The organism is Acetobacter sp. DsW_059, from assembly GCF_002153695.1.
GTDB classification, from domain to species: Bacteria; Pseudomonadota; Alphaproteobacteria; order Acetobacterales; family Acetobacteraceae; genus Acetobacter; species Acetobacter thailandicus.
This window is the reverse complement of sequence record NZ_JOPI01000035.1, coordinates 57,672-104,656: the sequence shown is the minus strand read 5'-3', so window position 1 is coordinate 104,656 and position 46,985 is coordinate 57,672. Positions and strand designations below refer to the sequence as shown.

Here is a 46,985-nt window from a genome sequence, read left to right as displayed (position 1 = left end):
GCTCTGATCTCTATGATTTTGTCATATATATTTTTTAATTATATATTTTCTGTTTTTTATATATTTCTTTCTCATGTTGATAATCATTCATTTTCGACGGGTGGTCCTCTTTCTATTATTGATGGTATTTTTTTTAGTGTGGTTACAGCAACGACAATTGGCTATGGTGACGTTTACCCAGAGACGGGTATTGCCAAGCTGAGTGTGCTATTTCAGATTTTGATCAGTATGTTTTACGCCGTGGTTTTATTCTCGGCGAGTTCTTCTTACCTGCGTGACTATGTCAGCACCGTAAAAAAACAGGCAGCAAAAGAAGTGGCCGAAGAACTGGAGCAAAAAACAGAACAATCTGCTCAGGGCTGAGAGGATGTATCCGGCGCTTTAAGGAGTGACACCGCAAAACCGCCGGCCTCATTACCATGCGCCAGAGTCTGAATGCCCAGAACCTGCCAGCCATCTCTGGTGTTTGTCAGTAAAGGTGCGCCGCTGCTGCCGTGTGTGCCTGCGCAGTTATGAGCCAGAAGAGGGTGCCCGCTCAGGTCCCGGCTTATGCCGGTAATCTGGCAGTTTACATCAGCTGTAATGACATCAGGTTTGTTCTGCTCATACCCTCCAAGAACAACCGGGTTCCCGGCTTTGATATCATTTTGGGTGGCGTCAACGTGAAAAATTGTTTCAGGCCGGGCAATCGGATGGTCGAGCAGCAGCGTGGCTTTATCCAGCCCGGCTTTTTGTTCTTCCTGTAAGGGAGTGTAACCCGGAGGGATGATATATTCTTTAACCCGGGCGTGTGCTGCGTATTGCCCGGCGCTATAGGCCAGAAGGAAATGAACAATTGAAGAAGGCACGAAGCGATGTGTCGCCGAATTCCACAGGCAGTGCGCTGCAGTTTCAACAACAGTCGGGCTAATCAGAAAACCCGTGCATCTGCTGCCCTGTTCAGTTTGAACACGTCCTATCGCTGCCCAGGGCATCTGACGTACATCAACACGCTGGCGGGGGTCATTATTGCCGACGCCAGCAAGATGATCGCGAAAATCAGGACCATCGGCACGAGCCTCTGAGAGTGTTTTACCTGAAATAGTAAGACTACAGGACAGAAATATGATGTGAAACAAAGGTAAAAATTTACGCTTCTTCATCACTCTGGCCTTCTGTCATGTCATCGACTGCTCTTATAGGAACAGTCCTCAAATGCGTTAAAAAGATTTTAAGAGGCGGTCGAGATAGTCCAGCTCCTGTTTTGATCTGGTACGATCAGAATCTCTGCGTCGCAGCTCCTGTTCAATATCACGGGCTCTCTGGCGTGCAACGCTATCAGGCACTTCTGAGCTTTCATCGTGTCCCTGGTCATTGCCGCTGCCCATTGTGCGTCCCAGCGGGTCGTTTTTACTGTGTTTTGGGTCCGAACCATCGCTTCCGTCTGCATCACTGACAGGAGAAGAGCCGTCGTCACCCTTGCCGGACTGACCTTTTCCGTTCTGATTGTTGTCTCCCTGGCCTTTGCCTGAGCCCATACCAAAAGATGGCAGAAAGCTGGAGGGAGCACTTCGTCCGTCACCCTTCATGATTTGCTGCATTTGCTGGCGGCCTTTACGCAGGGCATCAAGGGTTTTCTGTTGTTCAGAGGCGGTGACAGTGTCCTCTCCATCCCCCAGAGCCTTCATCGCGTTCTGCATACTCTGTTTTGCTTCAGCAAAAGCGGGTGGTGTTTTACCTGTCAGGTCCTTAAATTCATTTTGTAATTCATCAAGTGCGCGTTGCAGGGCGTGCTGTACGGCGCGGTCATTACGGCGTGCTGCTGCCTGAGCTTCGGCTTTAGCCGGATCAGGCAGTTTCGCCTGGTTGTTATTATTTGTCTGTGGCGCAGGGCTGTTATCTGCATCAGGAGGGACGGGCAGGCCGAGTTGACGTAAAAGTTCAGAGGTTGGCATGGACTGGTAGTTGTCGTTCGCCCCCTCATCTTCAGAATCGCCTGCTTCTTCAGCGGAATTAGCATCAATGCGTGACTGGCTATGGTCAAGCAAAGCAGCCTGTTTACTGGTCATGTCACGCAAGGCAGCGGCCTGTTCTTTCGCTTTTGCCTGCGCAATCATTTGCTGCGCCATTGCAGCCATATCTTTTGGTGTGGCATTGCGCATGCGTTCAGCAGCGTCTTCCATCTGCTGCAGGCGCTTCATAGCTTCTTCAGGGTTGCCACTCATGGCGTCTTTCTGCATCTGCTTCATCAGGCCTGAGAAGGCATTCTGATTAGCCTGCGAGAAATTTTGCATATCCGGGATGATCGTATGATCCCGCATAGCCTGCTCTGTCAGAGCCTGCATTTTACGGGCCAGAGCATTATTGAGGGTTGCCATCCGCTCTTTCAGCTCCTGCTGGGCGTTTTTGTCCCCACGTCCCGTTTTGTTCATATACTCAAGCTGCTGAGCCACGGCAGCCTGTGCGGCCCTGACATCCAGTGAGGCCTGTGCAGAAGCTTCATTTTTATCTTTTTGTCTGTCTTCTATATCAAGGGCCAGGTCCCACATCAGGTTAACAGCACTGATTTGTGCAGTTTCATTGTCTGTGTGTCTGTTGTTCAGAATAGCAACAATATCGGCAAGGTTAAGCAGCATGCCGGTATGGTTTTGCACCGGGCCGGGGGCATCTCCCAGTACGGCCAGGTCGCTGGCAGTATCTTCCCGGTTTTCCTGTCCGAGCGCATAACGTTTACGCAGGTCAAGAACGGCACGGGCTACCGGTGAGTGAAAAACTCTTGTGCCAAGGCGGAAAGTAACAGGTTTGCTGGCGCCGCTTTGCCCGCTGACAGAATGCGCAACAATGCGACCTGTTACAGTTTCTCCGGCCCATGGGTCTTCGGAAAGGTCAGGTGAGACCGCTCCTTTAACAGATTTCGGATGCCCAGACAGAGGGAGAGGAACGGCCAGGGTGCGCTGCGTACCACGGCCAGGATGGGCAAGTTGCAGCTCAGCGGTCAGAGAGTCGAGCCCAAAAGCATGAGCGGCCTGAAAGGGCAGGCGTGTACGCCAGTCATTTTTCTGAGCACCGGGAGAAGGACCCCATTCAGCAGAGGGAACACCGTCTGGTTCAATTGTGACTGCCCACTGGCGAAGTGTACGCCCACGCCCTCTGAGGCGAATGAGACCTGAGCGTTCAAGTGAAGCTTCCAGCTTCCAGCTCTGTGAATCAAGGCGTGTGGTTTTGTAGTTTTTAATCTGGTTATAGCCGGTTCTCAGAACCGGAGCGGTATCTGTGCCTGTGACGATAGCTGTAAGTTTTGCGTTTTGTGGCACGCTGGGGTTCGATGCCGCACTCCCCAGAAAAACAGGCATGGCTGAGGTATAGGAGGGGGGAGTAATCCATGCTTCCACATGTGGCATGGGGGTATCAGGATCATCCCAGTCAGGGACAAAAGCTGCAAGTATGCGCCCGGGAGCGGAGTACCCGGCAAGCACGACGCCACCGGTCAGAGCGGCAATCAGGCTCAGAGTGGCAAACCGGCTGAAAAAAGTGCGAGGCCACAGGCGTGGAAAGCCTGCTTTGAGTGTCACGATTTCAGAGAGAGTCCGTGCTTTATGTGCATGCCATAAAGCCGTGGTGTGAACATCCTGCAAACCAGCGGGTTTGTCTGTCAGTGTCGTCAGAGGACGATTTTTAAGGCCTGATACCTCTTCAATGCGATGATCTGCAGCATGAGGAGATATCGGAGGGATACGCTTAAGGTCGGTATACAGCCGCCTGCCACAGAGGATGGCCCATCCGGCTAATAAAATAAGTCTTACGCTGTCAGGCAGGTAGTGTGGCAGGCGCAGCAGGGCTGCCAGGATATAAAGCGCAACCAGGCCCAGAGTGGGCAGGAAAGCCCTCCAGTATGCTTCCGTTTGCAAAATCTGAGCAGCACGCTTGCGTACTGCGACAAGTTTTGCATTGAGTGAGAGGCGTTGCGTTTCTCCTGTCATAGGCATCAGGTCAGGGCTGAGGGTACAATTTCATGACGCCACAGCTCTTCAGTCTGCTGTCTTTCGCGTATGATATGCCAGGTTCCGTTATCAATCATCACCTCAGCAGCCAGAGGGCGGGTGTTATAAGTTGAGCTCATGACGGCACCATAAGCACCGGCATCAAGGATGGCTACGCGTGAGCCGCGCTGTAAGGAGGGAAGGTCGCGGTCGCGTGTAAATGTGTCACCGCTTTCACATACAGGCCCGACAACATGAGCCGGGGCAACCGGGCCGGCAGCTTCATGTGCGCTGAGGGGTATAATGCCGTGCCAGGCGTCATACATGCTGGGGCGTGCAAGGTCATTCATCGCAGCGTCAATAATGCAGAATGGCACACCTGAGGCATGCTCTTTGCGCAAAATAACTGTCGACAGCAATATGCCGGCGGGCCCGGCCAGCCAGCGGCCTGGTTCAATGGCCAGTTTGAGGTTCAGGTGTCCAAGCTCGGCTTTAATGGCGCCGGCCAGGGCTTCAGGCTGCCCTTCTGTTTCCGTGCAGTAAGAGATTCCCAGGCCACCGCCACAGTCCATAACAGAGACATCAAGACCGGCAGAGCGGGCTGACTGAATGAGGGTTGCCATACGTGCATAGGCTGCACGGTAGGGCGCTGCAGAAGTAATCTGACTGCCGATATGCGTTGAAAACCCGACAGGGGCGAGCCCGGGGAGTGTCAGGGCATGAGCATAAAGTGCCTGAGCTTCTTCAAACGCAATGCCGAATTTATTTGCAGCCAGGCCGGTCGTAATTTTTGCATGCGTCCTGGCATCAACATCGGGGTTAACCCGCAGGGTGATGGTTGCTGTTTTTCCGTTTTTTTGGGCAAGAGCTGACAGAATTTCCAGCTCCTCCTTACTCTCAACATTAATCTGGCCGACACCAGCGCCAAGAGCGGCCTCGAGCTCAGCATCAGTTTTCCCAACTCCTGAAAAAACAATGTTGCTTGCTTTTATGCCGGCTTTTAGTGCGCGGGTTAATTCACCCCCGCTGACGATGTCTGCACCTGCACCCTCCTGACGGAGGAGAGACAGGACCGCGAGATGGTCATTTGCTTTGACTGCATAGTGAATAGAAACCTCTGAGCCGATCTGCTGCATTGCTGCACTCAGGCGTTGCATACGGGTACGCAGTGTGTTTGCGCTAAGCACCCAGCATGGAGTGCCGACTTTGCCAGCAATAGTGCTGAGTGAGACACCATCCATTAAAAGGCCGCTTACACCATCCATTTTCAGGTTGGGGCGGGCAGCCAGAAGGTCAGCTACCGAGGGTGATGTGCCTGCGTGAGAAAGAGAGTCGGCCATTGAGATGTCTTAAAACCTTAAATTTAATTTATATAATCACAGAGAGCGAAAAACATATACTCATGTCTTTACGCATTATTGGTTAATCATTGGGTGGATAGGTGCGGGGGTATATAACATCTTTTGCCGGCCCCGGGGGATGCGGTGAACCTTTTTTACCGCACCCGCTAAGTGGAAGTGCCAGAAAAGTCACGGCTATTAAGCCGCAGAGGAGACGTTTCATGCGGAGACTCTGTTCAGTGCAGCCAGCCATTTCTTTGCTTCACGACTGACGTTAGATGCTGCTGTTCCGCCTTCGCTGGTGCGTGAGGCAATGGAGGCTTCAACCGTCAGAACCGAGAAAATGTTATCGGTGATCCCGGCTTCTTCTTCCTGCATTTCAGCAAGAGAAAGTTCTGACAGGCCAATATTTTTTGCTTCCGCTCTGGCAACCAGCCGGCCGGTAATGTGGTGCGCTGTGCGGAAAGGTACTTTAAGTACACGTACCAGCCAGTCGGCGATGTCTGTTGCGGTTGAGAAGCCAGAGCCGGCAAGTGCGCGCATTTTTTCTGTATTGGCCGTCATGTCACGTATCATGCCATCGCAGGCAGCCAGTGACAGCACAGCCGCGTCAGTTGCTGCAAAAACAGGTTCTTTATCTTCCTGCATGTCTTTTGCATAAGCCAGCGGCAGACCTTTCATCACAGTCAGCAGGCCTACCAGACTGCCAGTCATCCGCCCGGTTTTTGCGCGAATAAGCTCTGCGGCATCAGGGTTACGTTTTTGCGGCATGATCGATGAGCCGGTTGTAAAAGCATCTGAAAGGCGAATGAATGAGAAGGGAGACGAGCACCAGATGACGATTTCTTCGGCCAGGCGTGAGAGATGCATTGCCATGATGGAGAGAGCAGACAGATACTCGAGAGCAAAGTCGCGATCAGAGACTGCGTCGAGTGAATTTGCTGTAGGCCGGTCAAACTTAAGCAGTCGTGCTGTCATCTGACGGTCAATCGGAAAGGATGTTCCTGCCAGCGCCGCTGAACCCAGTGGACACTCGTTGAGGCGTTTGCGTGTGTCACTCAGGCGGCCCCGGTCACGGGCCAGCATTTCGACATAGGCCATCAGATGGTGGCCAAAGGTAACGGGCTGTGCAGTTTGCAGATGCGTAAAGCCGGGCATGGGGTCAGCGGCATGTGCTTCAGCGCGGGTTGCCAGTGCACGCATGAGCGAGGCGACCTGCTGGTCGAGGCCGTCAATGGCATCGCGCACCCAAAGGCGGAAGTCCGTAGCCACCTGATCATTGCGTGAGCGGGCTGTGTGCAGGCGTTTACCTGCTTCGCCAATACGTTCAGACAGGCGCACTTCAATATTCATATGAATATCTTCCAGTGCTTCAGAGAAATCAAAGCGCTGCGCTTCAATATCACCGCGAATGGCAGCCAGGCCATCACGAATGGCAGCTTCATCCTCACGGGTGATAATGCCGGTGTGAGCCAGCATGGCCGCATGAGCGAGCGAGCCTTCAATATCCTGTTTCCATAAGGCCTTATCAAAACTGACAGAGGCATTAATCGCCTGCATAATGTCTGATGGACCACCAGCAAACCGCCCGCCCCATTGTGCGTTGGTGTTTGCCTGTGATGAGGTGTTTGTGTTGTTTGTCTTGTCCGCAGACATTATCCAGCCCCTGCCTGTATCCCTGAAGTCCTGATCGGACATGTAGTTTACTGATGCAGAGGCTGTGGTGCAAATTCCCGCAGATGTAAATGCCTGAAAATTTGATGCGAAGATGTATCGTCCGTTTAACCAAAAATCGATTTAAAAAGAGATTTCGCTCCGTTTGCTATATATTCTTTCATTTTGCGAATTGGTTCTTTAAAAAAAGGCGTTTTAAGAACAGGAAAATACCTGTAGGCAAACTCTTCAGCTGTATCGAGAGCGTATTCTATAAATCCTTTTTCTACTTTTTTTTCTATTTTTTCAGTCCTTATTTCTTTTTTTGTCTCTCTGTAGATGGATGCTTTTTTTTGTTGGGTATAGTAGATATTATTCTTTCAAGTAACGTTTCCAGATTAAAATTGATATCTGTTTCCGACGCCTCGGTATCGATCGAGACATACGATATGTGCGAGGGATCAATGCGAAAGGCATCTTTGACCTCGTTAATTTTTTCTTCAATATTTTTAATCTGATTAGGTCCGGGCTCAAATGTGTCCCAGTTCCACTCCCGATGGGGAGCTATTTTATCTACCTGAGATAAAACAATAAATACCGGACACCCAGACTTCAGATCATTTTTATATATATCCTGAGCTTCGGCATAAGCACGGTCGTCAGCTTTCATAACCCACAAAATAAGGTCACATTGCTGAGCGAATTCTTTATAGAGATTCCTGTATTCTATATGTCTCTCTATGGTTTCACCAATGCCAGGCGCATCGACCAGAGTCATGTTGCCGACTGGTATTTCATTAAGTGTCCGGGTGCAGGCTTTAATATCAGATACTTCAGATATTTTTTTGCCAAAAATAGTATTACAGAGAGATGATTTTCCTGCACCGGTCTTTCCGAAGACGCCTATTTTTGGTTTGTATTTTATAGATTCAGACAGTTTTAAATTTACAAAATCTTTGATTTTACTTTCGATATCGTTGTATTTTTTTCCTGATAATGAATCTTTATTGCTTTTGAATTCTTCAGGGTGATTTTTTAAATAAGCTGTCGCTTCCTTTAAAAAATCAATCGCTTTATTTACACGCTCCTGAGTCATATTGTTTCTTTCTGCAATAAAATAATGTAAAAATATTTTATATTATCTGATATTTCAAATTGATAGTTAAAATAAGGATGAATTACGCGGGTTGTTTAATTAATCGTAATATTCTTCACTTTTCATGCTAATGACAGTGCAAATGTCATGAAAGTTTTTCCTGGCATAAGGGTGCTCTCTCTGCATTTGTCCATTATAGTGTCTGGCAGAACACGACAGCAGCCAGAGAGGGTATGGGGTGATGACAAAAGCGGCAGAGGCTGAGAGCAAATGGGTTGCTGTCTCTGGTAAAAGAGGGGGGGCACCGTTTGTTCTGCTTAGTGACCATGCCGGACAGGTAATTCCGTCTCACCTGCAGGATCTGGGGCTGAGTGCGGCAGAGCGTGCGCGGCATATCGGGTGGGATATTGGCATTGATGGTGTCGGCCGTATTTTATCAGGCTTGTTAGAGTGCGTGCTGATAGAACAGGCGTGCTCTCGCCTGGTGATCGACTGTAATCGTGCTCCCGGACATCGTACTTCTGTTGTTACAGTTAGTGATGGTACGCTGGTGCCAGGGAACCAGAATTTATCGCCCGTGCAGCGCAAAGAGCGTGAAGAGACTATCCTGCATCCTTATCATGATCGTATTACCCGCGAGCTGGATGCACGTCAGGCCGCAGCTCTGCCTTCAGTTATTGTTGCCCTGCATAGCTTCACCCCTGAAATGAATGGCGTAAAGCGGCCCTGGCATGCTGGTTTGCTGCATAATCACGATTCACGTCTGGCACATATTATGATCGCGCTTTTGCGTGAAGAGGGACTGACTGTAGGGGATAATGAGCCTTATGCTCTGACAGATACCTCTGACTATACTGTGCCAAAACATGGTGAGCAGCGTAGCCTGCCTTATATCGAGCTTGAAATTCGCCAGGATCTGATCACCAGTCCGCAGGGGCAGCTCGAATGGGCACAGCGCCTGGCCCGTCTGCTGCCGCAGGCATGGAGCATCTTTTGCCAGAAATACGGGGGCGAAACAGCCTCTGCACGCGAACAGGTTTCATAATGTCCAGCGTTAAAACAGATATTCCCGTAGCTATCCTTACAGGTCATGGCCGTATAGCCGGTGTCATTGGCTGGCCTGTTGAGCATTCACGCTCTCCTTTGCTGCATAATTACTGGCTGCGCCGTTATGGTATTGATGGTGCTTATGTACCGCTGCCTGTTCAGCCTGGTCAGTTTGAATTAGCTGTGAGGGGGCTTCAGGCCGCCGGATTCAAAGGAGCCAATGTTACTATCCCCCATAAAGAAGCAGCTTACGCCCTGGTGGATGAGCTTGATCACTCGGCAAAACGTGCAGGGGCGGTCAATACGCTGATTTTTGAAAAGAACGGGCGTATCAGAGGGGTGTCAACAGATGGCAGCGGTTTCGTTGCCAGTATGAAAGCCGCGGGTCATGCGCCGCAGGGAAAAGCTCTGCTGCTGGGGGCTGGAGGAGCTGCACGCTCTGTTGCAGCAGCTTTGCAGGATGCAGGTTTGCATGTCGCAGTAACAAACCGCACAGAGGCCCGCTCAGAAGCTCTGGCTCAGGCTCTTCCGGGGCTTGAAAGGGTGGCATGGGATGAATGGGAGAGCAGGCTTGGAGCATATGACCTGCTGGTTAACACCACCTCTCTTGGTATGGAGGGTGGGCCTGACCCGTTATTCTGTCCCTCTCTGGCTCAGGCATCATCGTCTCTGATTGTTGCCGATATTGTTTATGTTCCTTTGCTGACACCTTTGCTGGCACAGGCGCAAAAACAGGGACTGAAAACTGCAGGCGGGCTGGGTATGCTCCTTCATCAGGCGCGGCTTGGTTTTCGTGAGTGGTTTGGTCAGGACCCGCAGGTCGATGAACAGCTTGAAGCTTTTGTGCGTCAGAGTTTGTAGCAGGAAAAATACAGGGTTCCGATGCGCGTTCTTGGTCTGACCGGTGGTATGGGGATGGGAAAAACTACGGTGGCAGCTTTTCTGTCCCGTGCAGGTTTTCCCGTGTTTGATGCTGATGCGACGGTACGCGCCCTGCAGGCTGACCATGGTAAGGCATTACCATTTATCGCGCAGCTGGTGCCTGAAACGGTGAGTGATGGTCACCTAGACCGGGGGGCATTAAGGCGCGCTGTTGTGCAGCAGCCTGCTCTTCTCCGGCAGCTTGAGAAGATAATTCATCCGATGGTATGGGCTGAGCGTACGCAATTTTTGCGCAGGCACAGGCAGCAGGGAGCCCGCTGGGTGGTGTTAGATATTCCACTCCTGTTTGAAGCCGGTGCCTGGAGATTATGTGATTATATTGTCGTTGTCTCTGCCCCTGCACGCATTCAGGCCGGGCGAGTTGCTCTGCGGCGCAGTATAACTAAAGCTGAGGCCCGCAGGCTCATTGCCAGGCAAATGCCAGACCGGCAAAAAAGGCGACGTGCTGATCGTGTTATCAGAACGGGAGGTACAGTGCGGCAGACTATACAGCAGGTACAGTCGTTAATCAGGATGATGAAACAATGAAGCGCTCAGTTCTGTTTGATACAGAAACAACAGGATTTGACCCCGAAAAAGGCGACCGGGTTATTGAGATTGCCGCTCTTGAGCTGATTGATGATATGCCTACGGGCGAAGCGTTTCATGTGCTGATTGACCCTGAGCGTGATGTGCCCGAGGAAGCAACCCGGGTGCATGGTTTTACAGCGGCAGACCTTGCCGGAAAGCCAAAATTTGCAGCTGTTGCTGAGGGCTTTATTGAGTTCGTAAAGGATTCTTCGCTCATCGCGCATAATGCCCGCTTTGACTTTAAGTTTATGAATGCAGAGCTGAAAAAGGCAGGGTACCCGACACTTGATATGAGCCGTATGGTCGATACGCTTGATATGGCCCGTGAGCGTTTTCCCGGCATGCCCAATAGTCTTGATGCTCTGTGTCGTCGTTTTGGGGTCGATCTGTCTGCCAGAACAACACATAACGCTCTGCTCGACTGTAAACTTCTGGCAGATGTTTATGTTGAGCTTATGGGAGGGCGGCAGCGTGGTCTGGGGCTCACAGCAGATGACGAGCAGCAGCTGGCTGGTGCAGTCTACAGCGGACCTGCTCATCGTCGGGTGATCAGGATTGTGCCGTCAGAACAGGAGCTGACAGCACATCACGCCTTTCTTGAAAAGCTGGACAATCCTTTGTGGAGCAGATAAAAACAACATTCTATTGGTTTCAAATCAAAAAGTTTTTTTCTTTTTTTTATAAATTATCTCTTTCTCTGGAATAGTTCAGTTTTTTCTTTTGTTGGCGCATGTTAAAATGCGGATAGTCTGAATCTGTTCTGTGATCCAGGAACGATGGACAGGCTGGTTTTCATATAAGGAGCCATTTGATGCGTGTTGCATCTGTTCATGTTTTTTCTGCTGCAGTTTGCTGCGCTTTATGGTCTCTTTCTGCGTGTGCGCAGTCACCTCTTGGCCCTAAAACGGGTGAAGTGACATTTCATACAAAATCAGCTGATCTTGGCGTAGGGTACACCTGGGGTGGGGGTGTTCTCAATTATGGTGGCCGTTCTTACCCCTTTAGTATTAAGGGAGCCTCTGCCGCGGCAGTTGGTTACTCGAGTGGCCAGAGTGTCGGGCAGGTATATAACCTTCAGCGCATTGAAGATTTTGCCGGCACCTTCTGGGCTCTGAGCGGAGAGGCAACCCTGGGGCGCGGGGTGAGCGGTCTTCTGATGGAAAATGATAACGGGGTCAGAATACGCCTCGATTATATTGCGCGCAGCGGTGCGCGTCTGGCGGCGTCTCCTTCACGTTTTACAGTCAGATTACTTAAACAGCCTGCTCTGCAGGAGGGTGATAAGAAACCCGCTTCGCCACCAGCCGCGGTTACAGATAAATCTCAGCCGGCCTCTGCTGCGCAGTAATAATACACTATAGTCAGGCTCCTGAGAGCAGTAGTCTGACAGTGTGGCTGATGATATTTTTTTCTTCAAAATATTCCAGTGCTCTGTGTCGGCCGGCCTGTCCCATCTGATGACGCAGCGTGCTGTTTTCTGAGAGTGTTTTCAGAGCCTTCGCCAGGGGTTCTGCGGTGCCTGGCGGAACAAGAAGACCAGTAACATTCTGAATAACCTGTTCACGGGGGCCGCTGATGTCTGTGCTGACAACAGGCAGCCCGGTCATCATAGCTTCAATAACCGACATTGGCAGGCCTTCAAAATGGCTGGGTAGTGTGAAAATATCCGCTGCAGCCAGAAGAGCGGGAATGTCAGTGCGGTATCCCAGACATTTCAGCCTGCTTCCCAGAATATTGCGTGCCTGTTCAAAGTTTGCCTCTAAATCAGCACCGTGATCTGAGGGGAGGCGCTCTCCAACTATCCAGAGCTCTGCATCCGGTACAGAGGCCATAGCTGCCAGCAGCTCGGGGTAACCTTTGTGGCGTACCAGGCGTGACACTGCGATGATAACCGGTGTGCTTTCCGTTGTCATTAAACTGTCACGTATGCGTTGTCTTGCTTCAGGGTCTGGCCTGAAAACGCTGCTGTCCCGCCCGTTTCCAACAGCGTGTGGCTGCGGATGGATTCGCAGTTGTCGGACATCTTCTGCTTCTTCTGAGGATACTGTCAGATAGATATCTGTCAGATGTCCGCATAATTTTTCAAGCATAACCGCCAGCATGCGGCGTACTTTTGACCCTGGCTGATTAAAGAGAAAGCCATGACATGTATAGGCGATGACAGGAACACGGCATATGGCAGCAGCCAGTCGCGCAAGTATGCCACTAATGGGCATATGAGCATGTACCATATCGGGTTTTTCGCGTTTTATGAGGCGAATGAGGCTCCAGAAAGCTTTGAGTTGCCCGGGCAGAGAAAAAGAGCGGACAAAGGGGAGTGTTTCAATCCGAAAGCCTTCAGCGCGAGGTCTGTCGAGCAGAGGCCCATCGGCACACACACCGACCACCTCATGCCCTTCTTCTCTTAAGCGTCTCATTAATGGCAGGAGAAAGTGGTTCAGAGCGAAATCAACATTTGTGACTTCAAGAATTTTCATCTGCTACGGCTCACTCACCAGTGTGAGAGCCCATTTTATGGGGGGGCACGGCACAGGCTGTGTCTGCTGGCCCCGGCGGGCCAGGAACTCAGCCGACAAAGGTGTGTCCTGAGGGGTAATCTGTCTTTCTTTTTCTAATCGACGAGCATGGAGTGCAGCAGTGGCCTCTGCCCGGCTGAGCGTGGTCTGAGAGGCTGCGGCATGGTTGCGTGCGCGGGTATGGTCGTACTGCAGGCGTGTAACGCCTTCGAACAGTGTCGGGATGCTGTCTGCCGGGGGTGGATCACGCGGAATTGGTGCGTAATCATCCTCTTCCCCGGTTTCAGGCGCTGAGTTTTCTGTGAAGGAGAGAAGTGCTTCCTGCTCAGGAATACTGACCTGTTGTTCTGCTGCAACCTGTGGAGCGGGACTGACCGGAGCCATATTCAGGAAGGCAGGGACCGTATCGTCAGATTCCGTAAGAGCCAGATCTGTATTGTCAGAGACAAGTATTTCTCTGTTTTCTACAGCTTCTGTTTTTTCTTCTGGCTGTGTTTTTTCAGGAACAGAAGGAGTCAGTACAATCTGGAGGGTCGGCTGTCGTTGTGACGTGCCAAGGTAGACGCTTTCTTCCACTGTTGCCAGAGCATCAGACTGAAACAGCCAGCTTTCTTCATCTGTGTGTAACAGGAGTCCATGACTGGTTTTTTCAACTGTAACATTGGGGTGCAGATGAAAGCGCACGCAGAAATCAGTCCGGGTGCCGCCAGGCAGAGAGTCTTCTCCGCGCAGACTCTGACCATCAGCGCTGAGATAAAGCAGGCGTGTAAAAATGCCACCACCCCGGGATTCAAAACCATCATGCGTCATGTGGAGCCAGCTGGCTCCACTCTGGCTGGCCTGGGCTGCTGTAATCTTAGGGCGATGGGCAATGCTGCCATCTTTTTGGATATCGACAGGTGAGATATCCGGAAATTCAAGAACAGAGTGGGCAGCAGCCTGTCGCAGCGCTTTATTCCACCCGGGCTGTGTGCTGGAGCCACAATTGACGATGATACGACTGCGGCCTGATGCAAATTCGAATGACAGCATACCGGCATGGGCTGTTTTGTCATGGCCTGAAGGAGCGCAGGTCGCAGTATCAGCAATCAGCAAAGCACGGCCACTTGCCATGCGGGTATAGCCGCCATCAGCCAGGCTTGACGCCATAATACGTGAGCGTGAGGCACGGTTCAGAATATGCTCAATTGTCGCAGAATCATGCTCTGAACTACCATTAAAAAGCATGAGGCCGCCGTCATTATGGCGCATAGTGCGCAGGGCTGCGACGGCACGTTCTGTCATGGCGGTCAGATTGGGGGGGATAGACAGGCGCGCCGTCTGATGAAAGCTCAGAATTTCAGCTATTTCTTTGATAGCTTTGAGCTGATGGTCAGGGTTGCGCGTAATATGAGTGCCATCAGCCAGAAATTGTTGTGTAATAAGATGTGGGCTTAGCTTCAGATAACATGCGAGAAACTCTTTAAACTGAGGCAGAGCGATAGCAACACCCAGTAACCCTTTCATAGCTGTGAGTGCATGCCATCCTTTGGCATATTCGGGCATCAGAGCGATAACAGAACGCCCTTCCATAATCAGGGCTTTGATAAGAGCCTCACGGAAAGGTTCATCAGCAGTCGCTGCAAAAAAATCGTAATATGAAAGCCAGGCTGTCAGGCGGGTGCCGGTAACTGACGGGTCTGAAACCTGGCGCTCAGCAGCAGGAATATGGATCCATGATGAGACCAGGCTGCGCGCTTTGATACGGGCTGACTCGGCCCCCAGTTCACGCAGGTCACGCAGCCATTCAAAGCTCTGAAGCCACCTGCGGTAGGTCTCGGGCCATGAGGAATCATCCCAGACGCCATAGTGAAGCTTACGGGTTACTCCCTCAAAATATGTCTGGTTATGGACCAGACGCTCGCCTGTAGCGGGGTTTCCCGGCCATGGGTCGCGCAGGGTCTGAGTCGGGGACTCCGGCATTGGCTTTCTCCACCTGACCGGATTGCGCATGGCAAAAGCAAGGCGGGTATCGCGGGTCCAGCGGCGCAGTGGCATCTGAGGAAATATGCTCCGGAGGTTAGAGAACAGAAAGACTTAAATAAGAGTTATACGCGTAATGCTGCGATGGCCTTAGCATAATCACTTTGATTATAAACGGAGCTGCCGGCAATAAGCGTATCGGCGCCAGCATTCACCGCCAGTTGTGCAGTTTCAGGGTTTATACCACCGTCAACAGATAGTCTGATATCACGCTCTGAGTGCGTGATCATGTCACGTATACGCCGTATTTTCCCAAGCTGGCTCTGAAGAAATTCCTGGCCGCCAAAACCTGGGTTAACCGTCATGACCAGAATAATATCAGTAATATCGAGGAGTTCACTGACCGCTTCAGGCGGGGTCGCAGGGCAGAGAACAATACCTGGTTTAACGCCCATTTTTCGTATGCGCTGAAGCGTGTAATGCGCATGAGGGCCGGCTTCAACATGCACAAGAATGTGATCGGCTCCGGCTTTTGCAAAGGCCTCAAGGTAGGGGTCAGCTGGCTCAATCATCAGGTGCACATCAAATGGCAATGTGCTGTGAGGGCGCAGTGCTTTGACAACCGGCGGGCCAAACGACAGGTTGGGCACAAAGTGCCCGTCCATCACGTCAAGATGAATCCAGTCTGCGCCAGCTTTATCAACGGCTTGTACTTCCTCACCCAGGCGGGCAAAGTCAGCGGAGAGGATGCTCGGTGCGATAAGAGTACGTGTCAGTGCTGTCATGCATTGAAGTATTGGCAATAAAACGACAACTTGCAACTCTCGCTGATAAAGAATTTACCTTTCAGGACAGATAAAACGTGCGGCAAAGAATCCGTCCATACCACCCTTATCAGCCCACAGGCCCGGGTGGGTGCGCAGCCAGCCTTCAGGCGTCAGGGCCTCAGGTAAAAAGCTGAGTTCCTCAGCCGTAAACGGAGATGGTTTCCAGCCCATGGCTACGGCGGCGCGTGCTCTTGCTGGTCCTTCTTCTTCCTGGAGGGAGCAGACCGCGTAGATCAGGCGACCGCCAGGTTTGAGCATAGTTCTGGCTGCTTCGAGCATCTGGTCCTGTTGCCTGGTGAGGGCAGGCAGGTCCTGCGGGCGTTTGACCCACAGTACATCAGGGTGTCGGCGGATGGTGCCGGTCGCAGAGCACGGAGCATCAAGTAAAATAGCATCCTGCAACGCGTCAGGCTGCCATGTGGTGGCATCAGCCTGAATAACGGTTGCCGGGCATGCCAGACGCTCCATATTTTCGTGCAGGCGGTTCAGGCGGCTGGTGTTTTGTTCAACAGCGGTAACTGTTGCACCAGTAAAAGCGAGCTGAGCTGTTTTACCACCCGGTGCGGCACACAAATCTGCCACCAGTTCGCCGGCCTGTGCATTAAGCAGCCGTGCGGGCAGGGTTGCTGCGGCGTCCTGTACCCAGAATGTGCCCTCATCATAACCAGGAAGTTCGCTGACGCGCGTGCCGGCAGGCAGGCGTACAGAACCGTTTGGCAATACAACCCCCATCTCTGTCAGCGGAGAGGTTATGCCAGGGCGCAATGTCAGGTCGAGAGGTGCCTCATCACACAGTTCACGGGCAATAGCACGCGGGGTACCTTTTCCCAGTTTGTTCCATGCTGTCCAGAGCCATGCAGGGATGTTCTGGCGTTCCTGATCAATACCATCCAGCAGCGTTCTGCCCTGATCAGCAACTTTACGTAGTACGGCATTTGCCAGACCAGCAAAAGGAGCCAGCTTGCGACGGCGCAGAAGAGAGACAGTTGTGCCAACAGCAGCATGAGGGGGCGCATCAAGGAACAGAAGCTGTGCGCAGCCCATCATCAGAGCAATACGTACGGGTTCAGGCGGCTCTTTGCGTAAAAAGGGTTCCAGCACAGCCCGCAATGTACCCATATGACGTAAGGTTGCTGCCGCCAGGCGGTGGGCTGCTGCTCTGTCACGGGGTTCAGCATTATGTTGTGTCGCAGACTTTGAGAGAGAACCCTCAAGCATGCGTCTGTGCTCGACTACGCCACAAAGGATATCAAAGGCGACATCACGCGTCGGGTCAGGCTGCGGCTGTATATTTTTTTTGCGCGCAGGGGGGCGTTTTCCATGAGGGCGGCGGGATTCTGCTGTCATCAGCTCACTATCAGATTGCGCAACTGCGCGAAGTATGTCGAAGGGCGGGCGGTCAGCCTACCAGTAATGCTTCCCCGCCCTGGCAGGCCGGAGCAGTTTTGTCCAGAAAATGCTTCACAACTGTCGGGTAAAGGCGGTGCTCCTGCTTCAGAACACGTGCGGCAAGAGCGTCTGCCGTGTCGCCTGGCAGGACAGGTACAGCCGCCTGACCAAGAACTGGTCCTTCATCCATACCTTCTGTTACGATATGAACGGTGCAGCCATGTAAGCGTACACCAGCGTCAAGAGCACGTTCATGTGTATGCAGGCCAGGGAAAGAAGGCAGAAGACTGGGGTGGATGTTGAGCATCCGGCCGGCCCAGGTGCTTGTCAGCCACGGGGTGAGCAGACGCATATACCCGGCAAGGCATATCAGTTCAGCTCCCGCTTCAGTCAGGCAGGCATGCAAAGCCTGCTCATGTGCTTCACGGTTTTTACCAAACGGGCGGTGGTCAACAACCTGGGTGCGCAAGCCGGCCTGACGTGCAACTTCAAGTCCGGGAGCTTCAGGGTTGTTGCTGATAACAATGCAGACCCGCGCAGGAAAATTTTCTGCTTTGCAGGCTTCAATCAGAGCCGTGGCATTGCTGCCCCGGCCACTGATAAGTAATGCGACAGGTGTTTTAGTCATTTTTAAACCTGGTGAAAATCAGGGCAGGCCTGCATTTTCAGACCTGCTTTAGCGGTGCTGTCGGCGGCCTGCTCAATATGACCGATTACAGTGGCAGGCTCTCCCGCCTCTCTGAGCATGGCCAGAACGTCATCAGGTTTGTCGGTAATCAGCACCATACCAATGCCACAGTTAAAGACGCGCAGCATCTCTTCATTTTCGACATTGCCTGTGCGGGCAAGCCAGCTGAATACACCAGGAACCGGCCACTCTGCAGTAATAACGGCGTCAAGGCCATTGGGCAGAACACGAGGCAGATTGCCAGGCAGGCCGCCACCGGTAATGTGGGCAGCCGCGTGGAGAAGGCCTGCACGATGCAAAGCCAGAACAGGTTTTACATACAGGCGTGTTGGTGTGAGCAGTGCCTCACCCAGTGACTGGCCCGGAGCGAAGGCCGCCGGATCTGTCCAGGTCAGATGTGCATCAGCAACGATACGGCGTGCAAGTGAGTAGCCGTTGGAGTGAATGCCTGATGAAGGCAGGGCAATCAGTGTGTCGCCTGCTGCGATGTTACGGGGCAGCAGATTATCACGCTCTGCCGCACCGACTGAGAAACCAGCGAGATCGTAATGACCATCAGCATACATCCCTGGCATTTCAGCAGTTTCGCCACCAACCAGCGCACAGCCGGAATCTTTACAGCCCTGGGCAATGCCTCTGACAATGCGTGTTGCGTTGTCAACGGAGAGGCGGCCTGTTGCAAAATAGTCAAGGAAGAACAGAGGCTCAGCACCCTGTACAATCAGGTCGTTTACGCACATAGCAACCAGGTCAATGCCGATTGTTTCATGCAGGTCGGTTTCAATGGCGAGGGTCAGCTTCGTGCCGACACCATCGGTGCATGAAACGAGAACAGGGTCTTTAAAGCCGGCAGCCTTCAGGTCGAATAATGCACCAAAGCCGCCAAGACCACCCATGGTGCCAGGACGATCGGTCGCGCTGGCAGCCGGGCGGATGGCATCGATCAGGGCTTCTCCTGCTTCAATATCCACACCAGAGTCACGATATGTCAGACCGGAGGATGAACTGGAAGAAGACGTCATAATGGCACACTTACTTTGCTAAGGAATCGATGTGATGGTACAGAGTGTACAGATTTGTGAGGAAGTCTTTACGGCAGGTCGCGCGACACGCAAAGCGGCTTGAAACGGAATAACGGAATAAAAATCAGTGCATGATAACCCCGAATTTCTGAAAAGGCAGGGAAAAACCTTCGATCAGAAGGAAAAACTGGCCAAAGAAGGCGGGGTGAAATCAGCTCAGGAAGTTTTTCAGACGGCATCGTCAGTAAGAGGAAACGGGCAGGCAGCGTTGCCATTTATGCGTCATTCCCGATTCGAACGATCTGATTTTGTTGCAGCCCCCTCTAATGCAGCGGCGCGTATCTGGGTTCTGGATCCGGAGGCCCGGTGGCAGTGGCCAGAGGGTCGTCTGGTGCTGTGGGGTGATGAGGGTACAGGCAAAACGCATCTGCTTTCGGTCTGGTCAGGGCGGCACGGTGCACCCGTTATCGATGGAACCCGTCTCTGTAATGCAGATGTTGCTGCTCTTTCGCATGAAAAGCTGAGTGCTCTGGCACTTGATAATGCAGATTGTGTGTCGCAGGAGCGTGACCTGCTGCACCTTATTAATATGTCACGTGAGCGGCGCATTTCTCTTTTAATGACTGCCCGTACACCTCCTGCACGCTGGTCTGTCGCTCTGCCAGACCTGGTGAGCCGTTTGCGTGCCACGACTTCTGTGCCCATTGGTCCGGCAGAAGAGGCTTTGCTGCGGCGTTTGTTTTTGCGTTTGCTGGCTGAACGTCAAATTGTGGTGGGGCAGTCAGTTACAGACTGGTTGCTCAGGCGCCTGCCACGCAATGCCGGTGTGATCAGAGATATGACAGAGCGGCTGGATAATCTGGCTCTGGAATCCGGAGGGAAGGTGACCCGTAAGCTGGCTCAGGAGGTTCTTGAGCAGATAAATGGCCACTCAGATACATTCTGAGAATTTTTTTTATTTTCTGGTTTCTTCGACCGTAATGCTGTTTGCGTACTAAAGATATCAGTAAATTTTACGAATGCGAAATAAACGTAAAAGCCCGGCCTGTTTTTACGCATGAAGTGCAAAAACCACCTTTGGGACGGAGCTTTTGTAAGTGAAAATCAGGGGTTTTATGGTTTGCCTGTAGTCTTGCTCTGAGGGGGTATTCAGGTCAGGATAGCCGCGAATGTAATATTGTAACGTATTTTGTACAAAACAGGATAATCGGGTGAGCATATGGCAGGAATTGTAAAATACGCGTCGTTGTTCGGCATTCTGGCCTGCGGGTCTGTGATGCTGTCAGACGCCCGTGCTGATGAAGGCATGTGGACGATGGATAATTTGCCCGTCAGACAACTGGCAGAGCGGTATAATTTTACGCCCACACAAAAATGGATTGAGCACGTCACCAAATCTTCTGCGCGACTGGCGCTTGGGTGCTCTGCCTCTTTTGTGTCAGCAGATGGTCTCGTAATGACCAACCATCACTGTGCGAACACCTGCCTGCAGCAGCTTTCTGATTCAAAACATAATTATTTTCAGGATGGTTATTATACCGCATCTCCGGCCCAGGAGCAGAACTGCCCGGCGATGGAACTTAATCAGCTTGACAGCATTACGGACGTAACAGACCGGATGCAGGCGGCGCTCAAAGGCAAAGATGGTGAGGCTTATACAAAGGCTCGTCAGGCTGAAGAGAGTGCTATTGAAAAAGAATGTGCCGGCACAGATGCCAAAACCTGGCGCTGTGAGGTTGTCAGCCTGTATCATGGTGGTCGCATTGCGCTGTATAAATACCACCGTTATCAGGATGTCCGTATGGTTATGGCTCCTGACCAGAATGCGGCATTCTTTGGTGGTGACCCGGACAACTTTAATTTCCCGCGTTATGACCTCGATATGGCGTTTTTGCGGGTTTATGAAAATGGCAAGCCTGCCAAAGTTTCTTCTTACCTGCCATTTGATCCGGTCGGCCCGGCAGCAGGGCAGCTGGTCTTTACCTCAGGCAACCCTGGTTCGACCGAGCGCGAGCTGCCTCTGGCTGATCTGGAATTTCGTCGCAATGTGATGGTTCCGTTCGTGACAGATGCTTACTCAGCACTTGATGGTGTGCTGTGGCAGTATAGTCGTGAAAGTGCCAGTCATCGCCAGGAAGCGCAGGAGCGTATTTTTGGTATAGAAAACAGCCTTAAAGTTTTCCGTGGACGAGTGCCTGTGCTGGCTGATTCAAAGTTTCTGATGGCAAAGGTTAAAAGCGAAACCGAACTGAAGAACTGGATCAATGCAGACCCTGAACGTCAGAAACTTTATGGCGATCCATGGGCTAAAAATACCCAGGCTATAGCTGTAGAAGAGCAGATTTTTAAGCCTTATATGATGCTTGAGCGCTCTTCAGGTCTTGGTGGTGATCTGTTTGCTTATGCAAAACTGCTGGTGCGTGCTGCTGATGAGCGTCAGAAGCCAGATGCCAGCCGTCTGAGCGCGTATCATGATGCTAACCTTCCTGCTCTTGAGGCAGAACTGGCGTCAGTGGCTCCTGTGTATCCTGAACTGGAAAAAACAGAACTTGCATTCTCTCTGACCAGACTGCGTCAGGTTCTTGGCGCTGACAGCAAGCTGACACAGCTTGTCCTGGCCAAATCATCTCCTGAAGAGCTGGCGAATGAGCTCGTGGGAGGCACAAAGCTTGCTGATCCTGCTGTGCGTCTTGCCTTGTGGAAAGGTGGAGCAAAAGCGATTGCTGCATCTGATGATCCGATGATTGTTCTGGCCAGAAAAATTGAGCCAGAAGCTCGTAATCTGCGCCATCAGATGGATGATGATGTGCTTGCTCCATCACGTCAGGCTTCTGAAGCAATGGCAAAAGCACGTTTTGCCCGTGACGGTATGGCATCATATCCTGATGCAACCTTTACACAGCGTCTGTCCTTTGGGCAGGTTAAAGGCTGGAACGAAGATGGTCGCGCTATTTCGCCATTTACGTATTTCTCCGGCTTGTATGAGCGTGCCACCGGCGCAGATCCCTACAAGCTGAGCCAGCCATGGGTTGACGCTAAAGCGCATCTGAACATGAAAACGCCGTTTGATTTTGTTTCGACCAACGATATTATCGGCGGTAATTCAGGTTCTCCGGTTATTGATGCCCAGGGACATGCTGTTGGCCTGATTTTTGACGGGAATATTCACTCTCTGGGTGGAGATTTCTTCTATGATGAAAGCAATAACAGAGCAGTCGCTGTTGATAGCGCTGCTATTATCGAGGCATTGAAGGTTGTTTATAAAGATCAGGCGCTGGCAGATGAGCTGGTAAAGGGACATCTGTAAAATAGTTTGCTTCTGATCTCTGTTTCAGCAGGATGTCATATTTTATCCTGCTGAAATATTTTGTATTTATACGTTCTGCGCGGTAGTGTCAGGACGATATAAAATAAGGAGACAGCAGTGGTGGTGCGGAGCAGGCAGGACAATAAAACCGGTGTTGCTATAAGACGCCGTGCAAAACGCCCTCCTGGTGCCACTGCGCCTTCTAAAAAAAAACCCGTAAAGCCTCAGATCGCGTCTGATTCCCCTGAGCGTTTCATTAATCGTGAGCTCTCATGGCTTGATTTTAATCAGCGCGTTGTTGAGGAGGCAGATAACCCCCGCAACCCCTTGCTTGAGCGGCTTCGCTTTCTTTCTATCAGCGCCAGTAACCTCGATGAATTTTATTCTGTTCGTGTTGCTGGTCTGGTTGGTCAGGTAAGAGAAGGGCTTGCGGCGTTCTCTCCCGATGGTCTGACCCCCGCAGAGCAGTTAAATGCTGTGCGTGAACGCTCTGTTGTGCTGCTGCATGAACAGCAGCGTATATGGCTTGAGCTCAGAGCGTTGCTCGCTGAGTCTGATGTTATATTGCAGGATATACCAGAGCTTGATGACGCCGATCGTGCCTGGCTTGTTTCCTGTTTTATGGACCGGATTTTTCCGGTGCTGACACCGCTGGTTGTTGATTCAGCGCATCCGTTACCATTCATCCCCAATATGGGTCTTGCTCTGGCCCTGCGTCTGCTGAATTGTGAAACTGACGATTTCGTGATGAATGCGCTTATTCTTCTGCCTGCGCAGGTTGAGCGTTTTATTCGTCTGCCTGTCAGGGATGGTAATGGCAGCCGTAAAGTGCGCTTCATTCGCCTTGAAGATATGATAGCGTTGTGCATCGACAAGCTGTTTCCCGGCCTGGTTATTGGCGAAAGCGGCATGTTACGTGTGGTGCGTGACACGGATGTCGAGTTTGAAGATGAAGCCGAAGATCTGGTGCGCTCATATGAAAGTGCATTAAAACGCCGCCGCCGTGGTGTGGTTATCCATCTCGACATGGAAGCGTGCGTTCCCAGAGAGCTTGCATCTGCTATTGCGGCGGACCTCGATCTGCCGGATGAAGAGATTATTGTGCACCCGGGTATCATAGGTGTTTCTGACCTGAAGCAGATGATAGTCGATGACAGGCCTGATCTGCTTTTCCCGCCTTATACGCCACGCTTCCCGGAGCGTATTCTTGATTTTAACGGCGATTGTTTTGCTGCTATTCGTGCAAAAGATCTGCTGGTACACCACCCGTTTGAAAGCTTCGATGTGGTGGTGCAGTTTCTGCGGCAGGCTGCACTTGACCCTAATGTCATTGCAATTAAGCAAACTCTGTACCGTACGTCCCGTGACTCTCCTATTGTTAAGGCTCTGATAGAAGCGGCTGAAGCGGGCAAGTCAGTGACAGCAATGGTTGAGCTGCGGGCCCGTTTTGATGAGGAGGCGAATATTCGTCTCTCCCGGGCGCTTGAGGCTGCCGGTGTGCAGGTTGTTTTTGGGTTTGCTGACCTGAAAACACATGCGAAACTCAGTCTGGTTGTGCGGCGGGAAGGGAACCAGGTTCGTTCTTATGCACATTTTGGCACGGGGAATTATCATCCCATTACGGCCAGAATTTATACAGACTTGTCTTTCTTTACCTGCAAGCCAGAGCTGGCTCGTGATTCTGCACGGTTATTTAACTATGTTACGGGTTATGCGCTGCCGGCTGAAATGGAGGAAATATCATTTTCCCCTATTACAATCCGTAAGACACTGGTTGAGCAGATTAATGCTGAAATCAGCCTGGCTAAAGCAGGGAAGCAGGCCAGTATCTGGCTGAAAATGAATTCACTGGTCGACCCTGAGCTGATTGATCATTTGTATCGTGCATCACAGGCAGGGGTGAAAATTTCGGCTGTTGTGCGCGGTATGTGTTGTCTGCGCCCTGGTGTCCCTGGTCTTTCAGACAATATACGGGTGAAATCGATCGTCGGGCGGTTTCTTGAGCATTCCCGTATTTTTGTATTTGGTAATGGTCATCGTCTGCCGTCGCGTCATGCCCGGGTTTATATTTCGTCCGCTGACTGGATGACACGTAACATGGACTGGCGGGTTGAGAGTATGGTGCCGATCACAAACCCGACGGTGCATGCTCAGGTTGTCGGTCAGATTATGGTATCTAATATAAAAGATACACTTCAGTCATGGATGCTTGAACCCAATGGTAAATGGCGCAGAGTTGCTCCTGGCAGAAAGCCCTTCTCGGCGCATGAATGGTTTATGACAAACTCTTCTCTTTCCGGGCGCGGTTCGGCAGCTCATGAGGGAGGGGTGAGGGCTCCTGCCACGTTGTCTTCCTTTCAGAACCTGATGTTTGACGCATAAAGAGAAAGAGCAGAAATGCAGAATGATATTCCTCGTCGTTCGGCTGTAGTCGATCTCGGGTCGAACTCCGTCCGTCTCGTTGTGTTCGAAGGGGTATCACGCAACCCTGTTCCGATTTTTAACGAAAAAGCAGTGCTTCGTCTTGGTAAAGGGCTGACACAGACAGGTATGCTCAATGAGGAGGGTGTAACGCTTGCGCTGGACGTGCTGAAGCGTTTTCATGCCATTGCCCGTGCTATGCATGCTGATCCGTTTGAAATTCTGGCAACGGCTGCCGTGCGTGATGCAAGAAATGGCCCGGGATTTATAGATGCGCTGCGTAGCCATATGCCTGGCGTGCCCATTCGCATTCTTTCGGGCGAAGAAGAGGCTGACCATTCTGCCATCGGTGTGATGTGTGGCATCCCGGGTGCTTCAGGTATTGTCGCAGATATCGGAGGGGGCTCTCTGGAGCTGATTAATCTGACGCGTAAAGGTCGTCATGATGCAAGTACGTTACCACTTGGTGTAATCAGATTAGGAGACCGCTCTCAGGGTGATATCAAAATAGCCAAGCAGCTGGCCGATGATGATATTGATAATGTAAGATGGCTGAGTAAGCTTAAAGGCAGCACCCTTTATCTGGTCGGCGGGGCATTTCGTGCACTGGCCCGCCTGCATATTGCCCGTATGCAGTATCCTCTTAATATTATTCATTACTATACACTTGATGCTGAAGAGGCACGTGAGATGACCGGCTGGCTGTTGCATGCACCACGCCGCGGGCTTGAGCGGTTGTCAGGGTCTCCTAAAAAGCGTTTGTCAGATATACCTTTTGCCGCAACTGTGCTGCGCCGTCTGCTGAGAAAAATACAGCCTGAGCGGGTTGTGTTTTGTGTCGATGGTCTGCGTGAGGGGTGGTACATGCTTAATGTCGCCCCTGACTGCCTTGAGCAGGACCCTATGGAGGTTGTGGCGCAGGATATGTGTCTGCGGCTCGGGCGAAGCATGAAGATGCCTGGCGTGCTTCTGCGGTGGACTGATTCTTTGTTTATAAAAGAAACAAAACGCCAGAATCGACTGCGCCGTATTGCCTGTCGTATTTCAGATGTTGGTAGTCATGATCATCCTGAATATCGTGCTGAGCAGACATACTGGCGTGTATTAAGGCTGCAGGGTACCGGCTTTGATCATAAGGCCCGTGCATGGCTGGCCCTGGCCCTGGCGGTCAGATACTCTGCTGTTTCTGATGAGGCATATTTATCAACATCACGAATTTTGCTTGAAGATGATGAGTGGAATCGTGCGATAATACTTGGGCAGGCATTGCGGCTTGCATATTCTGTTGCAGGTGGAACCGCAGCTCTGCTTGAGGGGACGGAACTCGTCAGCCAGCGTAAAGAACTTGTTTTGCGGCTGAGTTCGTCATGTGTAGCAGTAAAAGGGGATAGTGTAAGGCGTGGACTGGCTAGGGTTGGTCAGGCTATGTCATTGCCAGTGCGCATTGAAGAAGCAGATTCATAAAAAATATTTGGTTAATCTGATCTTTTTTGTGCAAGATTATGGTGTGTTTTTATAAAAAAAGAATACCCTCTTTGCATCAGCAAAGAGTATTCAGATTTTAGTGGAAAAAAATCGTGTCTTCTGAAGAAATAATTGACCCGACGAAACAAAGCGATTTTTCTGTCAGGCGTATATTATTTCATCTTGTGCTGCCAGGCCTTGCTCTGGTGCTCAGTGTTCTTGCTATCGTCGTTATTGGCATGCACTCGTATAACACCACGCGAACAGGGGTGCGCACGCTGACGCATGAGCTGCTGGATGCCGTGCAGCGTTATATTTCTCAGGAAGTTTCAGATTATATCATGCCTGCCTCAGCTGGTAATATTGTTGCCAGCGGGATGATCGAGCATGTGCCTGTTGCTGTACAGAAGCGTGTCTTTTTTTCATATGGCAGCGCAATGCTGCATAATATACCACAAATTGAGTCATTCTACCTGGCCGACGCCAGGGGCAATTTTACGATGATTGCCCGGACGAAAGACAGAAAAAATATTGAGCAGACAACTCTTGAGGGAACTCAGGGGCATAAAGTTTTTCATCACATTTATTATAACAATGACGGTGTGCAGATCGGTGAGGCAAGTGATCCGGCAGGTGAGTATGATCCGCGTCTGCGTCCCTGGTATAAAGTGACGGAGCATAAAGATGCAGTGCAGTGGACACAGCCGTATCTCTTTCCGTCCAGTGGTCAGTTTATTATGACCAGTGCTTTGAGATTTAAGGGGATTGATAGTCAGACTGTTGTTTTCGCTACAAATATTTCACTTAATGAGCTGAGCGGTTTTCTTGACAGAATGAAGGTCGGTAAAACCGGTAATGCTATCATTCTGGATACGGAGGGGAGGGTCATCGCTGGCCGGCATCTGATGAAGCTGGCTAAGGAAGCTGACTGGGACCCGGCAAAGATGGTACTTAATGCCAAAACCTCGCCTATTCTGGCTATGGGTTTTGATCATTATCGTGTGCGGGGGTTCGGGCCTCGTAGCTTCACGGTTGATGGTAAGCCGTATGTTACGATGACGTCTCCTCTTAAGAATTCGTCAGAAAGCTGGGTGCTGCTGTTGTCTGCACCTGAGAGTGATTTTTCGAATTTTGCCCGTCAGAGTAGCAAACAGAGTTTGCAGTTTGCTGCTGTTATTATTGTTTTCTCTTTAATTCTTGCCGGGTTGCTGGCCCGCCAGGTGCGCAGAACAGATCGTACAGACCGATTACTTGTCGCGCAGCAACGACAGGTCGCGCGTGAGGCCGCTTCAGTTCAGCAGATATCATCAACACCGCATTTATTTGATGACCCCAGTGAACCTCTGGTCCTGACTGAGCAGCTGGCTGACATTACCGGTGCACGTCGTGTGAGTGTCTGGCGTTTTCTGCATGATGGCTCAGCGATGATCTGTGAAGATTCCTATGACAGTAAGCAGGATACACATTCCGGCGGATTTGAAATGTTTCGTCAGGATATGGAGGAGTTTTTTAAGGCCCTCGAAGATGGTGAAAATTTCTCCGTTGACGATGCGACCGGCGATACACGCACAACACAGTTTGAAAGGCTGGTTATGCGAGAGATCGGCACTGAGCGGGTCGTGGTTCATCCTGCGCGCGGAGCCGGTGAAGTTGTTGGTGCAGTAGTTCTCGAAGATGCGTCATCTGTTGGTCACCTTCTTTATTTTGTTGATCTGATATCTTCTATTGTTGCTGTGCGCTTTGCCAGTTTGTACGGTGATCGTACAACAGGGTTTAACGATGCTGACACTGGCAAAATTATTGCTGGTGATAATGATGTGCCACAGGTGGTCTCCGGGCTGAAACCACATTTTGACACCGTGCTGAATGCAGATTCAAAGGCTGCTCTGGCTGAGACTTCAGGTGTCTATCATCACGTTGCCGTGCTGGTTGTTGTTTTCACCGACCCTGTCTTACACAATGATACAGAAACAGTAGAATTGCTTCAGCTGATAGATCGTCTTGCCTGTGAAGTGCAGCGTATCGCTACAGAACAGCAGCTTTTTGCCGTAAAAATTGCCGGGCATCGTATGATCTGTACGGCAGGCTGTACAGATGCAGAAGACCCAACGGCTCTGCTGCGCATTGCCAATGCAGCCCTGTCAATGCGTGAGGCATTTATGGCCGCCCTGGCCGGCGCTAACCTTGAACCTGTCTTTACGATGGGTCTTGATTACGGGGCTGCTTTTGGTCGTGAGGTCGGACATGAGCCCAAAGTGTTTAACCTCTGGGGGCAGACAGTTTCAGTCGCCGAACTGATGGCGCAGGGGGCAGCGGGCGCGGGTACCGTTCAGGTGACAGAACGTGTTTATACTGTGTTGCGTGACCGCTATCTGTTCCGTAGCAGAGGAACCTTCTTTGCGCCTCACCTCGGTCTGAGCCGCGCTTACATTCTGGCAGCACACCGATGAGCGGGGGGGAGAGCAAACTGCCTGCACAGGGTGGCGGTGATGAAAATGATGCTATTCTTAGCGATAGCATTCAGATGCATCAGAAGCAGAGCCTCCTGCTGCGTCTTTTTTTGTGGCTGGTAAAAAAAACAGGGGCGCTTGGGCGGCTTGTGCGCCATCAGGTCTGGTTTTTTCTGGTGATGCTGGGGGCCTGCTGGGGGGTTCTGTTTGAGAGTATCAGTCAGAATGCCTGGCGACGTACAGTGCGTTATGAATTTGGCACGACCATGAACAGCGTGATTGGTGGTGGTTTAATTGCAACGCTCTTTGCAGGAACACTTACCGGCGTCGCTGCGGTTTCACAAACAATATACTGGCTTGGTGTGGCTGGTATGGCCAAAATGACCGGCTCTATCCTGATTAACGTGGTTGTCCGTGAGATAGCGCCTATTCTGGTCGGTATTTTGCTACTCGGTCGTAATGGCATGCTGTCTGTAACAGAGCTTGGCCTTCTGACAACAGGCGGGCAGATCCGTTCATTTCAGGCACAGGGCATCGACCCATTTTTGCTGCTTGTTATGCCTCGTACCCTTGCGTTCACCGTTGCCGGTTTTACGCTGGGCATAGTCTTTTCAATCGCGTCACTGTTGACCGGGTATATTATCAGTCGCGTTTCGGGAGTTGTGACAAGTCCGGTATGGTCTTTTTTTAATGATGTTATTTCTGCCATGTCTACGGCAGATTATATTATGATCCCTCTGAAATTTGTTACTGTCGGGTTTGTGGTAGGGGTTGGTTCCTGTATTACAGGGCTGACTGCGACCAGTCAGGATAACCTTCGTACGCTTTTACCTCGCGGATTTTCCCGCGGTATGTTGATTGTTATGGCTGTCAGCGTTTTGTTTAGTCTGGATTTCTGAATATGTACACACGTGCAACAGGTCCGGTTTTAGAGCTGAATAAAGCTGTTCCGTCATTTGATGAGAGTGGGTTACCACCTGTACCATTCAGTATGAAACTGATGCCTGGTGAGTGCGCTATCATAGAAGTGCGTGACAACAGCCGGGCTACCGCTTTTGCAGATATGTGCTCAGGGCTTGTCCCGCTGGTTGATGGTGCGGTTAAATTTATGGGGCTTGACTGGGCAGATTTACGCGACCGGGAGAAAAATGCTCTGCGCGGACGGATTGGACGGATGTCACACCGTCCCAGCTGGCCTGATTTTCTGGGCACTTATATGGGAATAGGCCTGCAGCAGCTACATCATACGACGCGTGATATGAGTGAGGTTGTTATTGAGGCAACACAGCTGAGTAGCTGGTTTGGTTTGCCAGGTTTGCCAGTGTTACGTCCGGATATGCTTTCTGAGACAGACCTTATCAGGGCATCCTGTGTCAGGGCATTTTTAGGTAATCCTCAGATTCTTCTTCTCGAAAATCTGCTGGAGGCATGCCCTGCTGATCTTGAAGAGGCTTTTGTTGGTGCTGTTGTTGCAGCCCGAAATAAAGAAGCTGGAGTAATCTGGCTGGTGCGTAATAATACAGTGCAAAGGCGCTATCGTCAGTTAGCCACCAGTATGTGGCGCCTTGTGGATGATGGACTCGTGGCGGTGCGGGCAGGCTAATGTTTCAGATTCGTTTACGACAGAAAGTTAAGCCATTAATCTCACTCCGATATACGGACGAGTGGGTGGGGCTCCTGGTAATACTGAGCCTGGTAGCCTTCGGTGGGGTTATCGTCGAGGCCGGGGTGCTGCGTGACTGGCTGACGCCACCGGCTATCTTACGCGTTACACTGCCCGCAGGTGGTGTTGAGGGGCTGACCGTCGGGGGTGATGTTCAGTTACTGGGGGCGCATGCCGGCACTATTCGTTCCATCAAGCTGAACCCTTCAGGCGATATGTATGTAATTGTTGACCTTGACCTGCAGGCTAAGCCCTTTATCCGTCGTGACAGTACGGCAATTATTCGCAAGCAGTTTATTGTGGCAGGGTCATCTTATCTTGATCTGAACCGGGGATATGGTGCCCCGATGAACTGGGATTATGCTGTTATCAGTGCGACGCCGGCTCCTAATCCTGGTGATATGATCACAGCAACGCTGAATGATATTAAGACGCAGATTGTTCCTACACTGGAGAGTGCGCGTCATATGATGGCTGAGCTTGATGCCACTATGACGGCTATGCACGAAGGAAAAGGCTCTGTTGGCCAGCTTCTGACCAATGATGCACTGATTAAAGATGCAGAGAAAACAATCGTATCACTCAATACGGTCATTAATCAGCTGAAGCCGATAGAAAATCAGATGGCGACTATCATGAGTAAAGCTGACGCAACGATGGGAAATGTAAAGTCGATGTCGGGTGACCTGGCAAAAACGACACCGCATCTGCCGGCAATCGCGGCCAGTGTGCAGGACAGTACAGCTGATCTGCCTGCGTTGCTGACCCAGGCTCAGACAACTCTTTACAGCCTTCAGAAACTTACAAACCAGCTGCGTGGCATGTGGTTACTTGGCGGTTCAGGGCAGCCAAAAAACAGTAAGAAAGGCTGGTTGCCACCACGCAGGGTGCAGCCATGAAAAAAATAATTCTTTCATCCGCCGCGCTGATGTCTCTCGCCGCCTGCGGTAGTACGTCACAGCCGGCACCAGCAGCTTTTGATGATTCTGTTTATGCTCAGGCAATGGATACGGGTGAGAGCGCTTTTGACCTGAAGCGCTATAAGGTCGCGATGAGTGAATATCGCACGGCCGGGCAGCAGGCTCTTAAGCGTGATGACGGTCCGGCAATGGCCGAGGCTGGTTATAACCTTGCTGTATCTCAGCTCGCGGCGGGTCAGCCGCAGGATGCTTTAAAGACAGTTCAGGACGTTAGTCAGACACTTCTTATTCGCCATGATGCGTCAGTCGTATCGTTAAAGCTGGTCCAGGCAGCTGCTTACTATCAGCTGAAAAATTATACGCAGGCGATAGAGGATGCTGCGGCGCCTATGGCTGAGGCTGATAAAGACCTTGCAGGTCGTGCAGCGCTTATTATGGGGCTGGCAGGGTATGACAGTGGTGATAATGCCGCTTTACAACGTGCATATACACGCCTTCATAATATGAAAAAGCCGGTTTCTGTTTCTGTGCTGGCTGATAAAAAAGAGATTGAAGCGCTGTCTCTCATTAAAACCAACCCGGCTCAGGCTATGTCTCTTGCCCGTGAGGTTGCTGACCTGAGACGAGATGAGGGTTCGTATAACGAAATGTCGAGAGCTCTGGCTCTGGCAGCGCGTGCGGCCAGCATCTCGGGCGATCATGCAGGTGCAGCCTCTTTATGGGCTCGTGCGGCTCAGAGTGCTGCAGCGCAGTCTGGCAGTCAGATGCAAAAAGATGCCGATCAGTGGGGGCAGCTCGCAGGTGGCATTTTATTGCATCCTCTGGCCCCGCCTGCGCAGTAAAACGATATTTTGCCTGCAGGCGCGGTATTATCTGACCTTGAAGGGCTTTGATGTGTCGAGGAAAACAGCATTGGCCCTGAGCTCGTGGGACACAACAATCAGATAGGCAATTGCACGCGTCAGCTCGATCCTTGTTGTAATATTGGGTTCGGTTGCCTCCAGACGTCGCAGAATGTTGGTTGCACGCTGTGCGGTCTGCGCTGTGCGGTCATATTTACCTGTAAAACGCTCCATACGTAGCATGACGACTTCTATCGTGCGGCGGGCTTGTGGAGGAATTTGCTGCCGCGCGAGCAGGTTTCGCAACCGTATAATGTTGAGACCTATAGTCATGGTTGCCAGGGTACCCTGAAGGCAGCCTTCAATGGTAGCTGAAGGTTTGGGTCCGGCATGACGGATCAGCCGTGAAAAGCGGTCAATGTTACGACCAATCCAGTCCCTTGTCTCCGGAATAGGATGTGCGGAGGCCAGAAAGCGCAGTTCGTTAAGCATGCTGCGGCGCATACGCCAGCGTTCACTTGCATTATCGAAGGGAAGAACAATTTTAAACACGATAATAGCAAACGCAATGCCAAGGATCACGCTGCTTGTTGAGTTAAACCAGGCGAGTTCATTTTCCCGGCCATGGTTACTGGGGGCGACAAAGTTTGGCAGCAAGAGTGTGTATGCAGCTGAAGGTAAGGCAGTTGCTGCATTACGCGCAGCCAGCCCGCCCGCAATCATCGGGAGCGCAAATGTAGCTGCCAGCGTTTCGTAGTCAGCCTGAGGAGGTATGACAATAAAAACAAGGATGGCAGAGATCGCAACGGCCCATAATGTGCCGTAAAGAAAATGTGTACTGGCCAGAACAGGGTTTTCACGCGTGGCAAACAGCCCGCAGACAATAGCCACAAACGTAATGAAAGTCAGTCCTGATGGCCAGGCAGTGATCTCCCATATCAGGCCTGCGGCGGTAATAGCGGCAAAAGCTCTTATTCCGTTATACAGTGCTTCGCGCTGGTCGTTATGTGCCTGCATACGAAAATGGAAGTGGTCACCGCGTATGACATGATGGCTGGCGTCATATTCTTTAATGGCCTGCTCAAGTTCCAGCAACAATTCATCAAGCGCGTTATGCAGAATACGGTTATCAAGTAAGGCCTGTACCTTTTCGACGCTTTGTTCTTCATTGGGCGTACTGATTTCCTGCGTCAGCGCATCGACAATCTGCTGGCGGCATTCGCCGCGCAAATGTTGCAGGTCATGCAGCAACTCCTGGACATGTTCATCAGTATCGAGGTTCTGAGTGACAGTATTAAGGAAGCTGCTAACCTGTGCTGCGGTTTTCTGAAATGCAGGCTGGTCACTGTCGAGGTACTGCAGGCGCACCGCCATGCCTAGCCCGCGGGAGAGCAAAACAGAAACTGCAGCAAGGGCAGCGCGTGCATGGTCTCCCTCATGGCCATGTGGCCCCATTTCCACTTCTGAAAACTCTATCTGATCATTGATCGAGAGCAGTGGGCCAAACATCTCTCGTGAACGGATCATTGCATTTTCAGAGCCGGATAAAAGACCGGCTACTGACACAGACACGCTACCCAGTGCTGTATGCAGTTTTTCACGGATGTTGCGGCGTGCCGTGGTTGCCAGGTTTGAACTGAAAAGACCTGCGATGGTGCTTTCACAAACGATACCAAGAACAATGTACGTGGCACGTGACATGGCAATCATAAAGACATTCTGAGGGGTCTGAATGGAGCCGATGGAAATAATGGCGCAGGTGTACCCGGCCAGCACCAAAGCATAAGAGCGAAAATTACGTACTAATGTAGCCAGCGTGCAGCATAACCCCACCCATATGCCCAGTGCAGGGAAAAACAGCCAGGCCTGCTGAATAAAAGACGAAATGAGCGTAATAGCCATGGTTACGCCCACAGCTGTACCAACAAGACGCCATCTGGCTTTGGAGAGGGATTCACCTCGTGAGCCCTGTGCTACAATCCACACAGTCATAGCCGCCCATTGCGGATCAGCCATTTCCATCCACATCGCAAGATACAGTGCGATCAGGGAGGCTACGGTGGTACGAATGGCAAAGCTAAGCGCTGGCAATGATGGCGCAAACAGCCATTTCCATTTTGCCAGTAACTTATTTTCAGACTGACTGAAGGCGTTCAGACGCTCCAGCGGCTTTATGTGCTTCAGAAGAAAGGGAAGAATGTCTGGCAAGACCTGAGGCTTTTATTCTAAGGCTGAGGAATAAAGGATTCGCCGGTAAAGTAGCCTGAATTCTGAAAATTTCCTCCGGGTATCCAGCGCATATCAGCTATATCCATTCTGAAAAGAGGGGAGGGCAGAGAGGCACAACCGCATAAAGCTCGCATAAGTTGCTTATCTGGTCCATAACAAAGCAGATCGTCGGCCTTTTTTCGGGGTGACGCAACCTGCTGTATTTTTATTTTGCAGCGACATTGGGGATCTGCAGATGTCTGGTTTTTTAGCCAACCTTGTAAATAAAGTTGAAAGCACGATTGGAAGCAGCCTGTCTGGCGTGATGCAGCAGCAGCTTCAGTCCTTTTTGCAGCCGGAAATGATTGCTAAAATTCAGGCAAAAGCTGACGAATGCGGGTTGGGCGATAAGGTCCGTTCATGGATTGGCCAGGGTGATAATCTGCCTGTCACAGCTGATGAAATCAGAGAGATGCTTGGCAGCGAAACATTACACAACCTGGTCGATCGCTCAGGCCTGCCGGCAGATGCAGTTTTGGGTGCTCTGGCACAATTTCTGCCTGAGGCTGTGCACAAAGCAACACCAGACGGCACTATTGCCGACAAATCTGAAAGCAGCAGCGTTTAATTTTTAACGTAAACGATCTGCCTGCCGGATAAATAAGCAGGACTGGCGGGCAGAGAGTTTTTATACAATATTGTGAAGAGCAGATGAGTTTAGGTGAACGTATTACACAGGCTGATGCCTGGCTTCTTGATAAAGTCTTTCAGCCTCTGGCCGACCGGCTGCCGGAGAGGATGAATGTTCTTGATGTCGGTATGAGTTTTCAGCTGGGGTCACTACTTTTTTCTGCGGCTTCAATTATTGCTGTTTTTATTTTTAACGGCATCGAAGATTTTAGTTCGATGGTGTTTAATATTCTGATCTGGGCGTTGTGCGTAACGTTTTTTATAGGCCTTTGTCGTATGCGGGCACTGGTTAAACCAGGTTATGCTAATCCGCTGCGCCATGTACTGCGCGGGGTCAGGATCGTTTCTATACCATTTACAATTTACACAATGTGGCAGGCAAACGTAACCGCCCCTCCCTTTTTTCAGGCGATGTGGTTTAACGCGCTCTCAAACCTTGTCTTTGTGATTGGCCTTTATCTGATTTCCTGTGAAATTCGCCCGCCACAGGCCAGTTTTAAAAAGGATATATGGAGCCGCCATATGGAAAAAAACGGCATCCGTTAATTTTACGGTCTTTGTATAGTGTTGTGTAGCGGCAGGAGCCCTCAGGGGTTATCCTGCTCGTGTTCTCCTTCAGCTATGCGTGCCTGTACGGCACTGCGCCACGAAGCATCAGCCGGTGCGGCATCCATAGCTTTACGAAAAAGAGCCAGGGCCTGCGGTGTGACACGGTCACTGGCGCGTGTCATGGCTTCAGCCGTGCGGGCCGCCAGCTCAGGCTCAAAGCCCAGACTGAGCGCGTGGTTCCAGGCATCAGCTGCATCTGCATAGCGGGCTCGTGAGGCTTCAGCCTGGCCAAGCAGAAGGTACCCCTGTCTCAGGCTGGGGTCATCTGTTGACATTTGTGCAAGGGTCCGTCTCATACGATCCAGAACAGCATCATTGCGAACATTCTGTGCGTGCTCTGCCGCCAGCCTTGGGCCGAGTGGCTGAGCTGGCAGAGAAGGAATACCGTTGCAAAGATAAAGCAGGATCGACGCTGCTGGCAGAAGCAGCAGGCCGCACCAGACAAGGGGAGCCGAAAGGCGCGCACTTGCCTGCGGGGCAGGCCGATCAGCGGCGAGTATACGACGCTGAATTTCAAGGCGTGCAATATCATGCTCAGCAGGTGCAATAAGGTCAGCGGCAAGGTCACGGTCAATTTCTGAGAGCTGAGCCTCATGCAAAGCGAGCGCTGAACCGCGTTCATCTTTAATCTGCTGAGAACGTCGCCAGAGCTGTGCAGCCGCCGGAGCCAGGGCCAGCAGGCTTAAAAGCAGGATAGAAAGCCAGATCATGCATTTAGTCCTTTGTCAGTTCTGCCAGTCTGGCTTTTTCTTCTTCTGTGAGAGGTGATGGCGTAACCTGTATCTTCACGCGGCGGCTTCTGACCACAAAAGCAATCACAAATCCGCACAGCAGGGCCAGAGGCGCCATCCCCCACAACAACAGCGTTGCCAGTGTAAGGGGGGGAGCCAGGCGAATGAAGTTGCCATAGCGGCTGACCATCCATTCCATAATCTGCCCGTCGCTCTGCCCCTGCGCTACATGTTCACGCACAACGCGGCGCAGGTCGCGGGCCAGGCCGGCGCTACTGTCTTCGATCGACTCATTCTGGCATACAAGGCAGCGCAGCTGTGAACCGATATGCTCAGCCCGTGCTTCCAGCTTTGGGTCAGGCAACATTTCTGACGGGTCATCAACGGCCAGCACCAGGGCAGGCGTTGCAATGACAACTATAACAGCAGCAAAAACTACGGTGATTAAACGGCGTTTCAGGGCTGAAAGCATATGTTTCATGGGCTGTTCAGTTTTGCCAGAAGGGGAAGCAGGGTCGTTTGCAAAATATCCGGGGCAAGGGGTGTCGCTGTATGCCAGCGGATGATCCCACCGGGGGTGACGAGAAAACTTTCGGGCACGCCGGAAATGCCCCAGTCAATGCCTGTACGTCCCTCACGGTCACTGCCGATGCGTGTATAGGGATTGCCTGAATGACGCAGAAAGCCCTCAGCATTTTCAGGACGGTCTTTATAGGCAATACCCCAGAGTTCGATGTCTTTTTTAATGGTCATGAGTACCGGCATTTCTGCCAGGCAGGGGATGCACCATGAGGCAAAAAAATTGACCAGAACAGGTTTGGTCATGGCCCGCAGGTCCTGCGCTGAAAAGCCTGTACCAGGCGGTTGCGCAGCCAGGGTAAAATCGGGAACGGGGCGGTTAATCACCGGTGTATTAATTCTGTGCGGATCGAAGGAGCCTTTTTGCATACCAGAGAGCATTCTGGCGAAACCGACCCCAACGATTGCAGCACCCGCCAGAGGAACACCCATAAGCAGTCTGCGGCGCAGCGGCGATGAGGGAGGAGCGTCGTGTATGTCATTCATGGTGATGTCACCGTTCTGGCTGCAGACTGAGCGCGTCGCGGCGCACCGACTCTTATCCGTCTGTCAGAGAGAGAGAGTATACCACCCACAGCCATAATCAGAGCACCAAGCCACATCCATGGTGCAAGAGGATTATAATGAAGGCGCAGCACATAGGTGGGGTTAGCATCTGTTCCGTGCTGGTCTCCGAGCACACAATACAGGTCTGCCAGCAGGTTGGTATGAATAGAGACTTCGGTTGTTGTCTGATGCTGTGCGTTAAAACTGCGACGTGACGGGTGCATCATGGCGACCAGATGACCATTGCGGCTGACTTTAACTGTTGCTGTCATGGCGGTGTAGTTAGGGCCGGGTGCCTGCTCCACCTTTTCAAGCGTCCAGTCATAACCTGCCAGATGCTGCGTAGTGCCAGGTGTAATTTCGGTAATTTTGTGCTGCGCCTGAGACATAACAGCGAGCCCCAGAACACTGATGCCCACACCTGCATGTGCCAGGGCGGTGCCAAAGACAGAGCGGGGCAGACCACGTGCGCGTTGCAGGCTGCCACTTAAGGGCATGCGAAACAGCCTGATACGTTCTGTTACATCGGTAATGCTTGTCAGAATAACCCATACAGCAGCACCACATGACAGAGCGGGGAAAACACCTGCAACCCCCCAGAGAGATATAGCAAAAGCCAGTCCTGTCAGGATGAGGGTAATCCATAGTCGCTGTATCACCGGCCAGAGCTGAGCCCGTTTCCAGGGAAGCATTGGCCCGATCCCCATGAACATAAATAAAGGGAGAGCAAGGGGGATTGTTGTCGCGTCAAAAAAAGGTTTACCGACCGAAATTGTGCGGTCAAACAGCAATGACATAAAGGGAGGATACATCGTGCCGGTTACGACAACGGCACAGATGGAGCACAGGAAAATATTGTTGAGCACAAGTGCCCCCTCGCGGGAGACCGGTGCAAAAAAACCACCTGATGTCAGAGCCGGTGCGCGGCAGGCAAACAGAGCCAGTGAGCCACCAATAACCAGGGCCAGCAGAGCAAGAATAAAAATGCCACGTGCCGGGTCATTAGCAAAAGCATGAACTGAGTTGAGGATGCCCGAGCGTACAAGAAATGTGCCTGACAGAGAGAAGGAGAACGTGGCGATAGCGAGGAGTACGGTCCAGATCTTCAGGCTTTCGCGTTTTTCAACAACTGTGGCGGAATGAATGAGTGCCGTACCAGTCAGCCAGGGGATGAGAGAGGCATTTTCAACCGGGTCCCAGAACCAGTAGCCGCCCCAGCCCAGCACATAATAAGACCACCATGACCCCAGTGCGATCCCGCAGGTTAAAAAGCACCATGCCGCAACAGCCCAGGGTCTGACCCATCGGCCCCATGCTGCATCGACCCGGCCCTCGATCAGAGCGGCGATAGCAAAAGCAAACGGTACGGCAAAGCCAACATAGCCTGTGTAGAGAATGGGCGGGTGAAAGGCGAGGCCGGGGTCCTGCAACAGGGGGTTCATACCCTGTCCATCCATCGGGGCGGGCCATACACGCGCAAAGGGGTTAGATGTTGTCAGGCAGAAGAGTTCAAAACCTGCGGCGATAATGCCCAGTACGGCAATAACCCGTGCCCGCAGAATACCAGGCAGATTACGCCCGAACGCCGCAACCGCAGCCCCGCAGATACCCAGGATAAGGATCCACAAAAGCACTGAGCCCTCGTGGTTGCCCCATACACCGGTTATTTTATACAGCAGAGGTTTAGAGACAGCACTGTTTGCGACAATGTTCTGAACCGAGAAGTCATCAGTTACTGCGGCATTGATCAGACACAGAAAGGATACCAGAAGCGCAAGCAGCTGTCCCAGAGCCAGGGCAGGCGCCAGCGTCAGGAGGCGGATGTCGCGAGTTGAGGCGCCGATAAGCGGCACAACCGCCTGTGCAAAGGCAAGAACACAGGCCAGGGCAAGGGCGTAATGTCCGAGTTCGGGGCTCAGCATATCAGTGGGGCACTCCCGGATTAACTGTGTGGTGGTATGTTACTGTGCAGCAGGAGCTGGCGGCGGCAGGAGAGATTTTTTTGCATCCTTAACCGTCATACTGTTCCAGCTGGCGGCATCAGGCGGCGGGCCAAAGCGTGGGTCCCATTTGCCCGATTTTTTCAGGGCTTCAGCCACTTCTTTGGGCATATAGGTTTCGTCATGTTTGGCCAGAACTTCACTGGCGATGAAGATACCGTTCTTCATCGAGCCAATTGCCACGACACTTTGCCCCTCGCGAAACAGGTCAGGCAATACGCCTTCATAGTTTACGGTGACGGCTGACTGGCCATCAGTGACTTCAAAGCTGGAAACAGGTGTATCCCCATGCTTTTCACGTTTAACCGAATTAGCGACAACCATACCGCCGAGCTTAACTGTACGGTCAGCTGGCTGTGCGTTCTGTGTGAGCTGTGAGGGCGTGACAAAAAAAACAATGTCAGATGAAAAGGCACGCAGCATCAGAGCCGCGGCTGTGCCAAAGCATGCTACACAGATAATAACCAGCCAGAGACGGCGTGTTTTACGGGTCATGAGACGGATTTTTTTCCTGGCGAACTGGGTTTGGCCGGCTCAAGTGACAGCAGTTTCAAACGAGCAGTTCTGAGACGTAGGGCAGCTCCCGCACTCAGGTAAAGGGCAAGAGCAATAAAAAGTCCGTAACTGGCGATAATAAATGGCAGATGTGTCATGAGAGATCACCATTGTGGCGGCGCTGGTTTGAAAGCAGGCTGCGAATACGGCTCTCCATTACAGAAGCGCGCAGACGTGCCAGTACGATGGCTGCAAACCCCAGGGAAATGCCCAGCATTGACAGAGCGAGAGGCCAGAGCATGCTGCCAGACATGGTGGGAGCACTGGTCAGAGTGATGCTGTCAGGCTGGTGCAGGGTGTTCCACCATTGTACACTGAATTTAATAATGGGCAGATCAACTGCGCCCGCAATTGCCAGGATGGCTGCGGCACGATAGCCGCGCTGCTGGTCGTCAAAAGCACGTATAAGCGTGATATGCCCCAGGTAGAGAAAGAACAGAATAAGTACTGATGTCAGGCGGGCATCCCATACCCACCAGGCGCCCCACATAGGTTTGCCCCACAAGGACCCCGTCGCCAGGCACAGAGCGGTAATACAGGCCCCGACAGGGCCGATTTCTGCCGCTGCCAGGTCAGCCAGCGGGTGACGCCACACCAGAGACAGCACGCTGCAAAGAGCAAGAGCAGCATATCCTGCTGATGCCAGAATGGCTGTCGGTACATGAATGTACATAATGCGCACACTATCTCCCTGCTGCCAGTCAGCAGGAGAGAAAAATAGCCCCCAGATCAACCCGGTCAGGGTCAGGGCAATAGCAGGCCAGGTGAGCCATGGCTGAAGCACTTTGCCCAGCCTGAGAAAGCGGCCCGGGTTAGCGTAGCGGTGAAAAAAGCTGCTGAGACGTGAGGCAGAAGAATGTGAGGCACTCAATGGTTTGTTCGTTTCGTATACTGAATGAAGGAACATTGAAGGCACATAACGAAGTATCTTTTCTGTGTCAGGAAAAAAATAGCAACTCGCGTGCAGGGGGCGTTATATCATTTTATTCCCCTTGACACGAGGCCATTATTCGTGGGCGATCTGAGCAGGCAATTATCAGGAGAAAAAGATATGCTGTTTTCTATTGTGTGCACAGATCGTCAGAATGGTTTTGAGACCCGCCTGGCAACACGTGCTCAGCACCTTGCTCATCTTGAAAAACATAAAAATATCATCCGGTTTGCAGGACCTATGCTTGATGAAGAAGAAAAGCCATGCGGTAGCCTGATTATGATTGATGTTGACAACCCATCGGCAGCTGATGTTTTCGCTGCGGCTGATCCTTACACCAAAGCAGGCCTTTTTGAGAGTGTTATTATCCGGGCTGTGAAAACAGTTTTTCGTGATGGCAACAGGGTTGAGTGAAAAATATGGCGTTCTGGCTGATTAAAAGTGAACCAGATGCATTTAGCTGGCAGGAGCAGGTTGCTAATGGTACAGAACCCTGGACCGGGGTGCGTAACCATCAGGCAAAGAAAAACCTCGCCGCAATGCGCCTGGGTGACCGCGCTTTCTTTTATCACTCAAATGTGCAGCGCGCGATTGTTGGTATTGTTGAAATCGTGCGTGAGGCTTACCCCGACCCGAGCGCAGAGTCTGGTTCCTGGGTATGTGTCGATGTTAAAACAGTGGGTGCTATGCCCAGGCCGGTGACTCTTGCTGAAATTAAGGCTGATGACTCGTTGGAGGACCTTGCTCTGGTAAGGCAGTCCAGGCTTTCAGTCTGTCCGGTGTCTGCACAGCACTGGCAGGCGCTGTGCAGTATGGGTGGCTGGAAAGAATAAGGCTCCGGCTTATTTCTGTGTCGCCAGCTGCCAGAGAACACCCGCACGTGTGCCAGAGCGACAATAGCTGAATACTGGTCCTGGCAGTGTATTCAGGGCTTCCTGCATTTCGATAACAGCATCGGAAGAGGGAGCCACACCTGACATCACAGGAATAGCATAAAAAGACAGGCCTGCCTGTGTGGCCGCGTTTGCAATAGTTTCAGCTGAAGGCTGGCCTGGATCTTCGTTGTCGGGACGTGTGCAGATGATGCTTTTAAAGCCTGCAGCACGAATAGCTGGCACGTCATCAGGTGAGATCTGAGGGGCAACTGCAAAATCCTCAGAAAGTTTTTTGTAGTGTGACATAAACAAAGCTCCGTATAAAAACTGAACTGGCCTGTATGGAGGGTGCCTGAAGAGTATGCCTCACAGGCACTGGCAGGGCATATTTATGGACCTTATTACAAGGCACGACAATAACCATATCTTTCTGGTGTCTGATGTGCAGGCACCGGGGTTGTGTTGTACCCGAAAGTTCTGTGTTATAATGCCATCGATCCGAAAGAACAGCGTGACCAGTTTCGCCACCGTTGATTGTGGCGTGCATGCAGGAGGCTGAAAGACCGCAAATGACGAACAATGACAAGGCCGGCAGTGATGTTGTCCCTCTGGCTCTGAGCACTCAGGATCTGGGCGAGCTGGAGCATGCCCTGACACAGGTTGAGGCCGGGAAAGGTGTACTTGTGCGCCTTGCTGACCTGATGGGCGGAGCTGTCGGCCATGCCGCGCGTCTTGGCCTGCGTGGACTTGGTATGGCCCCTGGTATGGAGCAGAAGCTGCGTGCTCTGGCAGAAAGTGCTGTGACCCGTGCGTTTGATATTGCTGTTGTCGGGCTGCGCTCCGGTAGTGATGCCGTGGCGGGTGATGAGCAAAGCTGGCGTAAACCGGTAACGCAGGCTGCAGTTGCAGTTTCGGGAGCTGTCGGTGGCTTTACAGGTCTGGCTGGCCTTGCCCCCGATATTGCTTTTACAACTCTGACAATTATGCGCGAGATTGCACATATTGCCCGTGAAGAGGGTGAAGATCTGTCGCAGGAAGATGCTCGTGCTGCCTGTCTGGAAGTTTTTGCGCTGAGAGCCTTCCCTAATGTGCGCGACGGGGATGAAAATGAACTGGGCTATTTCTCGGCACGGGCGTTGTTACGTGGTCGCCCGGTTGTTATGCTGATCGCTGAAGTAGCTTCACATTATGGTCTGGCTCTGGGGCAAAAGGTCTCTTTGCAGCTTATGCCTGTTGCTGGTGCGCTCTGTGGTGCATCCCTGAATACTGCTTTTCTGAATCATTACAGAGCACTCGCAAGAGCACATTTCACCATTCGTCGTCTTGAGCGTGAACATGGCCCTGTGGTGCGTGACACAGCTCTGGCACTGCGTGAGCAGGTTAAAAAATAAGCCCGCACTTAAAGCAGGAGCGCGTGACGTCATGCGCTCCTGCTTGAGAATTACCTGTCAGTCTTCCTGTATGAGCAGCGTGCCTGCCAGAGCCAGTATCATAAAGCCGCTCGATACAACTTCAGCTGTTACCTGATAATGCGGTGCAAAGAGTGACACCAGGCCACTCAGGCCAATGCCAATGACACAAAAAAGGCGCATTGTCATAACGGGTCTCTCCTTAATATGATTGCGGTCAGGCCGTTACGGGTGATGGTAAAGGCGTGCCCGCAGCAATAGCTGCTGCGTTATCAAGTGCCAGCATACACATAGCTGTGCGTGTTTCAATCGTTGCGCTGCCGGTATGCGGTGTCATGAAGACGTTTGGCAGGGCAAGAATGCGTGGGTCAGGATTAGGTTCATTCTGATATACGTCAAGACCTGCTCCTGCCAGCTGACCTGAACGAAGGGCATCAATCAGAGCCGTTTCATTAACAAGAGAGCCACGGGCCGCATTGACCAGAATACTCCCGCGCGGCAGTAAGCTCAGTGTACGGGCTGTAATGATGGGCTGGCCGTTTGATGATCCGGGCAGATGAAGCGAGAGAATATTACATTTTGGCAGCATCTCTTCGAGAGATGCATAATATGTGGCGCCTTCTTCCTGCGAGGGGTCCAGCTGACGGCGGTTGTGATACAACACATTCATTGAAAAGCCGCGTGCACGCTGTGCTACGGCCTGACCAATGCGCCCCATGCCAATAATGCCCAGAGTTTTACCGCTGACTCTGTGGCCAAGCATCTCATCCATTTCCAGAGAATGGCCCCAGCCTTTTTTCATAATGTTGTAGTATTCTGCCGCCCGGCGTGATGCTGCGATAATCAGCATCATGGTCAGGTCGGCATTGCAGTCAGTCAGCACGCCGGGTGTATTCGATACAGCAATACCACGCGCGTTAAGAGCGGCGACATCAAGGTGATCAAGGCCTACGCTAACGGTCGCAACCAGCTTGACGCAGTCTGGCAGGGCTGCAACATCATCGCCTTTTAAAGGTGTGTGATGTGTTACAAGTAAGGCCTGCGCCTGAAAACTATGTGCCAGTTCAATCAGCTCTGCGGTGTTGAGCGGATGAGCTGGTGCCGCAGGTGCTGAAAATTCAGACAGGATTCGTCGCTCTGCAGCGTCGAGCAGACGAACTGAGCGGATAAGACGAGGTTTTTCAGCAGACATATTGACCCCTGACAGATAAGAAAGCGGTAAAATTATACCATATTATAGCAGTATGACCTGAGCAGGAGATCATGGAATGGGCTCAGAATAAAAGGAAGGGTCATCCTGCGTTGAAAAATAAAATTTTTAGTGACCGTCCTGCAAAGGAATTAACAGTTAAATTATAAAGGAGCTCTGATGTGTCCAGACAGGTTCTGACACCTGAGATTATGCTGCGTGCTTATGCTGCAGGTTTTTTCCCTATGGCTGACAGTGCACAAGGGGACGAGCTGGCATGGTATGACCCTGACCCACGCGGAGTTTTACCGCTGGAGACATTTCATCTGCCACGCCGTCTGATGCGTACGGTGCTTTCAGATACCTTTGATGTCACTGTTGATCAGGATTTTCCCGGCGTGATGAGAGGATGTGCTGCTCCGGCACCCGGGCGCGAAGAGACCTGGATTAATGCAGAAATTTTTCGTCTGTTTTGTGCTCTGCACGATCAGGGGTTTGCTCATAGTGTAGAATGCCGCAGGGATGGCCGGCTTGTGGGCGGCTTGTATGGTGTTGCTCTGGGTGGTGCTTTTTTTGGTGAGAGCATGTTCAGCCGTGAGCGGGATGCCTCAAAAGTTGCTCTGGTGCACCTGGTCGCGCGGTTACAGATTTCTGGCTTTATTGTGCTTGATACACAATTTGGCACAGAACATCTGGCGCGTTTTGGCGGGCTTGAGATCCCTGCCGCTGATTATAAGGCGACTTTGTCGGGTGCTGTCCATATGTCGCCATGTTGGCGTAGTAATATCCCTCAAGAGGAATTACGAAACACAATTCGTGCGTTGCGTGGCACCGCAGTGTAAGATGAAAAAACGAGGATCGTTATGATACGTCGCCTGTCAGGCTGTAAATTTTTTCTGCCAACTGTGGCGGCATGTTTTCTGACAAGTCTGAATATTGTGAGCTGTGATATGTGGAGAGCCCGCGCTGTGGGAGCAGAGGCTGCTTCGCAGGAGCATCCGCCTCTTACACCTGCTCGTGATGCAACAATTGATTACGTTTTTCAGCCCCGCCCTCCGGCTGGTATGTCTGAGGCTGAGAAAAATACGGTTCCGCCACTGACAGACCGTCATGTGCAGCTTTTGTTTTCAGGTGATGGCGGGCTGATGCGCATTCGCTACCTTCAGGACAGCAAGGGTGATGAGGAGCGTGGTTCGGTTATTATGAACCGTAGTGCGCAGGAAATTATTATTACGCTGGATGCCCGTAAAATCTACACGCGCCTTGTACAGCAGGAAGCGATCAGAAATCCATTTTTTCTTGATTTATCAATGAAATTTACTCGTCAGGGGCAGGATGTTATCGCGGGGCAGCCCTGCACATTATGGGGAGTTGTCTCAACGCAGGGTAAGAGTAAGGTCTGCGTGACAGCAGATGGTCTTATTCTTGACTATGAAGGGGTTGATGTTGACGGCCTTAATGGTCACCTTAAGGCTGAAAAAATATCTTACGATCCTGTTCCTGCAAGTGCTTTTGAGCCGCCTGCTGGTTTTCATGAGTTTGTACCGCATAGAGGTAATGCTGAAGCAAGCGGAGGTGAAGGGGGCGGTGAGCCATCATCTCCGGACAGTTCAGCCGGCAGCGCAGGTATAACAGGCACCGGGCCGGGTGCGACAGGGTCAGAGGCTGCGTCAGAGACAGGAGAAAGAGAGGGGCAATGAGGCAGGTATCTGGTCAGGTTATAGCAGGCCTTGGGGTTTTGCTGGGCAGCATGTTTTCTGTTGCAGCATATGCACAGACGCCTGCAGTTGCGTCGTCTGCTGCTGCAGGAAAGCATGAGGCTGTATGTGACCAGAATGCGCCGTGCATTACGCCTGGCACTGATGTTGACATAGATTATGAGTTAACGTCTCCGCAAAACGGAAGCCTGCTTAAGCAGCGGATGCGCTGGCAGGTTGCCACGCTGCGTCAGCGTATTGACCCTGAGGGGAACGCACTTTTCATGCTAACCTCCTGGCCTGATCATACTCTGACAGTGGTGGATCTGGTGCGTCATACTCAGAGTGTTATGCCTGCTCCGTCACATGAGCTGACCCCTCCGGGACATCCGGCGATGATGGGGCATTATGCACGTCTTGGTTCTTCAGTTGTCGCTGGTGAGCATTGTACGCTCTGGCGCACAAAAGATTCAGATGGCTTTGTCACGGATGCCTGTTATACGGCCGATGGCTTACTGCTTCAGGTTTCGCGCAAACAAAAAATTATGGTTCAGGCTGTAAGAGTAGACCGCGCGGCTCAACCTGATAGTATCTTCAGAGTGCCGGAGGGGTTTAGTAAGGTCGCCCCTGCTACGCCGTAAGAATTTTTGAATATATGCCTTTGTTTGGGTAGGGTGCGTAAGAACGCGTAGCAGGGCTGGATTGTACGATGGGGAAGTTTACCAGGTTATTGCCCTGGACCGGGGTAGTGGCGTTGTTGTGTTTTTCATATGCCTCTGCTCAGACCGGTCATGATTATGCTGCCGGCCTTGGTGTCGTACAACAGGTGCCTAAAGGGCAGGGTGGAGTAAGTATTTGTGTTGCGTCGCCTGCTGGGGCAAAAGGTTT

Annotated in this window: 46 protein-coding genes (1 of these 46 only partly in view); 24 read left to right on the top strand and 22 right to left on the bottom strand. The window is 51.7% G+C overall.

Annotated features, from left to right (window positions below):
- The coding region (locus HK25_RS08490) for a potassium channel family protein (protein WP_143295981.1) at positions 1-363 on the top strand (363 nt) is incomplete at its 5' end.
- Here the strand turns inward: HK25_RS08490 and HK25_RS08485 are convergent.
- The 6 genes from HK25_RS08485 to HK25_RS08465 all read right to left on the bottom strand — a co-directional run bounded on the left by HK25_RS08485 (position 354) and on the right by HK25_RS08465 (position 8,048).
- Positions 354-1,142 carry a serine protease gene (locus HK25_RS08485; RefSeq protein WP_233127754.1) on the bottom strand — a complete coding sequence of 263 codons (789 nt, stop codon included), beginning with the start codon at positions 1,140-1,142 and terminating at the stop codon, positions 354-356. The genes HK25_RS08490 and HK25_RS08485 overlap by 10 nt on opposite strands.
- 57 nt (positions 1,143-1,199) lie before the next feature.
- Complete coding sequence (locus HK25_RS08480) at positions 1,200-3,965, bottom strand: DUF4175 domain-containing protein (protein WP_086635923.1); 2,766 nt, start codon at positions 3,963-3,965, stop codon at positions 1,200-1,202.
- Positions 3,965-5,299, bottom strand: a complete 1,335-nt coding sequence (gene lysA, locus HK25_RS08475; RefSeq protein WP_086635922.1) for a diaminopimelate decarboxylase — start codon at positions 5,297-5,299, stop codon at positions 3,965-3,967. The genes HK25_RS08480 and lysA overlap by 1 nt, the downstream gene beginning before the upstream one ends.
- 82 nt (positions 5,300-5,381) lie before the next feature.
- Entirely contained in the window at positions 5,382-5,522 is a 141-nt protein-coding gene (gene lptM / locus HK25_RS13600) for an LPS translocon maturation chaperone LptM (RefSeq protein WP_408736137.1), read from the bottom strand.
- A complete protein-coding gene (gene argH / locus HK25_RS08470; RefSeq protein WP_086635921.1) occupies positions 5,519-6,955 on the bottom strand; it encodes an argininosuccinate lyase in 1,437 nt (478 codons plus the stop codon). The genes lptM and argH overlap by 4 nt, the downstream gene beginning before the upstream one ends.
- A gap of 310 nt (positions 6,956-7,265) precedes the next feature.
- Positions 7,266-8,048 (bottom strand): GTPase family protein, encoded by a 783-nt coding sequence (locus HK25_RS08465; RefSeq protein ID WP_086635920.1) that lies wholly within the window; start codon positions 8,046-8,048, stop codon positions 7,266-7,268.
- 241 nt (positions 8,049-8,289) lie between these two features.
- On the opposite strand from HK25_RS08465, the gene HK25_RS08460 reads away from it, so the two are divergent.
- From HK25_RS08460 to HK25_RS08440, 5 genes are all read left to right on the top strand, one after another.
- A complete protein-coding gene (locus HK25_RS08460; RefSeq protein WP_086635919.1) occupies positions 8,290-9,093 on the top strand; it encodes an N-formylglutamate amidohydrolase in 804 nt (267 codons plus the stop codon).
- Positions 9,093-9,956 (top strand): shikimate dehydrogenase, encoded by an 864-nt coding sequence (locus HK25_RS08455; protein ID WP_086635918.1) that lies wholly within the window; start codon positions 9,093-9,095, stop codon positions 9,954-9,956. Before HK25_RS08460 ends, HK25_RS08455 begins: the two co-directional genes overlap by 1 nt.
- A gap of 21 nt (positions 9,957-9,977) precedes the next feature.
- Entirely contained in the window at positions 9,978-10,565 is a 588-nt protein-coding gene (gene coaE / locus HK25_RS08450) for a dephospho-CoA kinase (RefSeq protein ID WP_086635917.1), read from the top strand.
- Entirely contained in the window at positions 10,562-11,239 is a 678-nt protein-coding gene (dnaQ, locus tag HK25_RS08445) for a DNA polymerase III subunit epsilon (RefSeq protein ID WP_086635916.1), read from the top strand. The genes coaE and dnaQ overlap by 4 nt, the downstream gene beginning before the upstream one ends.
- A gap of 179 nt (positions 11,240-11,418) precedes the next feature.
- On the top strand, positions 11,419-11,955 hold the full coding sequence (locus HK25_RS08440; RefSeq protein WP_233127753.1) for a hypothetical protein: 537 nt from the start codon (positions 11,419-11,421) through the stop codon (positions 11,953-11,955).
- A 13-nt stretch (positions 11,956-11,968) separates the two neighbouring features.
- On the opposite strand, the gene HK25_RS08435 is transcribed toward HK25_RS08440, so the two are convergent.
- From HK25_RS08435 to purM, 6 genes are read right to left on the bottom strand one after another with little or no spacing between them, the layout of a single operon-like run.
- Positions 11,969-13,084: a glycosyltransferase family 4 protein gene (locus HK25_RS08435; RefSeq protein WP_086635915.1), complete on the bottom strand. Its 1,116-nt coding sequence runs from the start codon at positions 13,082-13,084 to the stop codon at positions 11,969-11,971.
- A 3-nt stretch (positions 13,085-13,087) separates the two neighbouring features.
- Positions 13,088-15,160 (bottom strand): heparinase II/III family protein, encoded by a 2,073-nt coding sequence (locus HK25_RS08430; RefSeq protein ID WP_086635914.1) that lies wholly within the window; start codon positions 15,158-15,160, stop codon positions 13,088-13,090.
- 50 nt (positions 15,161-15,210) lie between these two features.
- Complete coding sequence (gene rpe, locus HK25_RS08425; protein WP_086635913.1) at positions 15,211-15,870, bottom strand: ribulose-phosphate 3-epimerase; 660 nt, start codon at positions 15,868-15,870, stop codon at positions 15,211-15,213.
- 54 nt (positions 15,871-15,924) lie between these two features.
- Complete coding sequence (locus tag HK25_RS08420; protein WP_086635912.1) at positions 15,925-17,259, bottom strand: RsmB/NOP family class I SAM-dependent RNA methyltransferase; 1,335 nt, start codon at positions 17,257-17,259, stop codon at positions 15,925-15,927.
- Between the two features lie 52 nt (positions 17,260-17,311).
- On the bottom strand, positions 17,312-17,929 hold the full coding sequence (gene purN / locus HK25_RS08415) for a phosphoribosylglycinamide formyltransferase (protein WP_086635911.1): 618 nt from the start codon (positions 17,927-17,929) through the stop codon (positions 17,312-17,314).
- A 2-nt stretch (positions 17,930-17,931) separates the two neighbouring features.
- Positions 17,932-19,011: a phosphoribosylformylglycinamidine cyclo-ligase gene (gene purM / locus HK25_RS08410; RefSeq protein ID WP_086635910.1), complete on the bottom strand. Its 1,080-nt coding sequence runs from the start codon at positions 19,009-19,011 to the stop codon at positions 17,932-17,934.
- 205 nt (positions 19,012-19,216) lie between these two features.
- On the opposite strand from purM, the gene HK25_RS08405 reads away from it, so the two are divergent.
- The 9 genes from HK25_RS08405 (at position 19,217) to HK25_RS08365 (ending at position 32,078) form a co-directional block, all read left to right on the top strand.
- The gene (locus tag HK25_RS08405) at positions 19,217-19,957 is read left to right on the top strand and encodes a chromosomal replication initiator DnaA (protein WP_086635930.1); all 741 of its coding nucleotides are present in this window, start codon (positions 19,217-19,219) and stop codon (positions 19,955-19,957) included.
- A gap of 273 nt (positions 19,958-20,230) precedes the next feature.
- Positions 20,231-22,318, top strand: coding sequence for a S46 family peptidase (locus HK25_RS08400; protein ID WP_086635909.1), 2,088 nt, complete (start codon positions 20,231-20,233; stop codon positions 22,316-22,318).
- A gap of 120 nt (positions 22,319-22,438) precedes the next feature.
- Positions 22,439-24,700 carry an RNA degradosome polyphosphate kinase gene (locus tag HK25_RS08395; protein WP_255375968.1) on the top strand — a complete coding sequence of 754 codons (2,262 nt, stop codon included), beginning with the start codon at positions 22,439-22,441 and terminating at the stop codon, positions 24,698-24,700.
- 15 nt (positions 24,701-24,715) lie between these two features.
- On the top strand, positions 24,716-26,203 hold the full coding sequence (locus HK25_RS08390; protein ID WP_086554435.1) for a Ppx/GppA family phosphatase: 1,488 nt from the start codon (positions 24,716-24,718) through the stop codon (positions 26,201-26,203).
- A 113-nt stretch (positions 26,204-26,316) separates the two neighbouring features.
- Entirely contained in the window at positions 26,317-28,653 is a 2,337-nt protein-coding gene (locus tag HK25_RS08385; RefSeq protein WP_086635908.1) for an adenylate/guanylate cyclase domain-containing protein, read from the top strand.
- Positions 28,650-29,552: an ABC transporter permease gene (locus tag HK25_RS08380; protein ID WP_086554433.1), complete on the top strand. Its 903-nt coding sequence runs from the start codon at positions 28,650-28,652 to the stop codon at positions 29,550-29,552. Before HK25_RS08385 ends, HK25_RS08380 begins: the two co-directional genes overlap by 4 nt.
- A gap of 2 nt (positions 29,553-29,554) precedes the next feature.
- Positions 29,555-30,256: an ABC transporter ATP-binding protein gene (locus tag HK25_RS08375; RefSeq protein ID WP_086554432.1), complete on the top strand. Its 702-nt coding sequence runs from the start codon at positions 29,555-29,557 to the stop codon at positions 30,254-30,256.
- The gene (locus HK25_RS08370; protein ID WP_086554431.1) at positions 30,256-31,215 is read left to right on the top strand and encodes an MlaD family protein; all 960 of its coding nucleotides are present in this window, start codon (positions 30,256-30,258) and stop codon (positions 31,213-31,215) included. Before HK25_RS08375 ends, HK25_RS08370 begins: the two co-directional genes overlap by 1 nt.
- Positions 31,212-32,078 carry a hypothetical protein gene (locus HK25_RS08365; RefSeq protein ID WP_086635907.1) on the top strand — a complete coding sequence of 289 codons (867 nt, stop codon included), beginning with the start codon at positions 31,212-31,214 and terminating at the stop codon, positions 32,076-32,078. Before HK25_RS08370 ends, HK25_RS08365 begins: the two co-directional genes overlap by 4 nt.
- A gap of 27 nt (positions 32,079-32,105) precedes the next feature.
- Here the strand turns inward: HK25_RS08365 and HK25_RS08360 are convergent, their stop codons facing one another.
- Positions 32,106-34,286 (bottom strand): FUSC family protein, encoded by a 2,181-nt coding sequence (locus tag HK25_RS08360; protein ID WP_086554429.1) that lies wholly within the window; start codon positions 34,284-34,286, stop codon positions 32,106-32,108.
- Positions 34,287-34,542: 256 nt separating this feature from the next.
- Between HK25_RS08360 and HK25_RS08355 the strand changes: the two genes are divergently transcribed.
- Positions 34,543-34,914: a YidB family protein gene (locus tag HK25_RS08355; protein ID WP_086554511.1), complete on the top strand. Its 372-nt coding sequence runs from the start codon at positions 34,543-34,545 to the stop codon at positions 34,912-34,914.
- Positions 34,915-34,997: 83 nt separating this feature from the next.
- On the top strand, positions 34,998-35,522 hold the full coding sequence (locus HK25_RS08350) for a hypothetical protein (protein ID WP_086554428.1): 525 nt from the start codon (positions 34,998-35,000) through the stop codon (positions 35,520-35,522).
- 41 nt (positions 35,523-35,563) lie between these two features.
- On the opposite strand, the gene ccmI is transcribed toward HK25_RS08350, so the two are convergent.
- From ccmI to ccmC, 6 genes are all read right to left on the bottom strand, one after another.
- Complete coding sequence (ccmI, locus tag HK25_RS08345) at positions 35,564-36,295, bottom strand: c-type cytochrome biogenesis protein CcmI (protein WP_086635906.1); 732 nt, start codon at positions 36,293-36,295, stop codon at positions 35,564-35,566.
- A 4-nt stretch (positions 36,296-36,299) separates the two neighbouring features.
- Positions 36,300-36,788 (bottom strand): cytochrome c-type biogenesis protein, encoded by a 489-nt coding sequence (locus HK25_RS08340; RefSeq protein ID WP_086554510.1) that lies wholly within the window; start codon positions 36,786-36,788, stop codon positions 36,300-36,302.
- 5 nt (positions 36,789-36,793) lie between these two features.
- The gene (locus tag HK25_RS08335; RefSeq protein ID WP_086635905.1) at positions 36,794-37,381 is read right to left on the bottom strand and encodes a DsbE family thiol:disulfide interchange protein; all 588 of its coding nucleotides are present in this window, start codon (positions 37,379-37,381) and stop codon (positions 36,794-36,796) included.
- Positions 37,378-39,363: a heme lyase CcmF/NrfE family subunit gene (locus HK25_RS08330; RefSeq protein WP_086554425.1), complete on the bottom strand. Its 1,986-nt coding sequence runs from the start codon at positions 39,361-39,363 to the stop codon at positions 37,378-37,380. The genes HK25_RS08335 and HK25_RS08330 overlap by 4 nt, the downstream gene beginning before the upstream one ends.
- Before the next feature lie 39 nt (positions 39,364-39,402).
- Entirely contained in the window at positions 39,403-39,936 is a 534-nt protein-coding gene (ccmE, locus tag HK25_RS08325) for a cytochrome c maturation protein CcmE (RefSeq protein WP_086554424.1), read from the bottom strand.
- 154 nt (positions 39,937-40,090) lie between these two features.
- The gene (ccmC, locus tag HK25_RS08320) at positions 40,091-40,867 is read right to left on the bottom strand and encodes a heme ABC transporter permease CcmC (protein WP_086554509.1); all 777 of its coding nucleotides are present in this window, start codon (positions 40,865-40,867) and stop codon (positions 40,091-40,093) included.
- Between the two features lie 180 nt (positions 40,868-41,047).
- On the opposite strand from ccmC, the gene HK25_RS08315 reads away from it, so the two are divergent.
- Entirely contained in the window at positions 41,048-41,341 is a 294-nt protein-coding gene (locus tag HK25_RS08315; RefSeq protein ID WP_086554423.1) for a YciI family protein, read from the top strand.
- Positions 41,342-41,346: 5 nt separating this feature from the next.
- Positions 41,347-41,760: an EVE domain-containing protein gene (locus tag HK25_RS08310; protein ID WP_086554508.1), complete on the top strand. Its 414-nt coding sequence runs from the start codon at positions 41,347-41,349 to the stop codon at positions 41,758-41,760.
- 9 nt (positions 41,761-41,769) lie between these two features.
- Here HK25_RS08310 and HK25_RS08305 read toward each other — a convergent pair whose 3' ends face one another.
- Positions 41,770-42,108, bottom strand: coding sequence for a TIGR01244 family sulfur transferase (locus HK25_RS08305; protein ID WP_086635904.1), 339 nt, complete (start codon positions 42,106-42,108; stop codon positions 41,770-41,772).
- 263 nt (positions 42,109-42,371) lie between these two features.
- On the opposite strand from HK25_RS08305, the gene HK25_RS08300 reads away from it, so the two are divergent.
- Positions 42,372-43,193 (top strand): EcsC family protein, encoded by an 822-nt coding sequence (locus HK25_RS08300; RefSeq protein ID WP_369822923.1) that lies wholly within the window; start codon positions 42,372-42,374, stop codon positions 43,191-43,193.
- 57 nt (positions 43,194-43,250) lie between these two features.
- Here HK25_RS08300 and HK25_RS12960 read toward each other — a convergent pair whose 3' ends face one another.
- Both HK25_RS12960 and HK25_RS08295 read right to left on the bottom strand, forming a co-directional pair.
- Entirely contained in the window at positions 43,251-43,400 is a 150-nt protein-coding gene (locus HK25_RS12960) for a hypothetical protein (RefSeq protein WP_158092785.1), read from the bottom strand.
- Between the two features lie 28 nt (positions 43,401-43,428).
- A complete protein-coding gene (locus HK25_RS08295; protein ID WP_086554420.1) occupies positions 43,429-44,403 on the bottom strand; it encodes a D-glycerate dehydrogenase in 975 nt (324 codons plus the stop codon).
- A 209-nt stretch (positions 44,404-44,612) separates the two neighbouring features.
- On the opposite strand from HK25_RS08295, the gene aat reads away from it, so the two are divergent.
- The 4 genes from aat to HK25_RS08275 all read left to right on the top strand — a co-directional run.
- Positions 44,613-45,242: a leucyl/phenylalanyl-tRNA--protein transferase gene (gene aat, locus HK25_RS08290; protein WP_194299652.1), complete on the top strand. Its 630-nt coding sequence runs from the start codon at positions 44,613-44,615 to the stop codon at positions 45,240-45,242.
- 21 nt (positions 45,243-45,263) lie between these two features.
- On the top strand, positions 45,264-46,100 hold the full coding sequence (locus HK25_RS08285; RefSeq protein WP_086635903.1) for a DUF4412 domain-containing protein: 837 nt from the start codon (positions 45,264-45,266) through the stop codon (positions 46,098-46,100).
- The gene (locus HK25_RS08280) at positions 46,097-46,738 is read left to right on the top strand and encodes a hypothetical protein (protein ID WP_086635902.1); all 642 of its coding nucleotides are present in this window, start codon (positions 46,097-46,099) and stop codon (positions 46,736-46,738) included. The genes HK25_RS08285 and HK25_RS08280 overlap by 4 nt, the downstream gene beginning before the upstream one ends.
- Before the next feature lie 68 nt (positions 46,739-46,806).
- Positions 46,807-46,985 carry the 5' end (the start) of a hypothetical protein gene (locus HK25_RS08275; protein ID WP_143295980.1) on the top strand. 382 nt of this gene lie beyond the right edge of the window, so 179 of the gene's 561 nt are visible here — the first part of the coding sequence; it begins with the start codon at positions 46,807-46,809; the stop codon falls past the right edge of the window.

Coding starts and splice junctions, on each gene's coding strand:
- HK25_RS08485 (WP_233127754.1), bottom strand. CDS start 1,142: ATGAAGAAGCGTAAATTTTTACCTTTGTTTCACATCATATTTCTGTCC.
- HK25_RS08480 (WP_086635923.1), bottom strand. CDS start 3,965: ATGCCTATGACAGGAGAAACGCAACGCCTCTCACTCAATGCAAAACTT.
- lysA (WP_086635922.1), bottom strand. CDS start 5,299: ATGGCCGACTCTCTTTCTCACGCAGGCACATCACCCTCGGTAGCTGAC.
- lptM (WP_408736137.1), bottom strand. CDS start 5,522: ATGAAACGTCTCCTCTGCGGCTTAATAGCCGTGACTTTTCTGGCACTT.
- argH (WP_086635921.1), bottom strand. CDS start 6,955: ATGTCTGCGGACAAGACAAACAACACAAACACCTCATCACAGGCAAAC.
- HK25_RS08465 (WP_086635920.1), bottom strand. CDS start 8,048: ATGACTCAGGAGCGTGTAAATAAAGCGATTGATTTTTTAAAGGAAGCG.
- HK25_RS08460 (WP_086635919.1), top strand. CDS start 8,290: ATGACAAAAGCGGCAGAGGCTGAGAGCAAATGGGTTGCTGTCTCTGGT.
- HK25_RS08455 (WP_086635918.1), top strand. CDS start 9,093: ATGTCCAGCGTTAAAACAGATATTCCCGTAGCTATCCTTACAGGTCAT.
- coaE (WP_086635917.1), top strand. CDS start 9,978: ATGCGCGTTCTTGGTCTGACCGGTGGTATGGGGATGGGAAAAACTACG.
- dnaQ (WP_086635916.1), top strand. CDS start 10,562: ATGAAGCGCTCAGTTCTGTTTGATACAGAAACAACAGGATTTGACCCC.
- HK25_RS08440 (WP_233127753.1), top strand. CDS start 11,419: ATGCGTGTTGCATCTGTTCATGTTTTTTCTGCTGCAGTTTGCTGCGCT.
- HK25_RS08435 (WP_086635915.1), bottom strand. CDS start 13,084: ATGAAAATTCTTGAAGTCACAAATGTTGATTTCGCTCTGAACCACTTT.
- HK25_RS08430 (WP_086635914.1), bottom strand. CDS start 15,160: ATGCCACTGCGCCGCTGGACCCGCGATACCCGCCTTGCTTTTGCCATG.
- rpe (WP_086635913.1), bottom strand. CDS start 15,870: ATGACAGCACTGACACGTACTCTTATCGCACCGAGCATCCTCTCCGCT.
- HK25_RS08420 (WP_086635912.1), bottom strand. CDS start 17,259: ATGACAGCAGAATCCCGCCGCCCTCATGGAAAACGCCCCCCTGCGCGC.
- purN (WP_086635911.1), bottom strand. CDS start 17,929: ATGACTAAAACACCTGTCGCATTACTTATCAGTGGCCGGGGCAGCAAT.
- purM (WP_086635910.1), bottom strand. CDS start 19,011: ATGACGTCTTCTTCCAGTTCATCCTCCGGTCTGACATATCGTGACTCT.
- HK25_RS08400 (WP_086635909.1), top strand. CDS start 20,231: ATGGCAGGAATTGTAAAATACGCGTCGTTGTTCGGCATTCTGGCCTGC.
- HK25_RS08390 (WP_086554435.1), top strand. CDS start 24,716: ATGCAGAATGATATTCCTCGTCGTTCGGCTGTAGTCGATCTCGGGTCG.
- HK25_RS08380 (WP_086554433.1), top strand. CDS start 28,650: ATGAGCGGGGGGGAGAGCAAACTGCCTGCACAGGGTGGCGGTGATGAA.
- HK25_RS08375 (WP_086554432.1), top strand. CDS start 29,555: ATGTACACACGTGCAACAGGTCCGGTTTTAGAGCTGAATAAAGCTGTT.
- HK25_RS08370 (WP_086554431.1), top strand. CDS start 30,256: ATGTTTCAGATTCGTTTACGACAGAAAGTTAAGCCATTAATCTCACTC.
- HK25_RS08365 (WP_086635907.1), top strand. CDS start 31,212: ATGAAAAAAATAATTCTTTCATCCGCCGCGCTGATGTCTCTCGCCGCC.
- HK25_RS08355 (WP_086554511.1), top strand. CDS start 34,543: ATGTCTGGTTTTTTAGCCAACCTTGTAAATAAAGTTGAAAGCACGATT.
- HK25_RS08350 (WP_086554428.1), top strand. CDS start 34,998: ATGAGTTTAGGTGAACGTATTACACAGGCTGATGCCTGGCTTCTTGAT.
- ccmI (WP_086635906.1), bottom strand. CDS start 36,295: ATGATCTGGCTTTCTATCCTGCTTTTAAGCCTGCTGGCCCTGGCTCCG.
- HK25_RS08340 (WP_086554510.1), bottom strand. CDS start 36,788: ATGCTTTCAGCCCTGAAACGCCGTTTAATCACCGTAGTTTTTGCTGCT.
- HK25_RS08335 (WP_086635905.1), bottom strand. CDS start 37,381: ATGAATGACATACACGACGCTCCTCCCTCATCGCCGCTGCGCCGCAGA.
- HK25_RS08330 (WP_086554425.1), bottom strand. CDS start 39,363: ATGCTGAGCCCCGAACTCGGACATTACGCCCTTGCCCTGGCCTGTGTT.
- ccmE (WP_086554424.1), bottom strand. CDS start 39,936: ATGACCCGTAAAACACGCCGTCTCTGGCTGGTTATTATCTGTGTAGCA.
- HK25_RS08315 (WP_086554423.1), top strand. CDS start 41,048: ATGCTGTTTTCTATTGTGTGCACAGATCGTCAGAATGGTTTTGAGACC.
- HK25_RS08310 (WP_086554508.1), top strand. CDS start 41,347: ATGGCGTTCTGGCTGATTAAAAGTGAACCAGATGCATTTAGCTGGCAG.
- HK25_RS08305 (WP_086635904.1), bottom strand. CDS start 42,108: ATGTCACACTACAAAAAACTTTCTGAGGATTTTGCAGTTGCCCCTCAG.
- HK25_RS08300 (WP_369822923.1), top strand. CDS start 42,372: ATGACGAACAATGACAAGGCCGGCAGTGATGTTGTCCCTCTGGCTCTG.
- HK25_RS12960 (WP_158092785.1), bottom strand. CDS start 43,400: ATGACAATGCGCCTTTTTTGTGTCATTGGCATTGGCCTGAGTGGCCTG.
- HK25_RS08295 (WP_086554420.1), bottom strand. CDS start 44,403: ATGTCTGCTGAAAAACCTCGTCTTATCCGCTCAGTTCGTCTGCTCGAC.
- aat (WP_194299652.1), top strand. CDS start 44,613: ATGCTGCGTGCTTATGCTGCAGGTTTTTTCCCTATGGCTGACAGTGCA.
- HK25_RS08285 (WP_086635903.1), top strand. CDS start 45,264: ATGATACGTCGCCTGTCAGGCTGTAAATTTTTTCTGCCAACTGTGGCG.
- HK25_RS08280 (WP_086635902.1), top strand. CDS start 46,097: ATGAGGCAGGTATCTGGTCAGGTTATAGCAGGCCTTGGGGTTTTGCTG.